The sequence below is a fragment of the Acinetobacter sp. LipI_15 genome (assembly GCF_058242865.1).
Genome location: NZ_JBZAYN010000001.1, coordinates 1038085 through 1095368 on the forward strand (window position 1 = coordinate 1038085; position 57284 = coordinate 1095368).

Here is a 57284-nt window from a genome sequence, read left to right on the forward strand (position 1 = left end):
ATCAACTACGAGAACCATACCCACGCCACAGTTAAATGTGCGGTACATTTCAAATTGTTCAACACCACCTTCTTTTTGAAGTAGTTTGAACAATTCTGGCCATTCCCAAGATGCTTCATTGACTACCGCTTGAGCACCATTTGGCAGTACGCGAGGTAGGTTGCCTGGTAAGCCGCCACCCGTGATGTGTGCCATTGCGTGTACATCCACTTCTTTCAATAACTGAAGTATTGGTTTTACATAAATACGAGTTGGTTCCATTGCTGTATCTGCAAGTGGACGACCATCAACGATTTGAGTAAGGTCAACGTTTTTCACATCTAAAATTTTACGAAGAAGTGAATAACCGTTTGAGTGTGCGCCAGAAGATGCAACACCAACTAAAACGTCACCCGCTTTAACTTTAGAGCCATCAATAATTTTGCTTTGCTCAACGACACCTACGCAGAAACCTGCAAGGTCGTAGTCTTCGCCTTCATACATACCAGGCATTTCAGCAGTTTCACCGCCAACCAATGCACAGCCTGCAAGTTCACAACCCGCACCGATACCAGTCACAACATTTGCTGCAACGTCAACGTTGAGGTGGCCAGTTGCATAGTAGTCAAGGAAGAACAGTGGTTCAGCACCACATACGAGAAGATCGTTTACGCACATTGCAACCAAGTCTTGACCAATTGTGTCATGACGGTTCAAATTCAATGCTAAACGTAATTTTGTACCAACACCATCTGTGCCAGATACGAGAACAGGTTCTTCATAACCTTTAGGAATTTTACAAAGAGCGCCGAAGCCGCCTAGACCGCCCATTACTTCAGGACGTGCAGTACGTTTCGCGACAGATTTGATACGATCGACTAACGCGTCGCCCGCTTCAATGTCGACACCTGCATCTTTGTAGCTTAAACCAGTGTTTGGGGTAGAAGTTGAGTTGCTCATAATGAAGTCTCCGCATTCGCGCGGGGATTATAACCTGAATATGCAAAACTCTTATGCTATTTCGCACTAAAATGTTATCTTTATTAAAATATTTTCCTTTCTATAACGATTACATTGAAAAAAGGTGACTTTATATGGGTGATCGCACCTTGCGCCGAATATTTATTCTTGCTGGGATAGCATTGATCATATGGGTTTTATACTTATTAAAGCCTGTAGTTGTTCCTTTTATCGGCGCATTTCTAATTGCATATTTATTTAGCCCTTTAGTCGATAAATTACATAATATTGGCTTGCCGCGCTGGTTATCTATCAGTTTGGTCTTTATTGGAATTGGTGTTGCTATATTCCTTGCAATGTGGTTCCTCGTACCACTGGTATGGGAACAGTTGATGTATGCGAAAAACAATATTCCAAGCAATATTCATTGGGTCAACTATACATTCCTGCCGTGGTTATCAGAGACATTTAATCTTGTACCAATGGAAATTGATACAGAGCAAATGTCAGCAGCGATCATGGAGTATATTCAAACCAACTATAGTGCAGACAGTATCCAAGCCATGTTGTTAAAAGTGGCACAATCGGGTCTGAATTTCATACAGATTGGTGGCACGATTGTCTTAATTCCAATCATAGCTTTCTATTTCTTATTAGATTGGGAACGAATGTTAGGAAACATGCGTCGCCTTATTCCACGCAAATACGAAAAAAGCACATTAACCATCGTAGGCGAATGTCATGAAGTTCTAGGCGCGTTTGTAAAAGGCCAGTTCTTGGTAATGTTCTTATTGGGCGTTGTATATGCGGTTGGACTTCAATTGGTGGGTATTGAGGTCGGCATCATTATCGGGATGATTGCGGGTCTAGCCAGTATTATTCCGTATTTGGGTTTTGCGGTTGGTATTATTTCGGCAATTGTGGCTTGCCTGTTCCAATTCGGTTTGGATTGGGTGCATTTGGCCTTAGTACTGGTGGTATTCATGGTAGGGCAGGCAATAGAAGGTTATATTTTACAGCCTTTCTTATTAGGCGACAAAATTGGTTTGTCTCCTGTGGCAGTGGTATTTGCAGTCCTTGCAGGCGCGCAATTGGCAGGACTCCTCGGAATGCTCATTGCACTACCCGTTGCAGCGATTATTGTGGTCTTATTACGTCATGCACGCGAAAATTACGAGAAAAGTAATTTATACCGAAATGATGTACTTGTGGTAAATGATGCTGCAAGTGGCACTTTAAACGTAGAAACCAATCAAGTTGCTGTCGATATTGAGCTCAAAAATCAGTCTGCAAATTCGCTGCAAGATCCTGAAATTTCGAGTAACATTGAAAGATCAGAACATAAAGATTGATAAGGCCAAAATATAGATATGCGTCAATTGCAGTTAGATATAGAACCCCAGCTCGATGCCCGAATTAGTGATTTTTCTGGGCCGAGTTGGGGACATGTAATCGATGGTGTACGTCAATTACATGCAGGATTAATGAATCGTTTCTATATCTATGGTGGAGCTGGTACAGGAAAAAGCCATTTACTGTCTGCAATATGTGACTCCTATTTAGAAATTGGCAAATCAGCAATTCAAGTTTCATTGCTTGAATTGCTAGATGCGCCCACTGAAGCGATTACTTCGCTAGATCGCTATGACTTGGTGGCTTTAGATGATATTGAAGCCATCAGTGGAGTTCCACATTGGCAAAAAGCCGTTTTTCACCTGATTAACTATAATAACGAAGAGGGTGGTCAATTGGTCTTTTCATCTCGACTGGCACCAATTGAACTCAAACTCGAACTGCCAGACCTACAGTCTAGATTAACTCAGGCTGTTAGTGTGAAAGTGCCGAATGGTAGCTTATATGCAGACCGTCAAGCGCTCGTGAACTCTGTTTTAGCGCGACGTGGCATCCATATGGATCAACAAATTGTGGATTATTTGTTGGCACATGGGCCGCATCAGGCGTCTATTTTACTTCGCTCTTTAGAACAACTGATTCAGATGTTAAAAGGTGAAAAAGTCAAATTGAGTCATGCGAATTTAAGACAAATTTTTGCCCTAATTGATGAATATCGGTAAGCAATAAAAATTCTTGAGTAATTACTCAAGCTGTGACAAAGTACATAAAAATATTTTAATGTTGCAAGGATTGTGCAACTTAAGAATAAAAAGATAAAAAATATTTAAGGAGATGGATATGCTCAAACAGAGCATAGGCATTGGCATGCTTCTCATGGCAGGTCATGCATTTAGCGCAGAAATTATCGTTACAACCACTGAAGATGTTGTAAAGGATGACAAGGAATGTTCACTTCGTGAAGCCATAGAATATATCAATAATGGTATGCCAGAAGCCGGATATAATGGTTGCGGGGGTAAAGACGCCTATGCCTCAATTTCTCTGAAAAAAAATGAAGTTTATAAACTCACTAAAAAAATTGATATTAAAGCCGAACTGAATCTGAAAACGGCGTATGACAGTAACGTCAATGAAGATGTTGTACTCGGTCTTAATAATGCCGTCATTGAAATGACGGGTAAGGATCAAATTTTTAATATTAATGATAGCGAAAAAGAACTACTTGCTATCAATTTTAAAGAAATTTCATTTAAAGGATGTAAGCAAGATCAATGTGCTGATAAAGGCGGAATCATTTTTAATAATGAAAAACTCACACTTGAAAATGTAAAGTTTGAAGATGGCTATGCACGACTTGGTGGTGCAATCTACAATGTGGGATTTTCAGAAGATGGCGCAGCTGTAGCAAGCCGTCTATATATACGAACCACGATTTTTCAAAACAACAAAGCGGTAGATGGTGGTGCAATTTACTCAGAAGCACCGGCTTATGAAATCTATACATCTTTGTTCAAAAATAATGAAAGCACTTCTGGTCGAGCGATTGTTTACAATCAAAATGGGCTCGCAGACATTAGCAAGTTGGTGTTCAGTAACCCTCAAAATATTATTGCCAATAGTACCTTTTTCAAAAACAAAGGTTTTGCTGTCAACTTACGTGATGGTTTAGCACTCAATAATATTACAGTACTGAAGAACAGTGGTGGTATTGAACTAAATAGTACCTCTGAGCATGCTTATTTAGCCAATAGTGTGGTGATTGGTAATGCACTTAGTGGTACCGCTCAAGATTGTAAAGTCGTGAACTCAGGAACAGACCAATCTGTTTTTTATAACAACTTAGTGGCTGCGAGTTGTCCTGTTGGGCCTGCTGCAAATTTAAATGATGTATGGTCTGGGACGAGTTTAATTGCGGGTGATGATGAAGGTAGCTGTAAAACCTTAACAGAAGATCGTAATGCACTTTTCTGTCCATTTACCACAGCAAATAACGCATTTATTGGTTATTTACGTCCTCGTATTTTATTAGATTACGAAACGATTTTCTCAAGCCCGATATTAAATAAGGGGAAGACCACAGCAGATGGCAATGAGCATCATGTGTATTGTGAGTCTTCTGATCAGCGTGGAAAAAATCGTAATTTGGATGATGTTTGGTGTGATCGTGGTGCAATCGAAATTGTGGTTCCTGTGAGCATGCCTCGATTAGGTAAAGACATTCGTACAGGTGAAGTGGCCAAGTTTAATATTTTAGATGCATTAGGTGACAGTGATTTAATTCCAAAAGAAGAATGTACAAAAGTGATGGGTATGGCAAATCCAACGGGTGAGCCATGGCAAGATGGTTGCCCAATAATTGTACAAAGCACCGAATCTAAAGGTAAATTCACACTGAATTTGAATGGTGATTTTGAATACACGCCAAATGGAAATTGGCATGGCGCAGATATTTTTGAATTGCGTGTGGTGACGTCTTCAACCCGTTTTAATACTTCGGCAAAAAATTATTTAGCTGCAGAAGTGCGTATTTTCCAAGAACCAAACAATGAAATGGAAAGTAAAACCGTTAAAACTTCGGGTGGTGCTCTAGGCTGGGCGAGTATTTTTGCGCTACTTGGCTTAGTTGGATTTCGTCGCTTTAAAAAATAGTCTGGATAGAATTAAGGACAGCACATGAAAAATTATAAAAAAGGATTGCTGGCGGTCATGGTCCTTGCGGCTATGTCATCTATGGCAGCGACAAGTAACATCATCAAAGTTACGACCTTTGATGATGAAAATGGTGAAAATCTCAATCAATGTTCTTTACGTGAAGCGATTGAAACTGCACGTAAAAACAAATCTTTTGGTGGATGTAATGTCGGTAATCCAAATAATGGGCAGACCGATTATATTCAACTTGAAGCAGGTGAATATCTTCTGACTAAAGGTGAGTTAGTTCCTCTAAATCAGATCGTGATTGAGGGGAAAAGTCGCTTTAACTATGATTCAAAAAATTTACTGACGCAGAAATTTCCTGCCTATGAAGATATTAGAACGACGATTAATGCCCAAGGCAAATCGCGTATTTTTAATACTTCACGTTCAGAAGCCAACTTTATCGTCAATAATGTACGCCTTACTGGCGGGATGGCAGAAGATCGAGGTGGTGCCTTGTATTTAGGGGGGGCATTTACCTTAAATAATGGTGCAATAGAAAACTCTCAAGCCAAAGTTGCAGGTGGTGCGATTTACTCTGTTGCGCATAATATGTCGAAGAAAACATTATTGGTGAGCAGTTTAGTTCAGGGCAACGTTGCACCTAAAGGTAGTGTTGTTGCTATGGACTGTATCGGGAACTTGGGGGATACCCAGCCTGAAATTGTGTTCCAGCAAAGCAGTATTATTCAAAATGGTTCATCGACGAGTAATAGTGTGATGGACTTCTGTGGAAAGGCCAAAGTTGAATTGACAGCAAATACGATTGCAAAAAACCAAGCAAATCCAAGTGCGGGTAGTATTATCCGTGCCATTTCTCAGGGAACGGAACGTTTAAGTGCTTTTTCTAGCTTCGTTTTAACCAGTAATACAATAGTCGAAAATAATGCGGCTAGTACTTATTATTATGACAATAATGGTGGAAAAGCTTGGTATTTCAATGTGTTGTCCTATAATACTGGTGGTAAGTCTTGTCGTTATCTGAATAATGCTGTACCTGATAATGGTCAAAAGTTTGTTGCGAGTAATAATGCTTTTGAACTGGCAGCTGGGCAGTGTGATTTACCCGAAAGTGTGCTGAATAATACAGAAAGCTTTCTGCAAAACCATGATGTAAGTAGTTATGCTATGGGGACTTTGTTAAGCACCCTACAAACAAAATCTGCTTATAATTTGTATTTACCTTTGTATTATCCGAAAGCGATCGGCAGTGGTTTTGACTTAATCAATCTTGGCTTAGACGGCTGTAGTGATGCGGATCAACGGGGTATTTTGCGGATCACAGATGGTACTTTACAGTTATCACCTACGCAAAGAAACACATGTGATATTGGTTCGGTTGAGTTAATGAATTTAACCGCAGCAGATATGGCAGATATTACCAATGAGTCTTTAACAGCTCTGCAAGATAAGTATCAAAATACAATTGATAGCTTGAAAAAGGATATCGAAGATCCAAATTATGCAGAATATAAAGTTGCCAATCAGGATGATTTAACAAAGTACGAAGCGGTATTAAGTGCATTAAAAAATAACCTTAAGTATCGTGCAGTTTATTTTGATCCATTCCCAGCATCATTACCTCAAGAAGAGTCTGTGAATGGAAGTGCTGAAACACGACAAATCGCCTTAAATGCTGACAACTACACTGTAACGACTTCACCAATCGGCATTGGCAGTGAAATTACGGTGTCTAGTACAGGCGAAGCAAGTATTGTGGGTAATCCACCACATGACCTACACTGTGATTGGGATGCGGGAATAAAACAAATCGTTATATATCGCACCAGTGGGGCAACAACAGCGCCTACCGAATACGGTTTTTGTAAATATACGCTAAAACAAAAGACAGGGAGTCAGGCGGAATCCTCTGGTGTAGTACGTGTGGCATTTAAAAATATGACCCCAGTGGCCAAAGCTGCTCAATACACAATTAGTCCGTCAAATAATTTGTCTGTTACCGTCAATAATTTATTAGAAAATGCTAATGATGATGGTGATGGTCCAGTTGCATCTATGCCAGCGGATAAATCGGTATGGCATAAAAATGAAGAAGGCCAAATTATTCCAATTCGTTTTACTAAAATCCCAGCAGGTTTAAACTTTGAAGCTGAGTATAGTGGCAGTTGCCCAGCAAGTTATTTAAAGGAAACTTGCTACGGTGGAAAAATTACCTTCTCAGTAAAAAATGGCTTTAGCCAGTTTGACTATCCTGTTGAATATAGCGTTATCGATAGTGACGGCATTGCATCAAGCAATGCAATTCTGACTCTTAAGAATACCGCGAAAAACACCAACTCTTCTTCTAGCGGCGGTGGCTCAATGGGAGTATTTGGACTGTTGGCATTGATTGGTTTGGGTGTGTATCGTCAGCGTCGGTTGAGCAAGTAAGACAATAAAAAAAGCCTCGATAAGAGGCTTTTTTTTATGGCTTAACTAATGTAATAGATTTGATTTTCACAACATACTGTTGTTTTTGATTAGTGAACGACAGCGATAGGTTGTAAGTATTTATTGATATACTCATCGCGAATAGCAGGTCGTTCATCAGGACTAGCTTTTTGCATACGTGTCGCGAGTTCTTTACGTTCTAAAGTACTCATTTTTTGCCACGTTTCGCGCATACGCTGCTTTTCACTGTCTGGAAGTTGGGTGAACCAATCCATGCGCTGTTGCAAGCTGATACGTTGATCTGCAGGAATCTCTTTGAGTGCCTGATACTTTTTAATTAAAGCCTGTTGTTCTGCTTCAGATAGCGAATCCCAAGTTTCATTGACTTGGGTATCTGCATCTTTTGAAAATATCCAAAAGCGATCAAAGCCAGCAAAACTGGTTTGCAAAAAACTAAAAGCACAGAATGCTATTGCTAATTTTTTAGCTGCCATGTGGAACTTTGTCCTCACCCAGAACCATCAACATTTCAAGATCTTCCACCATTTGAGGGGAGAGCTTAGGGGTTGAAATCACCTGATTTTGTGGTTTGTCATCCAGTACAGTCGCATTCGGTAAAATGACAAAACCTGCAATTGCTGCTGCAAGTGCAAAGCCAGACATTTTCCAGAAACCATAACGTGAAGTTTCGCGCTGATGAATATCTTCAAGCACGTTACTCATGACAGTTGCTTTGTCTTTATGGTGCTGTGCGAGTCCATCAAGTTTGGAGGTTACTTGCTTTAAGAAATCATCTTGTTTCATTCGGATGATCCTCCCATATGTGGATTCAAATGTGCCAAAGCGGTACGTAAACCTTGAATGGCACGGTGGTAATGTGTTTTCACACTGCCTTCGGAACAATTCATAATTTCTGCAGTTGTATGCGTATCAAAGCCTTCCCAAGCTCGCAACATAAATGCTTGTTGCTGGCGGACTGGAAGTTCTGCGATAGCATCTTGTATTTCCTCTGCAGTGACAGCCTGATCCAGAAAGTCGAAAGGGTTTGGTGTAGATTCATCTACCACATCCTGTATCTCGACATCGTCGTCATCTAGGCTGACTTTTCTAAATAAGGAAAACGGCTGCGAACGACGTGCTTCTTTTCGACGCCAGTCTTGCAGCTTGTTATTTAAAATGGTGTAAAACAGGGGATACCATTCCTCTGTGGATTTTTCAGCATAAGCTTTATGTAAGGAAATAAAGGCTTCTTGCACCAAGTCCATGGCAATGCCATGTTGACCGTGCGTTGCACTTTCCATCATTACTAAAGCACGCCCCGTCACTTCATTCATGAAGTTTTTCAGGCGAGACTCAGCCGTGCTTTTTAAAACACTGCTGTCTTGCGTCTCGGACTTTTTGGGTGCTAAATCCATAGAGATGGAAAATCCTGTCATCGGATACCCACCATTATTTCCATATTCATATACAAATAACGATGGAAATAACGGTTAGGTTGACAAAAAGAATTATTATTTTTTCTAGTGTAGTCTATTTTTTTCAGGCTTAAGCGCTAAATACAATAAAATAACGATTTTACTGACGCTGACGTACCATTTCAAAAAAACAGATCGAGCCAGCAATGGCTACGTTTAGTGATTCTTGACCACCCGGTTGAGGAATCGCAACGGCTTCGGCATGTTGTAATGCATACTCAGAAACACCTTGACCTTCATTGCCTAAAATCCACACACATTGTTGGCGCAAATTTTTGCTATACAGGTTTTCAGACTGATGTGAGCTTGTTGCATACACTGGAATTTTGAATTTCGTCAAAATATCTTCAAGGGCAATATTTTCAAAGGTATTTAATGAAAAATGTGCGCCCATACCTGCGCGTAATACACGCGGTGACCAGAGCGATGCAGAGCCTTTGGTACAAACAACTTGCTCAATACCCGCCGCGGCAGCAGAACGGAGTAGGGTGCCTACATTACCGGGGTCTTGAATATTGTCTAAAATTAAGGTGTCTTCACTGAAGTTAAGCGCTTCACTTGAACTTGGTAAATCCACAATTGCTAAGCAAGCAATAGATGTTCCAAGTGTACTGATATCTTTATATAAAGATTCACTTAGAATGAACACCGCACCTTGATATTGTTCTGCAATGCGGTCGAAATCAGCATGGTTAATTGCTTGTTCAGTGGTGAAAATCGATTTGATTGGACGTTTTGAGTCTAACCATGACAACACCAAGTGTGTGCCTTCCAAAACAGTTTGACCTTGTTTTTTACGGTAGGCATTTTGTTCGATTAAGCCACGGAGGTGTTTAATTTTAGGGTTGTCTTTTGATTCGAGATAAATCAGAGCCATGAGGGAGATATCCACGAAAGTCAGCAGAAATACTGACTTTCGTTATAAGAAATTAATTATGGTATGACGTAACTAGGTCAACTTCGTTTTTAGAACCAATAATCACAGGAACACGTTGATGAAGTTCTGTTGGTTGGATGTCTAGAATGCGGACACGGCCTGTTGTAGAAGCACCGCCAGCTTGTTCCATCAACATACTCATTGGGTTTGCTTCGTACATTAAACGTAGACGGCCTGCTTTTTTCGGATCTTTGAAGTCGTATGGATACATGAAGATACCGCTACGGCAAAGAATACGATGAATATCACCCACCATGCATGCAACCCAACGCATATTGAAGTCTTTTTCACGCGGGCCAGGTTTACCTGCAAGAAGTTCGTCGATATAACGTTTTACAGGTTCTTCCCAGTGACGTTGGTTCGATGCATTAATTGCATATTCTTTAGTGTCTGCTGCCACCGCAATCGCATCTTTAGTTAATAAGAATTCTTTGCTTTCTGGATCAAAAGTAAAGAAGACTACGCCAGCACCGACAGTTAGAACCATCATTGTTGATGGGCCATACAGTACATAACCTGCAGCCGCTTGATTCACACCCGCTTGCATGAAATCTTCAGCTTGCGTCACGGCATTTTTTGCAGGAAGAATTGAGAAAATTGTGCCAACACACATGTTGATATCGATGTTGCTTGAACCATCTAATGGGTCGAACAAGACAAGATAATCGCCATTTTCTTGAGCTGGTGTGAATTCATCTAATTCTTCAGATGCCAAACCACCGACATGTGGATGAACTTTTAATGCATCGATGAGGTAATCATTTGAAATGACATCAAGTTTCTTTTGTTCTTCACCTTGAACGTTTTCGTGTTGCGCGCTACCCAATACACCAGCCAAAGCACCTTTTTGTAAAAGAAGGTCGATGTCTTTGCATGTATTACCAATTGTTTCAATAACTTGTGCTAATGCAGGAGTAAGATTACCACTTTGTTGTTGTAGAAATTGGGAAAGGGTGAGATTTGACATAACCGGAAAACTCCAAATATTAATTTATCAAAAATGATAAAAATGTGATTGTGCAACATTTTAGATGAGAACGAAGGAAAAGAAAAATTAAACTAGACTATTTGTCGTGATTTTACCCTTGCAAGTCCTGAATAACATGCTATGTTGAATCTAATGTATAAATCGAAAGACAGGGAGCACAACAATGACCACACAAAAATTTGATGCGACTCCGACTGCAACTGAGGGATTGAATTTAGACGATATTTCTGCGGATACCGTAAAAGCTGCATGGAGCAGTTACGAAGCTAAAGCAGAGTATAAAAAGTTCAATAAACATGATCTCATTGAGTCGATGCAAACAGAAAAAGAAAATGCTGAACATCCAGAAGCAGAAGCGTAATGATTTGGATTGTTAAGGTGATTTTCTAGTTGGTAAAGCTAAGGATCTCGTTTTAAAAGTCGTTCATTTGCATTTTAATTGATTATTTTTTATGTTCTAAAGCCGCTAACTGAATTTATCCTGAGTTAAAGGGCTAAATTGAGTTAAAGCACAGAACGCTGCAACAGAACGATGAAAATGAAACGATATAAATTAAATGATACGGGTTAAATCAAAAAAGCACTCATTAATGAGTGCTTTTTTTTAGCTCAGACTTTTTCAAGTCTTATTTAAGTAGCGGAGGTACAGCTTCGTAGTTAATTTCTACGCGGCGGTTTTCTTTCCATGCATTTTCATCATGACCCGCATTGATTGGCATTTCTTTACCATAGCTGACTGCTTCAAGCTGATTTGGACTTACACCTGTTGTAATCAGGAAGCTTTCAACAGCTTTGGCACGACGTTCACCAAGTGCCATGTTGTATTCACGAGTACCACGTTCATCGGTGTGACCTGTTAAAGCCACGCGTGAGTTTGCATTAGCAACAAGGAACTGTGCATGAGCTTGAAGGGTTTGTAAGTCTTCATTGCTAAGCTCTGTACTGTCGTAGTCAAAGTGTACTACGCGCTTCGCTAAAAATGCTTTATTCGCTTCAGTTACACCTTTAGATGATGCACCGGCTAGGTTTTGTGCATTGAGTGCTGCATCTTCACTTAAACCAGAAGTGTTTACAGTGGTTGAGCTATTTGGGTTTTGTCCTGCTTGTACGTCTGCTGCAGGTTTACGGCTGGCACAACCAGTCATTACTAATGCTGTAGCTAAAACAGGTAATGCAATCAGTTTCATCGCTTTCATATTGATCTCCATGACGGTTATTTATGATGTTTCATTAAAAAGTTATTGTTGAATAAATCATGCAGTGTTTATTTCGGTGCCCAAGCTGGTTCACGAACTTCACCTTGTTCACTTGGTAAGTTCATGCGGAAACGACCATCTAAAGACATGATCGAGAGCAAACCACGGTTTGCTTCACGTGTTGCATACACGACCATTTGACCATTTGGAGAGAAGCTTGGGGATTCATCTAAACTTGTTGGTGTTAAAATATTGGTTACACCAGAACCAATGTCTTGAACCGCAACTTTATAGTTACTACCGCTAGGACGATGCACCAAAGCTAATTTTTTACCATCAGCACTTAAAGTGCCACGGGCATTAAATGCACCACGGAAAGTTAAACGTTTTACACTTTCAGCACTTAAGTTGTAGGTATAAATTTGTGGAGAGCCACCACGGTCAGAGGTAAAAATAAATGATTTACCGTCAGGGGCATAACGTGCTTCTGTATCAATCGCTGTGTCATTGGTCATGCGTTTTAATTGGCGAGTCTGTAAATCCATTTGATAGATTTCAGGATTGCCATGCATTGAAGCGGTAAACAACATCGATTTACCATCAGGTGAGAAGCTTGGTGCACCATTTAGACCACGGAAACTTGCTACTTTTTCACGGTTACCACTTGCTAAGTCTTGGATGTAAATTGCAGGGCGCTTGGTTTCAAAAGAAACATAGGCTAGCTTTTTCGCATCAGGCGTCCACGCAGGGGAAAGGATTGGATCTCGTGAAGTCAAAATCGTACGGGGTTGTTCACCATCTGTATCTGCAATTTGTAGGGTATAGCGCTGATCTGGTGTTGCTGCATTACGCAATACATAGGCAATACGGCCGCTGAAGTCACCTGGAATGCCAGTTAAAGCTTGATATATCGCATCACTGATCATATGCGCAGCTTGACGGTAACGTGAAGCAGGTACAGTGAGTAGTTCATTTAACAGGTATTGTTTTTTTTCAACATCATACAGTTGGTAGTGAATTTCATAAGAGCCATCAGCCGTTGTTTTTGATGTACCTGTCACGACATAGGGTACGCCCGCGGCTTTCCATGCTTCTGCATTTGGAGAGTTTATTGTTGCAGTTGCAGGTAAGTTTTTAGAGGCACTGGTAAATTTACCTGAGCGGTTCAAGTCATTTTCAACCACTGGATAAATATTTGAGTCATTACTAAAAGGCACGATCGCAATTTTAGGTGCTTCTTCAGGAGCTTTAGTGATTTCGAGGTGAAGCTGCGCATGCGTTTGAGTCACTAAAACTGGGCTCAAAGCAGTGAATACGGCTAAGCAAAGAAGATGTTTACGCGTCATTTCCATCATTCGCTAATTACTCTAAAAATGTGAGTTATTGTCTGTATTTGGTTGTGTCACATAATGGCATGATTTTGAGATATTAAAAGCATGAAAATATGACTGAACTGTTATAACACTGTGAAAAATGCAGAGATTTTATCCGAGTTTCGTCAAGTCTAGCTTAAAAATCATGAACACAACATCACATTTTGGAATGAAAATGATAATTCTTTAGTTATAAGATTCTATTTTTGAATCAAGTGTTTAGAAAATTTTAGTAATACTTGATGTTGCTGAGTCCCACATACACGGCGTTATATAGAACGAAGACAAAAAGGGATCAATTTGTCGGGGCTAGAGCTTCATAAAAGCTCAAGTATTGAAACATGCACGTGCAATCGATTGAGTATTCATTTTAGGAAAGGGTGTAACTGGGGGATGGATGTAGAAGATTAAAAATAAACATCATACCAGCGATGAAACTTGATCTTTTGAAGATAAGAAAAATTGGTATGGGGTGATTCATTGCTTAAGCACAAAAAAATCCCCACACGGTTTGCAGGGATTTTAATATTTAACGTGATGACTTGAAGGTAGACGTAAAACTTTGAGCTTCACGTTTTGCATCTGGGTCACTCGGCATTGGGTATGGTGCAGCAGCTCGAACAGCAGCCTCAATACTGGCTTTCATATCAGGATCACTAGAGTTCACAATCACTGACCGAACTGAACCACTTTCCGTAAGGGTAACGCGAGCAGACGCCGTTTTACCCGCAGAGTCTGAAGGTGTATCCCACGCACGCTTAATCCTATTTTCAAAATCACGTTTTGCTGTTGAAGCAATTTTCTTCGCTTCAGCTTTTTTCTGTGCAGCTTCTTCAGCTGCTTTTTTTGCAGATGAAGCTTTGGCTTCTTCGGCTGCACGTTCGCGTGCTTCGGCATCGGCTTTAGTCTTTGCATCGGCCTTGGCTTTTGCATCGGCGTCTGCTTTACGTTTTGCAGCTTCTGCATTGGCCTTAGCTTTTGCATCAGCATCTGCTTTACGTTTTGCCGCATCTGCATTGGCCTTGGCTTTCGCATCAGCATCAGCTTTACGTTTTGCAGCTTCTGCATTGGCTTTAGCTTTGGCATCAGCATCAGCTTTACGTTTTGCAGCTTCCGCATTGGCTTTAGCTTTCGCGTCTGCATCTGCTTTACGTTTTGCAGCATCCGCATTGGCCTTGGCTTTTGCATCTGCATTGGCTTTTGCCGTTGCTGCAGCTTTGGCTTTGTCAGCTTCTGCTTTTCTTAAAGCATCGGCATGGATTTTTTCAGCCTTGGCTTTGGCATCAGCATCAGCTTTACGTTTTGCTGCTTCAGCATTGGCTTTCGCCGTAGCATCTGCTTTTGCCTTAGCTGCATCCGCTTTGGCTTCTTGTTGTGCTTTTAGTTTTGCAGCTTCAGCAGCTTTAGCTTGTTCTTGAGCACGTTTTGCATTGTCCGCAGCTTTTTGTTCAGCAAGCTGCTGTGCTTTTGCCGCAGCGAGTGCCTGTTGAGCAGCAATCTGTGGATCTGCCTTAGGTGGTTCTGCTGGCTTAGGTGGTGCAGCCGTTGGAATCTCGGGTGCCGGTTCAACGCTAGGTTCTGCTGTTTGCGTGATTTGTTCAGCTACATTTTCATGCGCGGTTTCATCAAACTCAGTGACTTCACGTGTTACAGGTTTTAAATCTTCCGGTTTTACCAAAACAGTGGTTATTTTGTTAGGGGGCTCAGGTGGTTTACTCATGCCAAGATAAAGTAAGCCAACCACAGCGACGATATGCACACCTAGTGTGAAACCAATCGCAACGGCTTTTTGTTTAAAAGGCGGCTTGTTGAAATCTTTCATAAATTATTTTAATGGCTCAGTCAGTAAACCTACTTGTGTTAAACCTGCATCTTGAAGGGCAGACATGAGTTTCATGACTTCACCATAAGGACGAGATTCACTGCCGTTAATCAGGACACTCATTTGCTTTTTCTGTTCGCTCGCTTCATTTTGCGAGGCCGTTAAAACAGATTTAAGTTCATCGAGTGTGAGTACATCATCTTGATGATTTTTATCTTCGAGAGTGATCGTGCCATCTGCTTTCAGTGTAACAATCGCTCTACTATCTTCCGCTTGCATAGGCGTGCCATTTGCCTGTGGTAAGTCGACTTTGACACCTGTGGTGATCATAGGTGCAGTGACCATGAAAATCACCAATAGAACTAACATGACATCAATATATGGTACGACGTTCATGTCACTTTTTAATGGTTTTTTGATGCGCTCAAAGCGTCCAGAACGTTGAATAGCCATTAGTCATTGTCCTGAGTTGAACCTACAGACTGGCGTTGTAATAACGCAACCATTTCTTCGGCAAAAAGAGCACGATCGTTATAAACGGCTTCACCTTTGGCTGTAAAATGGTTAAATGCTAGTACAGCAGGAATTGCCGCAAAAAGACCAATGGCCGTTGCAATCAATGCTTCTGCAATACCAGGAGCAACCGTAGCAAGGGTGACTTGGTCAACATCTGCCAAACCAATAAAGGCATTCATAATGCCCCAAACGGTACCGAATAAACCGACATAGGGTGCAACCGAGCCAATACTCGCAAGCGCGCCTAAACCATTTTCTAAATGTCCTTGGTCACGGCTTAAACCCACACGAAGAATACGTTCTGTACCTTCAATTGATTGTTCTGCGCTGGCATTACGTTTTTTAAGTTTGAAAAACTCGCCTAAACCTTGATAGAAGACATCTTCAAGGCCAACACGTTTCGAGTTGAGCTGAGCATTGTTGTATAAAGTGTTGAGTTCGGCGCCAGACCAAAAGATTTTTTGGAAATGTTCATCATCGGCCTGCGCTTTTTTATAATTCATGTGTAACTTGGCAATCAGATACCAACTGAATAACGAAGCTAAGAGCAGCAGGAGCATTACCAGTTGTACGACAGGACTTGCTTGTAAGATGAGGTCTGAAACTTTGAGTGTTGATTCTAGTTGAGTTGCCATAGTTACTACATGTGCCAAATAATTTTTTTAATCTTGTTCCAATTCTTTCAGAATCAGTTCACGTATTTCATCAGGAAGGCGACGGGGTTTCATCTCTGCACTGATACATGCCAATTCTACCTCACCTGATGCCAGCATAATATCACCACGATAAATATTTTGTTGCAACACAAATGACGTAGCCTTACACGAAACTACACTTGCTGTAACAGTAATCAGGTCATCCATTAATATAGGACGTGAATATTTCACATTAATTTTATGAACGACAAAGTTGTAATCTTTTTGATGCCAATAATGGTCTACACCTGAAGCGCGCAGCCATTCTGTGCGGGTACGTTCCATAAAGCGAATATGATTTGCGTGGTAAACAATGCCACCTGCATCTGTATCTTCAATATATACACGAATGTTGAATTCGAATTTATTCGCCATGAGAGTGTTCCGTCTTTATAAAATCTGAAAAATATTGTTCTGCACTTCAGCAAAGAATTAGAGCATTTAAAAATGGCGATAATTCAATGATTCGTCAAGTGCTTCAATGACGGGCAGTTTAGCACCGTGAGTCATCAGTCCAATGGCACAAGGTTTCAACTCACGTAAATCTTTAACTTTCGTAGATGTTATTATTGATTAAAAAAGAGACTGCTTTTAATTTGTTTGTTCATCTAATTTAAATTTTGCATCGACAAAATCCTGTAGATGAGCTGCTAAATATCCCGCAATATGAAAGTGAGTTTCTTCCATTTTCTTTTTCTGTTGCTTGGGGAGTAATGCCTTCAAAGATTCATACATATACGTTAAGCAGCAAAAGCCAAGGCCAATAACTAACATGAGTAAAAGTTCATTAGCTAGATCTATCCAGAAAAACACATAAACGAGTATGACTAAAGCAAAGAATGAGAAGCTGAAATACAACGTATTAATTTTTGCTGGTTTAAAGTTTTCCTTGACCAAAACTTGTACGTCGTCGTGATAGTACGTCCCAATAAAAATGAGGGCAGAAGTATAGTTGAAGCTCAGGTTTTTTATACGATATGCAGAAGGCGATTGTTTAATAGTTAAGATATTATCTTCACTTACTTCTATGGTTTCTTTGCTGAGAATTTTTTCACATTCGACAGTGATAAAATAATTGTATTCGGCGTGAAATAAGCTTTCAAAATCACTCATTTGTTTAGGGCTAAATGAACTGATGGGTTGTTCTCTGGGAATGTTTTCAATGGCACTGTCTAATGGAAGGTTTTGAATGTATTCGCTATTAATTTTGTTAATTATTCTATTCTCAAGATTTATCATTTTAGTTTGCTGTTTGTAGTGGATTGAATTTATTTTAAAATTTAAATAAACATTCAGGGAGCATTTAACTCCCTGAAGTCGTTCAGTGAATAATCGTCTATTTATCTTTCGGCTCTGGTGGTGTCATCCCAAACTGTAAATAAGCCATATTGGTGGCAATACGTCCACGTGCAGTACGCATGACATAGCCTTGCTGAATGAGGTAGGGTTCGATCACATCTTCTAGGGTCCCTGAGTCTTCTGCCATAGCAGCAGCTAAAGCTTCTACACCTGCAGGGCCACCATCAAAACGCTCTAGTAGCATTGATAAATAACGGCGGTCTAGCGTATCTAAACCATCTTTATCGACATTTAGCATGTCCAAAGCACGTTGAGCCATCTCTTGGGTTACTTCACCCGTACCTTTAACTTGCGCATAATCACGGACCCGGCGTAATAAACGGTTTGCAATACGAGGTGTCCCACGAGCACGGCGTGCAACTTCTTGAGCACCTTCGGCAGTCATGGGTACATCCATCAAGTTTGCAGATCGAGTCACAATATGCGTTAAGTCTTTGACAGAATAGAACTCTAAACGTTGTACGATACCGAAACGGTCACGTAAAGGAGAGGTCAGTAGGCCTGCACGAGTCGTCGCTGCAACAAGAGTGAAGGGTGGTAAATCCAGTTTGATCGAACGGGCAGCAGGGCCTTCACCAATCATGATGTCGAGTTGGTAATCCTCCATCGCTGGATAGAGAATTTCCTCAATGACAGGTGAAAGACGATGGATCTCATCAATAAATAAAACATCACCTTCTTCGAGGTTGGTTAGCATCGCAGCCAAATCGCCTGCACGCTCAAGGACAGGGCCTGATGTAGATTTTAAGTTGCCGCCCATTTCACGCGCAATAATATTGGCCAGTGTGGTTTTACCTAAACCCGGTGGGCCAAAAATTAAGGTGTGATCGAGTGCTTCTTCACGGCCACGTGCAGCACCGATAAAGATTTCCATTTGTTCACGGACGACAGGCTGCCCGATGTAGTCATCGAGGGATGTTGGGCGAATGGCACGGTCGAAGTGGTCTTCGGGTTTTTCTGAACCACTGATAAGACGGTCTTGCATAATTATTTAACTAATCTCTATATCGTTGTGGAAGAATCACAGCCTCAAAAAGCGATTGAACTTTAAATGCCATTGTATAGGCGATTCTCACTTTTGACTGGGCAAAAGTGACAAAACCCATTTGTTAAACTGATGCTACGTCCTTGTAGCACAGTTTAACGGCGACATCCTTGTCGCCTGCGTGATTCACATACTGTCTATAACCCTAAAAGGCAAAGGATGCGGTGCTCATTAGAAACTACAAATTATTTATTCATCGACTTTAATGCAGCACGGATAATGTCGCTGGCTTCAGTAAAGTCACCTTTGGCAGCATTCACTAATTTTTGTGCTTCAATTGGTTTGTAACCTAATGATTGCAATGCCGCCTCAGCTTCGGCAACTGCAGAGTTGCCTGTAAATTGAATTTGTTCAACAGTTGAATTGGTTGGTGCAGTGCCTGAAGCCATGGCTTTAAAGCGATCACGAAGCTCAATCATGAGGCGTTCAGCGGTCTTTTTACCCACACCCGGAACTTTGACTAAGGTGTTTACATCTTCGTGTTCAACCGTATGAATTAGCATTTCAACACTTAAGGTCGACAAAATGCCCAGTGCCATTTTAGGGCCTACGCCGTTAACTTTTAACAGTGTGCGAAAGATCAGTTTTTCTTGAGCATTGCTAAATCCATACAGCAGTTGTGCATCTTCACGAACAGCCAAATGTGTCCACAGGGTAATTTTTTGACCTTTTTGTAGTTGGCAAAATGTTGAAAGTGGGGTGTCAATTTCATAGCCCACACCATTTACATTGAGTAATACCGTTGGTGCTTCCAATGCCAGCACTTCGCCAATTAAACATCCGATCATGTCATTTATTCACTTTATTTCAGTTTAGTCTGAGCCATTTGCTCAATTTCAATTTGTTGTGAGATTAGCGTGAAGGCCAGCGAATTACTAGCCTTCACATTTTTTCAGCTTTAAAAGAAACCAACTTTATTGCCTTGAAGTTCCTGTGCAAGGTTATAAGCCTGATGGTCTGAAAATTTAGAGATAATATCCAATACTTGCATGATGTTTTCATAATGCAACGGCCCAAAATGTGCCCCCGAACGGTGGAGAATGGACATCAGTCGCTGTTCTTTAAAACTCAAGGTTTTATTTGGCGTAGTTAGAGGAATAAATGCGTCTAAAATATTTTGCAGACTTTGGTGTGCAATAATCTCTAAGCCTGCTTTTTGTGGATGTTCAAAAATTTTATCGCGAGCTAATTCTTTCGCTCGGTTAATTCCACACTTGATATCTTCACTGCAATACTGCAATAAACTGCCTTTAAGTTGACCTGACAAAATTTCATGATGATGGCGGGCGAAGGCTGTCGTGACTTCTTCGACTAGACGTTTCATCACTCGACCACGTAATGCGGCAATTTTTTGTTGCCAAGTGGTATCAGTCATCGCCAATTCGGCAGGTATGCCATAGTCACCGACCAAATCAAGGAAAATTGGCTCAACTTCGTTATAGTTCAACATGTTGAGGATAATGCCATCTTCAAGGTCAATTAAGGCATAACAAATGTCATCTGCGGCTTCAAGCAAATAGGTCAACGGATGACGACAGTAGTGATATTCGCCCAGTTGAATTAAACCGAGTTGTTCTGCAATTTGCTGCAAGATTTCTTTTTCTGCTTGATAACAACCAAACTTTGCTCGTTGGCTTGCAGGTTTATTGCCTTGCGATGCAATGGTTTTTGAAAGCCACGGGTATTTTAAATATGCACCTAAAGTTGCATAGGTTAAACGCATACCACCATCATTCGGATGATAGTCAATTTTAGTCAGTAAACGTAAGCCTTGTGCATTACCTTCAAACTGACGCACATCGGCTTCTTCTTCAGGGCTTAAGTCCTGTAAAAAGTTGGTATGCGATGCGTCATCAAACCATTCTCGAATGGCATATTCGCCTGCATGGCCAAAAGGTGGATTACCAATATCGTGTGCCAAGCACGCAGCTTGAATAATTGCACCGACATCGGCAGGTGAAATCCACATCGGGAGTTCATCTTTAATTTTCTCAGCCGCCAGCATCCCCAGTGAACGTCCAATACAAGACACTTCTAAAGAGTGAGTTAGGCGAGTATGAATGCCATCATGTTGGGTGAGGGGATGGACTTGGGTCTTGCGGTTTAATTGTCGAAAGCTTTGCGAAAAAATAATGCGGTCGTAGTCTTTGTGGAAGGGGCTACGTGCCTGTTCAGAACTGTGTTTATTGCTACCAATACGAACTGTAGAAAGAAGTTCAAGCCAACGCATTTGAGTCATTTATCATTATTCAATTATTACTTGAATTGAATAATGCCAAACTTAGCAGAAAAGCACTAGTCTGGGGCGACACAACTTGTCTTAAAAGATGTATGAGTGATTTGCCTTAATGAAATGCAAAACAAAACAGAAATTTAAAAATGGGCTGTTAGTATAGATGGGCAAATTTTACCTTTTATCCCATTTTTTAATTTTCAATGAGAATAATTTAAATGTATAGAAAACAATTTCTTCCTACTTTGACTGCACTAAGTTTGGGCGTGACATTTTTTTTGTCAGGTTGTACAAGTTTCAATACAGAAAAAAATATAACGAAAGTGCAGCCAAACCAAAATGTTGCTGCATCAGAAAATAGCATGATGCATCATTTACAAACATTTGAAGAAATTGCGGAACAAAATGGTGGCAATCGTGCAGTAGGTACAGCAGGTGGATTGGCTTCTGCACAATATATTCTTGAACAAGCCAAGAAAGCAGGCTTGCACGCGCAAATGTTGCCATTTGAAAATCGAGAAAAGACCGTTGGGCAAAATATTGTGATTGAGATTGAAGGGCAATCCAAAGATACCGCTGTGATTGTCGGCGCGCACTATGATTCGGTGAAAATGGGGCCTGGGATTAATGATAATGCTTCAGGCGTTGCAGTATTGTTAGCATTATTACAAGACTATGCGAAGCAAAAGGTAAAACCTAAACACACACTATATCTTGCCTTTTGGGATTCTGAAGAGGTTGGTATTGCAGGTTCACAAGCTTTTGTGAAATCACTCAGTGAGAAACAGCTTCAAGGCATTCAAGCCTATATCAATGTTGATATGGTGGGAACAAAGAATCCGAATATCATGATTGCCGATGGTGACCATTCATCAATTGGAGAAATGGCGGCACAGTTTAAAGCCAATGGACTTGCACAAAGTGATTATCAGCCAATTTTAGACAGCATGAGTCAATTACCTAAGCACCCGCAGGATGCTGCATTAGAACAAAGTATGCGTCAATATTTTAAAACCAATAATATGCAGATTAAAGATGATGTAACGACTTTAACAGCAAGCGATACTTTGCCATTTTTAGGGAAAGTTCCCGTTACTTCACTAATTTTATTTAATGAGCAAATGAAAGGTGATGAACTCGAATTTGCACCGTGCTACCACAAGGCTTGCGATATGATTGATGGTGTAGATGTAAACTCACTGAACTTAGCCCTTAATGTAATTCAAGATCTATTGTCAGATTTGAATAAATAAAATGTTTCAATTTCAAATGTGAATTGATTTTAGTCTTTATGAATTTCAGGTTTAAATCTCACACATTTAGACCTGAAATTAATTTTCAAATATGATTTGAACGCTTGATTAAAAAGTGAGTTGTTGTTGAAAAATAAAACATTTTTATAGTTTGAATATTATTCTTAGGATGAAATGAAAAAATCAGATAATTTTGTGTTAATCTGTGCGACTAAATTCAATTTTATTATTTAAAAATAAAAGCATTATTGCCTAAACTTCCCGATATAAGCACTACAATTTCACTTTCACATCTAGCTGATTTAACTAATACACAGTAGAATATGCGCTCTCTCAAGTCACATTGTGGCATGGTCTTTTCGATCATCCCGTGGAGCCAAAATCAGCATGTTTATCGTTGCCGGTGCACCTGCACATTCTTCATTTAAGAAAACTCAACTATTATCACGTTTAACGTCAATTAGTTCTGTTCAATCAATTGAAAGTCAATGGGTTTACCTTTTTGACCAAGCGCTCAACGAGCAACAACAGCAATCCGCTTTACAGCTTCTCAACGATGGTCAATCTTTTGAATTGCACCAAGCAGCAAGTGACGAAGTCCAAATTTTAGTGACGCCACGTGTTGGAACCATCTCTCCGTGGTCGTCTAAGGCAACAGACATTTTTGCCAACTGTAATACACCGGTTCATCGCCTTGAACGCGGTGTTTTATTTACTTTGAAGGGTGTAAATGCTGTTTCTGATGAAGTAAAACTAGCATTACATGATCGCATGACAGAAAGCGTTTTCAATGCTATTGAAGATGCTGCGGCACTTTTCTCTGAAACTGAACCAAAGCCTTTAAACTCAATTGATATTTTGGGTCAAGGTAAAGAAGCGTTGGTGAAAGCTAACTCTGAATTTGGTTTTGCGCTTTCTGATGAAGAAATCGATTATTTAACCGATGCATTCACAAAAATGGGTCGCAACCCGCATGACATCGAATTGATGATGTTTGCTCAAGCAAACTCTGAACACTGCCGTCATAAAATCTTTGGTTCAGAATGGACAATTGATGGTGAAGTTCAACCATTGTCATTGTTCCAAATGATTAAAAACACCTATAAAGAATCACCTACAGATGTATTGTCGGCATATAAAGACAACGCTTCTGTAATTGTTGGTTTTGACACACAGCGTTTTTATCCAAAACTAGATGCTGAAACAGGTCACCACGTTTATAAATACAAGAGTCAAGCCGCTCACATCTTGATGAAAGTGGAAACACATAACCATCCGACAGCGATTGCACCATTTGCTGGTGCAGCAACAGGTTCGGGCGGTGAAATCCGTGACGAAGGCGCAACAGGTCGTGGTGGTAAGCCAAAAGCTGGTTTAACAGGTTTTACCGTATCTAACTTGAACATTCCGGGCTTCGAACAGCCTTGGGAAGAAAACTACGGCAAACCATCTCGTATGGCATCTCCACTTCAAATTATGATTGAAGGTCCATTGGGTGGTGCTGCATTTAACAACGAATTTGGCCGTCCTGCGTTAAATGGTTACTTCCGTACATTTGAACAAAATGTCAATGGCGACGTAAAAGGCTTCCATAAGCCAATTATGATTGCCGGCGGTTACGGTAACATCCGTCCTGACCATGTAGAAAAAGATGCAATCCAACCGGGCGATCTTTTAATCGTACTTGGCGGTCCTGCAATGTTGATCGGTCTAGGCGGTGGCGCAGCATCTTCTGTGGACAGCGGTAAGTTGGGTGAAAACCTAGACTTCGCTTCTGTACAGCGTGAAAACCCAGAAATGGAACGCCGTTGCCAAGAAGTCATCGATGCGTGCTGGCGCATGGAAGATCATAACCCAATCGTGTCTGTACATGACGTAGGCGCGGGCGGTATCTCAAATGCAATGCCTGAACTTGTGAACGATCATGAGTTAGGTGCGGTACTTGATCTGCGTAAAATTCCATCGCTTGAAAAAGGCATGTCTCCGATGGAGATCTGGTCGAATGAAGCGCAAGAACGTTATGTTTTGGCGATCCGTCCATCATCTTTAGAACTCTTTGAATCACTGTGTGCACGTGAGCGTTGTCCGTTTGCGGTATTGGGTGAAGCGACTGAAGCGCGCCATTTAACCGTTGAAGATCCATTGTTTGAAAACAAAGCTGTGGATATGCCAATGCAAGTGATGCTTGGCGGTACACCACGCATGAGCCGTTCATATGAAACCATTGAACGTAAAGGCGATGACTTCGAAGCGTCAAAAGTAACTGATCTGAAAGATGCGATTTACCGCGTTCTTAAGAATCCAACTGTTGCGTCTAAATCGTTCTTGATCACGATTGGTGACCGTTCGATTACAGGTATGGTTGCACGGGATCAGTTTGTAGGTCGTTGGCAAGTACCTGTAGCTGATGCTGCAGTGACAACAACAAGCCTTGTCGGTTACACAGGTGAAGCAATGGCAATGGGTGAACGTCCACCCGTTGCGTTGTTAAATCCTGCTGCTTCTGCACGTTTATCTGTAGCAGAATCAATTTCAAACATCATGTCTGCAAAAATCGACCAGATCAGCGACATTAAATTGTCTGCAAACTGGATGGCTGCTGCAGGTCAACAAGGTGAAGACCAAGCGCTATTCGAAGGTGTTAAAGCCATCGGTATGGAAATGTGTCCTGCTTTAGGTATCGCAATTCCTGTAGGTAAAGACTCATTGTCTATGCGTACAACGTGGAATGACGAAGGCGAAGACAAGTCGGTAACTTCTCCAATGTCAGGCGTGATCACTGCATTTGCACCTGTGACTGATGTACGTAAAACATTGACACCTGAACTTAAAAATATTGAGTCTGTACTTGTACGTATCGATCTTTCTAAAGGTCAGTTCCGTCTAGGCGGTTCGATCCTTGCTCAGGTTTATAAAGCAATCGGTTCTGTAACACCTGACGTAGATAGCTTCGATGACTTCAAAGCATTCTTTGCATTGGTTCAAGATTGGAACAACCGTGGTCTAATCAAGGCTTACCATGACATCGGTGATGGCGGTCTATTGGCAACTGTTGCAGAAATGATGTTCGCTTCACGCCTAGGTGTAGCACTTGAAGATCAATCTGTTGAATCGTTATTTGCTGAAGAAATTGGCGCAGTGCTTCAAATCAGCAAAGCGGATTGGGCTGCATTAGAAGCTGAAGTTGCAGCGTCTAGCCTTAAAGATGCAATTGCAGTTGTGGGTACTGTAAACGATACAGATACTTTAACTGTAAATGGTTTGAGCTTAGACCGTGCTGAATTACAGCAAGCATGGACCGAAGTGTCACATCAAATCCAGCGTTTACGTGACAACGTAGAAACTGCGGATCAAGAATATGCGCTGATCGCTGACAAATCACATGCAGGTTTAATTGCAAAACCAACATTTGATTTGAACGAGCCAATCGAAGCACCATACATCAATGAACGCCGTCCAAACATGGTGATTCTGCGTGAACAAGGTGTAAATGGTCATGTAGAAATGGCTGCTGCATTCGATAAAGTCGGCTTCAACACTGTAGACGTACACATGAGCGACTTGCTTGCTGGCCGTATCAGTCTTGATGACTTTGAAGGTTTAGTCGCGTGTGGCGGTTTCTCTTACGGTGACGTATTGGGCGCAGGCGGCGGTTGGGCGAAATCTGTATTGTTCAATCCTAAACTTCGTGACCAATTTGAGAAATTCTTCAACCGTGACGAAACATTCTCTCTAGGTATTTGTAACGGCTGTCAAATGCTGTCTCAGCTTGCACCATTAATTCCAGGTGCAGAAGCTTGGCCTCGTTTCCACCGCAATACTTCTGAGATGTTTGAAGCGCGTGCAGTTAACGTACGCGTTGAAAAATCAAATTCTGTATTGTTAGAAGGTATGGAAGGTTCGATTCTTCCTATCGCTGTAGCACATGGTGAAGGTCGTGTGGTTACAAGCGCAGAAAACATTGCAGCATTGAATGCTGGCGATCAAGTGATCTTGCGTTATGTAGATAGTCAAGGCAACCCAACGCAGCATTACCCAATGAACCCGAATGGTTCGCCAGAAGCGATTTCAGGTGTAACGTCTAAAGACGGTCGTGCAACGATTATGATGCCGCACCCTGAACGTAACTTCCGTGCGATTCAGCATTCTTGGAAACCAGAAGATTGGGATCAAGACGGTGCTTGGTTACGTATGTTCCGTAATGCACGTAAATTTATTGGTTAATCTTAGATAGATGAATAATAGAAAAGAGCTGCCTTCGGGTGGCTTTTTTATGGTTAAAATTTACCAAAAGATATATTAATTATTGTGAATGCTTGTTTTTACACATATAATCGCTTTCGATTTTTAACCACCTGCGGGTGGTTTTTTGTTGGTTTTAAATTTTTATTTCTCCCACTGAACTTGGTTTAGATTTTGCTTTTATATTTGTGGAAACATGCTAGTGTGTATTTTATGCACAATAACTATGCAAGATTAAAGACAGCAAGATAAAAGAAAGATGGATAACTAAACGAGTTCAGTATCAACACTCATGATGAGGTGATGACATGATTAAAACAGCGGAATATTCGGCAGTTGATAAGTCTGCGCTGCGTAAAAAGGGCTGGAAGCTTTTTGGTGCAGTGGTGTGTTTGCAGTTGGTGTTTTTAGTTTTGGGTTATGTTTTACAGATGTAATATTTGAACAATTGAAACCGCCGTGAGGCGGTTTTTTATGTAAACTAATGCATAATTAAAAAACTGCAAAAATTAATAATGAGCTTTAAACAATTTGTATTATTAAAAGATATAAAAATATTTTTACTTTTAGGCTTTATGTTTCCGTCAACATTGTTAAGTGGGTGCTTTCCTATTTTAAAAACGAAGCATCCGAAAATTAATATAACTGTTATCAATGAGCAAAATGAAAAGTTGGACGATGCAGAAGTATTTTTAAATCTTACAACATGGCAAGGCAAGTCTTTTACTGAATCTACATTAAAAAAAACACAGGACGGAATTGCTACATTTTCTGCAGAGAAAAGTTTGCAATTTATTCATATATTTCCAGCAAAATATAGTTGGTCGATTTGCGTTTATAAAAATGGATATAGTCAAAATAGTTTTGCGCCAAAAAGTTCAAATAATCGAACACAAAATTTAGTATTGTTGTTAGATAAAGCTGAAATAGGTGTAGAAAAAAAACAACATTGTTGGAAAGAAAAATCCTAAAATATTGAATTAATAAAACCACCCGAAGGTGGTTTTTGATTAAATAGCCAATTGGATCTGCTTTAACACCGCCTTCAACGTATTTTCAAAATCAAAAGCAGCATTGGTACTGTCTTGGTATCGCCAAGCCACATAACCATCTGGACGAACTAAGACAGCGCCTGATTCATGAATTTCAGATTTAGCATTCCACGTACCGTACACATCACGGTATTCACGGGAACCAATTTGAATCACATCTAAATAAGGTAGATTCAACGATTCAGCAGCAGATTTCCAACCTTTGCCTGAAAGACCTGTCAGTAGGGTGAAACGACCATGCCCTGTAATATCTAAGGTTGATTGCTTGTTGCCTTTGGCATCAATTAACCAAGTATGTGGAACTTTAGCCCCCGGACGCGTGGTTGCTTGCAAGTAAAGCTGTTGATCTTTGGCAAAGATCTCAGGCTCAGATTCAGCAATCATGGCATTGGATGTATAGCGCTGATTCAACTCTACACCTTGAGCATTAAATTCAAAGTTTTTAATTTCTAAGGCTTGATAAAGCTTTTGACGGATTTCTGCAGCTTGTTCATCTTCCGCAAAAATACGTTGCATCATTTGAGCTTGAGTTGTGATGCCTTGGTCAAAACGAAATACCTCTTTGAGATGCTTATAGTCAAAGCGAGATTGGTTGGCACGCGCCACGATTTGCTTGCCGACAGGCGCACGCTCAGTGGTATAAGATTCAAGTAGAGCTGGAGCAGCCCAACCTTTGATGGCATACGCTAATTTCCAACCGAGGTTAAAGGCATCTTGCATACAGGTATTTGAACCTAAGCCACTTGATGGTGGATGACGATGCACCGCATCACCACCGCAGAATACACGACCTTTTGAATATTCAGTTGCCCATGTTTGGTTCACATACCAATAAGACAATTTTTGAATTTCGACATTTTCTACTTCAGCACCGACAAAGGCATTTAAACGCGCACGAACTTGCTCTTCGGTGACTTGTGGTTCGCCTTTGGAAATATCAAAGCCCCAACCCATAATCCATTCATTCCAAGGTGTAATGGCACGGAGTAAGCCCATGCCCAGATCACCAAAGCTCGCTTCAGGGTTAACAATCCATTGCAAAATAGCAGGGCGGTTTTTCACATATTGAGAGAGATCTGCTTTAAAAGTCACATACACCGTTCCTGCACGAGCCATGATCCCTTCGAGGGGTAAATCAAGCTCTTCAAGCACTTTAGAGCGAGCACCATCCATACCAATTAAATATTTGGCACGTAAGCTAAATTCAGTTTGGGTAATGCGATTAAGGAATGTTGCTGTTACGCCATGTTCATCTTGTATATGCGATAAATATTCAGTATTAAAATTATAAATCGCACCACGCTCGGCTGCATTTTTTACCAACAAAGCTTCCATTTTCGGTTGAATAAGATCGACTAATGGACAGGGGCTACCTTTAATATAATCGCCATGACGTTCATCGCCCGTGCCCCAAGCACTCATACGGGCAATTTCTTCACCGACAAGACTTGTGGTAATGAGGCTTTCACCCATCTGCTCCCAAGGCGTTGCAATTTCTTTGACCTGTTCTTCGATACCTAAGTCACGCAACACTTCCATCGCACGTTGGTTGGTAATATGGGCACGAGGACTATTGGCTAACCAATTAAATTGGGTAAAAAGCTGAACCTGAATACCGTAATTTGCCAAGGCTAAACCTAAAGTAGAACCTGCAGGCCCTGTGCCAATAATCAGAACATCGGTATCGTATTGCTGTGTCATACAAAACTCCATGTGTATGTGAAGCGCAAACTTGGAATAGTCCGCAGTCTAGGCAAATGATTTTCCGAGTAGAATGGATATTCATATAAACTATAGATCTATTGGTATTTTGACTGCATGACACGGGTGATGTAGTGAGTGTGTGGAGTGAAGCGAATGGAATTACGACATTTACGTTATTTTGTGACGGTGGCGAAAGAACAGAGTTTCACTAAGGCAGCGGAAAAACTATTTACAGCACAACCATCGCTCAGTCAGCAAATTAAAGACTTAGAGCAGGAGGTTGGGGTGCAATTATTTGAACGTTCTGCCCGAAAAGTCTTACTGACCGATGAAGGGCAGGCTTTTCTCAAATATGCCGAGCAAGCAATTCAAAATGCCAAACAAGCTGTAGCTGCAGCTCGCCACGTGGCGCAAGCTAAAAATAACCAAATACATATTGGCTTTTTAAATGTCGCAGAATTGAAAATTATGCCGAGTATTTTGGCGCAATTAAAACAACATATCCCAGATTTAAAAATTCATTTACATAGCTTGACGTGTACAGAGCAAATCCAAAAACTCAAAAATACTGAATTGGATATTAGTTTTACTCGTTATCACTTAAGTCATGACGACTTTACCAATATTCAGGTTTTAAGTGAGCAGATCTATCTAGTCGGTGCAGCGCATCTGCATCCATCAGATCGCATCTTAAAACTTCAAGAGTTAAAAAATCACACCATTATTATGTGTGAACAAAATGCTTCTCCTGTTTTTTACGATACCTTAAATGCCTTGATTCCTTTTGATCAGCATCAACATGATCACATGCTGTGGGTGACTAATGTCATGCAGCATTTAAATTTGATTAATATGGGCATGGGACTGAGTTTTGTGCCCGAGTATTTACTCAAGTTTTTAAATGATTCGGTCAAAGTCATTCAAACAGATGTGGATTTACCGAAATTAGGTTTATATGCAACCTATCCGCATGCATCGAATAATGTTGCATTAAAAATGATTTACAGTGCTTTAAATAATGTAACTGCACAATAGCGTCTGGAATAACCAATGTTAAAACTGATTTATTATGTACCTGAGTCTCACTTAGAGTCGACTAAACTGGCCGTATTTGAAGCAGGAGCAGGCGGTATAGGCAACTATGAACACTGCGCTTGGCAAGTAATTGGAACAGGGCAGTTTAAACCTGTAAAAGGTGCAAATCCATTTATTGGTGAGTTGGATCAGCTTGAATCTATCCCTGAATGGCGTGTGGAAACCATCGTGCCTGAAGAGAAGGCGAGTGAGGTCGCAAGGGCTTTAAAAGCAAGTCATCCTTATGAAGAGCCGGCATTTGAGTTTATTCAAATGGTGGATATTCAATTTTAATGATGCTTTTAAATTTTTAAGTTATAGAAAAAAGTAGATACACGAAGGGTGACATGGATGTCACCCGTTAGACAGAGATTTAAGGATGAATCTTCTGTCTAACAAGGGATTTTGGTTACTTTGATCCTTCAAAGTAACGTAATACCTACGCGTTATACACTAAAGTCACGTAGCTAATTGAGGTTGTGAGTATTCAATTGAAAGCAAGTTAAACCTTCTGAATAAATAAATCACGATCAAAACGATACTGCGGGAAGAACACACCATCTTTAGCACGTTCACCTGCACCAATCACCATCACTGGGTATTGCTGAGCATTTAATCCTAAAATCTTCTTCACCAAAGGTTCATCAAAACCTTCCATCATACAACTGTCAAAACCATAGGCGCGTAAAGCCAAAACTAAGTTTTCACAAGCCAATGCTGTAGTTTTGCTCGCCCAAAGTTTAGCATCTGCTTCATTAAATGCTGTTACAGGCAATTGTTTATCCAGTGTACGTGCAACTTTGAAAGCAACTTTCTTAAAGTTACCTAGGGCGTTGAAGTAACCAGTTTTATAGTTATAAGGAATAAACTTGTAATACTTCTGTACAGCTGCAGGTGCTTCAGGAAATGGAAATTCCGAAATATTCCGTTTTGCCATTTCATCTACACGGTCGGTACGCGCGACACAGACAATCAATTCAGCAGCAGTTTTTGCAGCTAATTGCCCTAAGCAAGCTTTCACCAATTGTTTTTTCTTTGCGGGATTCTGAACGACATAGAATGTCCACGGTTGTAAATTCGATGAATTCGGTGCAAGCAGGGCAAGGTCTAAGCATTCATCTAAAACGTCGTTTGGAATGGCCTTGTCGGTAAACTTACGTACAGAACGACGGCTTTGTACAACTTTTTTAAAATTCTCGATATCGATGCCTTCAGGCGCAGGCTCGTAGTAGCGTTTCTTTTCAGGTTTAGTTTCAGTTTGTGATACTGCAGTCATGTGGAAACATCCAGTTTTTTAATTTAGAAAATAGATTGGGGCTGAGATGAAAAAAACCACCCAAATATGAGTGGTTTTTTAGTTCCATTAAAACATTAATTGAACTGAGAGAAGTCAGGTTTGCGTTTTTGCATAAAGGCGGCAACAGCTTCCATCATTTCTGGAGAGCCTACTCGATCCATGAAAATTTCAGCTTCATGGTCAATCCATGCCACGATTTCATCTACATTATGTTTCATTAATGCTTTTGATTGAACCAAAGATGCTAGTGGAAGTGCAGATAACTGTGCTGCTTTTTTCGCAGCTGTCGCATAAGCATCTTCTTCAATGCTATTGACCAAATTTGCTGAAAGCGCTGTCGCACTATCAAACTTCTGAGCAGTTAACAGTAATTCCGCCGCTTTATGGTAGCCGGCTTGTTGAACCAATAGCTTGCTCGATGCACCTTCAGGCGATAGACCAAGGCTCACAAACGGAATTTGGAATAGGGCAGTATTGTCGCTGTAGACTAGATCGCAATGAAGCAGAATCGTAACACCAATCCCAATGGCAACACCACGAACCGCAGCAATCAGCGGCTTAGAAAATTGAGCAGCAGATTTTAACAAAATAAAAGGTGCGCCTTCTGAAGCTGGAGCTTGTCCTTTTTGAGCAGCAGATTTCATAAAATCTTGCATGTCATTGCCCGCACTGAAGTCTGCATCTTGACCACGGAGTACTACTACACGCACTGAAGTATCTTGATCAGCTTCATCTAATGCTTTTGCAATCCACAGATATAATTCTGTATACAGCGCGTTCTTCGCCTGAGGTCGGTTAATGGCTAAGGTCAGTACGCCATTGTCCAAATTCGCATTCAAATGTTCATGGGGTTGTTGAATACAGCTCAGTGTCATCGTACTATCCTTGCGTAAAAGTTTCGTTTTGATTTTATGCTCGACATTATGTCGCATATTTCAGCCTGTGGCACAACTGCTCAGTTCATAAAAAGTTTGATTTGATATGAAATATACATTTGATTATTTGGTTTTCATTGGGCGTTTTCAGCCGTTCCATTTAGCGCATTTGCAAACCATTAAAATTGCCTTACAACAAAGTCAATATGTGCTTTTAGCACTGGGTTCGGCGCAAAATGAACGTAATATCAAAAATCCATTTTTGGCTGTAGAACGTGAGCAGATGATCCTGTCGAATTTTTCAGAGCAAGATCAGAAGCGAATCAAGTTTGTGCATGTGATAGATGTATATAACGATGAAAAATGGCAAAAGTTAGTCAAATCTTTGGTGAATGATGTAATTGAAACGAATGCAAAAGTCGGTTTGATCGGGCATTTTAAAGATGATTCTTCTTATTATTTAAAATTCTTCCCCGAGTGGAAAATGGTTGAGCTGGATAGTCTAGAAGGGGCGATTTCTGCGACACCAGTACGTGAAGCGTATTTTCGTGGTGAAATTGAACGAGATGCCTTTCCTCAAGGTACCGTCGATTTTTTGCAAAAATTTCAACAGACAGACATTTATAAACAACTTCAACACAAATTTATGACTCAGGATAAAACAAATCTGCTATAAAAAAACGCTAAAATTTCTAGCACTACAATGGAGCAAAAAAATAAACATTGTAGTGATTTTAGGCTGTGTTTTATTCAGGAGAAAAACATGAATTTGCGTCACGGAACCTTAGCAAAATATATGGGAGCCTTCGCTTTATGCTGCGTATTGCCCCTACATGCTGCTGAGTGGACGCTAACGCCTAATAGTCAGGTCACATTTGGCATTAAATCTGTGGGGCTATCTATTGTTGAAGGGCGCTTTAATAAGGTTCAATCGAACCTAAAATTTGATCCTGAAATTCCGCATAAAGGTTCAGCGCATTTACTGTTAGATGTAGATAGCATCAGTTTTAGTAATCCAAGCTTAAAGGGATTAATCTTGGGCAGTGAATATTTTGATGCCGCTGAATTTAAGCAAGTGAAGTTCGTCAGTAAACAAATCGAACCCGTGGCTTATGCGAAATATATGATTCGAGGGGATCTCACCATTCGTGGCATCACTAAGCCTGTGATCTTCGATACCACACTCACCCCAAGCCCGCAAAATCCAAAAGTGTTGGATGTTCAATCTTTAGCAACCATTAAGCGTAGTGATTTTGGTATGCGTAAAGCACTCGGTGGAGTAGGTGAGCAAGTATTGATACAGCTCAAAGGCCAATGGCGGCTTGAATAACCGTAGTCTTATAGGGTTTAACACATATGATCTTTGGCATGTTGCAGCACAACAGCAGTCAATTTTTGTAATTGAACAGATTGTTGGTTCCAGTGATGCCAATACAAAGCTAGATCAATACTGAGTTCTGTTGAAAGCTCTATTAATTTTCCCGCTGCTAATAAGTCTTTGCTTTGATAGTCGGGTAACCATCCGTAGCCTAAGCCCATCGTAATGGCATCAAAAAATGCTGTTGAAGAGGGAATGAAATGATGTGGATATTGTGAAGGATTGAGTCCGAAATTTTTCTGAATCGATTGCGTATGCAGGTCATCTTTCTCATTAAAAATCAGTGCAGGCGCAGCCTTTAACGCATTTCGCGTCACACCTTGACCGAACCATCTTTGGATAAAATCAGGGGTTGCTACAAAGCGATAATGCATTTCACCCAGATATTCTGCAACGCAGCCTTTCATGGCTTCTGATTCTGTTGTAACACAGGCATTGACTAGTCCTGCTTCTAATAAATGATGTGTTTGTGACTGATCATCGACCTGAAAATGAATCACGATTTTTTCTTCAATTAAGAGATCTTTGAGTAGCGGAAGCAGCCATGTCGCAAGTGAGTCAGCATTGGTTGCAATATTGACTTGATAAAACGCATTCGCCGTTTGTCCTGTTAGATTTTGCAGAAAATTATGTTCTAGTAATTTGCTGTGTTGTAAATAATGCAATAAAGATTGGCCTGCGAGTGTTGGGCGGCAGGGCCGTTCACGCACAATGAGCACATGACCTAATTTCTTTTCTAAGGTTTGTAGCCTGAGCGTGACCGCAGATGCCGTAATATTTAAACGCAGTGCCGCTTGTTCAAAGCTTCCTGTTTCTGCAACCGCAAGAAATGCTTCACTATGTTTGCTTTGTAACATGAGTCACCTACGAGTATTAGAAATTACATAAACTAAGAAAAACTTAGTTATATTGATATTTATTTATAAATACTTATTTTTAGCAATAAGCTTAGATAATAGCAAGATTCATTTAAAGCTTTGAAAGTGTAGTTAAAAATGTTGCACAGTTATATGCAAGGGCTCGCAATTGGATTTAGCCTAATTATCGCGATTGGTGCGCAAAATGCGTTTATTCTCAAGCAAGGGTTAAAAAAGCAGTATGTCTTTTGGCTCTGCGCTATTTGTGCTGCTTCTGATTCGATACTCATCTTATTGGGAGTGCTCGGATTCTCCCAATTGGTTGAAAGTCATCCGGAAATTGTGAGTGGGGCGAAATATTTGGGCGCAACTTTTTTAGCAGTTTATGGAGCACAGCATTTTCTGCAAGCCTTCAAAACTTCAAGCAGTTTAGCGCCCAGTGAGAAGAATGAAACCAAACTATTGAAGTTGGTGCTGATTTGCTTGGCTTTAACGTGGTTAAATCCACATGTGTATCTCGATACGGTTGTGCTGATTGGGTCTATTTCAACGAAGTTTGAATCGACAGCCGTATATTTTGCGATTGGGGCAATTACAGCTTCATGGGTGTTTTTCTTTGTCCTCGGATTTGGTGCGCGCTATTTATTACCGCTCTTCCAAAGTGCAAAGGCATGGAAAGTTTTAGACTTTATTATTGGCGTTGTGATGTGGGGAATTGCAATTTCATTATTGCTCTAGTTATATGTCCTCATTAAATTTGAGCCCATTCCTAAAGGAGCGGGCTCAAATCATTAATTTTATGCAGCTTGTAATGCTTTTAAATCTTCTAAGACTTGTTCTGCATGGCCTGCAGCTTTGACTTTACGATATTCTTTTACCAGCTTTCCATTATGGAAAATAAAGGTTGAGCGTTCGATGCCCATAACCTTTTTGCCATACATATTTTTTTCTTTAATCACATCGAAATGCTGACATAGCACTTCTTCTTTATCACTGATTAAATCAATGCTTAGATTTTGCTTTTCAGTGAAGTTTTGATGGGCTTTAACCGAGTCGCGAGAAATGCCGTAGATTGGTGTATTAAGCGCATCAAACTGATCTTTTAAGCATGAAAACCCAATGGCTTGCGTCGTACATCCTGGTGTTGAATCTTTAGGGTAGAAGTAGATGATCAGCCAGTCATTGTTTAGTTCTGCAAGGTTGACTTCACCTGAGGTGGTTGGGAAGGTTTGATTTGGTAAGCTAATTTCAGTCATGAAGATTTCCTTTTTCATGTCTTATCCCTAAATGGGCTTAAACAAAGTATGTGAAATATGACCATCATACAGAATTTACTTTGAACTTAAAGCAATAAAAAAGCCTGCATTTGCAGGCTTTTTTAAGACGAAAATTATTTTTTCGCTTGAGCAGATTTCATTGCTTCTTCAGTTAAATTTTTTAATTTACCTGTTAACTGAGGACCGAAACATGCTTGAAGGTCTTTATTTTGTTTTTGAACAAAAGCGAGTGTTGCAGGGCTTTTCTTCTGGTTGATTGTGCTTTGGATTTCCCATTTTTGAGCATTGGTTAAACGACCATCTGCTTCAACAGCACAAGTACAGTATTTGCTAACTTCAGCGGCAGTTAGTTTTTTACCTTTGCCAGTTTCTTCTTTACAAACATTAATTAACGAAGATTTTACGTTAGTGCTCTTATATGCTTGTTGAAGCTTGTCGTTGTCAGCGTGTGCAACTGAAGCAAACAATGCAGCTGCAGAGAAAGCAGCAGAAAGAATAATGTTTGATTTTAAATTTTTCATAAACCCTACCTTGTTATTTCGGTATGTAACGTGTCGGATCTTCAACACCTGCGTCAACGAAACCTTGTTTACGAAGACGGCAGCTATCGCATTTACCGCAAGCACGACCTTGGTCATCTGCTTGATAGCAAGACACCGTTTGACTGTAGTCTACGCCATGTTCTATACCTAAGCGAATGATATTTGCTTTGGATAAATGTAACAGAGGTGTTTCAAATTTAAGTGGTTTTCCTTCAACGCCAACTTTAGTTGCAAGGCGAGCCATGTTGGCAAAGGCTTCGATAAACTCTGGACGGCAGTCTGGATAGCCTGAGTAATCAACCGCATTAATACCAATGACAATTGCTTCTGCACCAAAAACTTCTGCCGCAGCTAAAGCATATGACAAGAAAATCGTGTTACGCGCTGGTACATAAGTTACAGGAATACCGGCTTGTTCATGATCAGGAACTTCAATGCTATGGTCCGTTAACGCAGAGCCACCTAAGTTACCTAAGTCGATATTAATGACACGATGTTTTACACCAGCCTGCTTAGTTAACTCACGAGCAGCATCTAGTTCTGTCGTAGAACGTTGACCATACATAAAACTTAAGGCGATACATTCATAACGTGCTTGAGCCCAAGCTAAACAAGTGGTTGAGTCTAAGCCGCCAGACAATAAAACTATGGCACGAGGGCGCATATGCATTACTCCAAATAATTCTTTAAAACTTAACGACCAGTTTCATCGTTCCAAAGCAACTTATGTAATTGCAATTGGAAGCGAACAGGGAGATGGTCTTCTAAAATCCATTGTGCTAAATCACGTGCAAGCTGAGGCAAACGAACAGCACCTTTTTCAACGGCAAAGGCCGGAGAGAACCAAATGGTGTTGACTTTTTCGTTTAGCTTATAGCGCTCAACTTGCTGTTTTGACCATTCATAGTCTTCACGATTACAAATCACAAATTTGATTTGATCATGTGGCGTTAAATGGTCGAAGTTGCTAAGCAAATTTCGTGCAACTTCACCCGATGTCGGGGTTTTTAAATCCATAACCTTTGAAACACGTGGGTCAACTTTAGACACATCTAAAGCACCGCTGGTTTCTAAAGAGACTTCGCAGCCTAAATCGGCCAGACGAGTCATGAGGGGAAGGGCGTTCGGTTGAGCAAGCGGCTCACCACCTGTCACGCAAATATAAGGGGTTTTAAAATCTAAAGTAGTTTGAATAATTTCTTCTAATGATTGGCGTTCACCGCCTTCAAACGAATAGGTTGTATCACAATAAGTGCAACGTAACGGACAGCCCGTTAAACGGATAAAGACCGTAGGCAAACCTGCGGTATTGGCTTCACCTTGCAATGAATAAAAAATCTCCGTAATACGTAAACCCGCAGACGGATCAGAAACAGGAATAGCGGAAGATCGAAGGGTACTCATAACAAAATTAACCAGATATAAAAAAACAAAAAATCTCTACGATCATTGCTAACCGTAGAGACGAGGAGCGATAGAGGCTCCACGGAACACGAATGCTCCGCTGAAATAAAGACTTAGTCTTCGCGTAATAATTCGTTCAAGCTTGTTTTCGCACGAGTTTTCGCATCAACTTTTTTCACGATTACTGCAGCGTAGAGGCTGTATTTACCGCATTTAGACGGCAAGCTACCAGAAACTACAACAGAACCCGCAGGAACACGGCCGTAATGGATTTCGCCAGTTTCACGGTCATAAATCTTAGTTGATTGACCAATGAATACACCCATTGAAATCACAGAACCTTCTTCTACGATCACACCTTCAACGATTTCAGAACGCGCGCCGATAAAGCAGTTGTCTTCAATGATTGTTGGATTCGCTTGAAGTGGTTCAAGAACGCCACCAATACCAACGCCACCAGATAAGTGAACATTTTTACCAATTTGAGCACATGAACCAACAGTTGCCCATGTATCAACCATTGTACCTTCGTCAACATATGCACCAATATTGACATATGAAGGCATCAATACAACATTTTTTGCTTGGAAAGAACCTTTACGTGCTACAGCAGGTGGTACTACACGTACACCAGCAGCTTTAAATTGTTCTTCAGTCCAGTCAGAGAACTTAGTATCAACTTTGTCATAGAAGCGTAAGTCACAAGCTTCCATTGGTTTGTTGTCGTTCAATTTGAATGAAAGCAAAACGGCTTTTTTCACCCATTGATGAACAATCCATTCACCATCAATTTTTTCAGCAACACGTAATGTACCGTTATCTAGGCCAGCGATCACTTCTTCTACTGCTGCACGTACTTCAGCAGGACAGTCAGCTGCAGTGAAATTAGCACGGTCTTCAAACGCTTGTTCAATGATTGTTGAAAGCTGAGACATGTTCTTCCATCCAGAAAAAAATTTTCCAAGATTTTACACTAAATCGAGTCAAAAATAGATGGTAAATCGGCCTAGGATCGGAATTAATTATTAAGCAAGCACTATAACCAAGAAATTAAGAGTGATGAATTTAGCATTTTCATAAGGTTTGTATAAAAAATACGCAAAATATACAGAATTGTTCCTTAACATCATTATTATATTTAAAAAAATGAAACAAAAACTCTTTATTAATCAATATTAAAATCTAAATGTATCAAAAGTTAACAAAAAATCAGTAAATTTGCATAAAAGTTGAGCTGTGTTTCCTTTTAACATGTGCCATATAACAAGTCTGTAAAATCTGAATAACAGTTTATTTTGAGGAGAAACACATGAAATCATTACGTTTATTAACAGTAGCTGCTCTACTTACTGCTGCAGGTACTGCAATGGCAGATACCTCTGTAGTTCATGATGGCTATGCATTTGATCAAAACCAACTTATCCCAACTGGCGCTCGTCTAGAAGTGGGTACGACGGGTTATGGTGGTGCGTTACTTTGGACTGCGAACCCATACGTCGGCCTTGCATTAGGTTATAACGGTGGTGATATTTCGTGGACAGATGATGTTTCTATTGATGGTACAAAGTACGATCTAGATATGGAAAATAGCACTGCGTATTTGAATGCTGAGATTCGTCCTTGGGGAGCAAGTGCAAATCCATGGGCACAAGGTTTATACGTTGCAGCAGGGGTGGGTTATATTGATAACGAATATGATCTAACTAAACGTTCTAAAGATGGCACAATTAAAATCAATGGTACAAATTATTCGTATAACGGATCTGTTAACGGAAACATGTCTTACGAAAATGATATTGCACCGTATGTAGGTTTGGGTTTTGCGCCTAAATTAAATAAAAACTGGGGTGTCTTTGGTGAAGTGGGTGCTTACTACACAGGTAATCCAGCAGTTGACTTAGATAAATCTGGTACATTTGTTAATGCTGCTGGTGGTAATGCATCTGCAGATTTACGAGCAGAAGAGCAAAAAATCCGTGAAGATGATAAATATCAATGGCTTCCAGTAGGTAAAGTAGGTGTGAGCTACCATTGGTAAGTTCTTACTGAAATAAAAAAAACGAGCTTCGGCTCGTTTTTTTTGTTTTTAGAAAGCGTTTAAAATGTGTGACCAAATTTCAGACCATAGATCATGGCATCATTGTTTGAGACACTTGCAAGACCTGAAATATGAGATGTTTCAGTATTCGATGGTTTTGAGAGTTTCATATAATACAGGCCAGTCGCTAGAAAATTGTTCGGGTTAAATTTATGCATCATACCTAAACCTAAACCTCGATAGCCATCACTTGGGTTTAAGGTAGACGCCGCATTTCCTGTCCCGTTGTCCCAAATAAACTCTGCAGCAGCGAGCCAACTCGGATTCAATTGATGTGCAATCCCTAACTTTCCTGACCATTGATCTTTCTGATATTCCACCAATTGGATATCAGCTAAATCACGGTATTGTGGATCGAGTGCTGCGTATTGAAGCACGGCATTAAACTGCGGTGGCTGAATGTTGAAATCTTTCCAATTAATCCACCGAACTGTGCCATATACAACATTGTGTGGGCTAATGGCTGTTTGAAAATCAAAATTGACGCTTTGTGGCGTTTGAATTGAGGTATGGGTGTCAAGTACTAATTGAAAAGGACCATTTGAATATAAAGTTGATTCAGAGGTCTTATTTTCATGTTTTATTTTTGAACGATAGGTTAGGCTAGTTTTAATAGCATATTCAGGGATTTGATAACTGAATCCGAGCAGCCAACCAATCGCTTCATCTTGTTTAAAATCGGCATGGTAGCCATTGAGAGCAGCATATTGTTGTCCAGAAATTTTTAAATCACCTTTAAATGTTTGTAGGCTTAAACCGCTATAAATATTCCAATTATTATTGGGTTGATAGCCTACCAGCCCAGTTAGGTTATGCGTTCTAAAGTTAATATCGGCGCTTTCAATATCGATATTTGAGCCATCTGGTAAGCGTGGACTATATTGATAACTGATATCGGTATGAAAGGGTTGTTCATAAATCACCCCCGCAGAATTATTTTCAAGCGGTTGAATTTTAAGTGCAAATTTCCCAGAAAATTGTTGATGGGCGAGATTCCCTGTAGAAAAATCAGTTACGCCTAGTTCACTAATTAAACCTTGGTTTTGAACTTTGCCGTCCACTTGAGCATCGACATAAGCGAAACTGGCTTCAGTATAATTTCCGGGTTCAAGAAAGGCCGAGATCGATTGATCTGAGTTTTCTATCCCTGCTGCATACATGATTTGTATGGGGCAGACGATACCGACTGCCACTGCGACGAATTGATTTTTCATAAAGTCCGGGCTTATGGGTCGGAAGTAATAAGGTTTTAATTTTTATTGTGTTGGATGTATTTTAATCAAAATTAAAAATAAAGCCAAGAAAACTTAGATAAAATATGTGTTTACCAAAAATAGAGGACAGTAGGTGTCCTCTTTAATTCGTCAATTGGCCTATCATTCTTCTGGGTAAGCGACTTTTTTCAACGCTTTGATGTCAGCATCTGGTGAACATAAAGAAATAAACTCATAGCCATAACCGCGTAGTAAATGTCCTTTGCGAACAGCAATCCAAGTGGTATTAACACCAAAAATATCGGTAGGAATTTGTTTTAAACGGTAATCACGTTCTGGGTCATATGCCACATCGTTGACAATACCCACTCCCATATTAAGTTCAACATAGGTTTTAATAACGTCTGCATCAAGTGCGGACATCACGATATCAACATCAAAGCCTGAATCTTCGAAGGCTTTATCAATTTTAGAACGACCCGTAAAACCACCGTGGTAAGTAATAATTGGATAGTTCGACAAATCTTCAATGGTGATATTTGATTTTTGGGTGAGTGGGTGCTCTTGTGGTGTGATGATACTGTGTTGCCAGTTATAGTAAGGCACACTTGCAAGGTTATCTTCGGTGGTTAACGATTCGGTTGCGATCCCGATATCCGCTTCACCTTGAAGGAGCATTTCTGTAATTTCAACAGGGCTTGCTTGTTGCAAAATTAGATGAACTTTTGGAAATTCTTTTTTAAATTGGTTCACAATCGGCGGCAAGACATAACGCGCTTGCGTATGTGTGGTCGCAATCGTCAATGTCCCTTCATCCACTTTGTTAAAGTCATCTGCTAGACGTTTAATATTGTCTGCATCCACGAGCATGCGTTCAACGATACCCAATAAAGACTGGCCTGGTTCGGTTAAACCGAGTAGACGTTTACCTTTACGAATAAATAGCTGTACACCAAGTTCATCTTCTAGATCTTTGATGTGTTTACTCACGCCAGACTGCGAGGTATAAAGTGCAGCAGACGCTTCTGTTAAATTAAAATTCTGACGTACGGTTTCTCGAATAATTCTTAATTGTTGGAAATTCATAATTTTATTTTACCTTAAAAGCAAGTGGGGCTTGTGAAGGCCCCAACTTATTGTTTTATGCAACTTGGTTTTCAAATAAATGCAAGTTCGTTGCACTTAACCATACCGTTTGATTTGGGCGGAATTGATGTGCTTTCGCTTCATCAGCCGTTAATGAAATTTCGATCAGATTGCCTTGGCGGTCATGCAGTTCAGCAATGACTTTACCTGCAATCCAAAGCTCACGTACAAAAATCGCTTGGATGGCATTTTCTTGCGGCTGTGCATGAATACGCAGTTCATCCAGACGAGCAAAGGCAATGACATTGCCTTGCGGTGCATTGGCATTTTGTGGCAACAAAATTCGGTCTTCACCAATTTGAAAAAGGCCATTGCTATTTTGACCTTCAAAACGGTTGGCTTGACCTAAAAAGTCAAATACAAACGGTGTTGCAGGTTTTTCATAAACTTCACGTGGCGAGCCAATCTGTTCTACGTTGCCTTTGTTCATCACAATGATTTGATCGGCCACTTCAAGTGCTTCTTCTTGGTCATGGGTCACGAAAATAGAGGTGATGTGGAGTTCGTCATGTAAGGTACGTAACCAGCGGCGTAATTCCTTACGAACTTTGGCATCCAATGCACCAAAAGGTTCATCCAGTAATAACACACGCGGTTCAACCGCTAAAGCACGTGCTAGGGCAATACGTTGGCGTTGACCACCTGAAAGTTGTGCAGGGTAACGGTCAGCCAAGAAACCAAGCTGAACAAGATCAAGCAAACGAGTAACCCGTTTTTTGATTTCCGCTTCTGATGGACGTGTTGCACGTGGGCGTACGCGTAAACCAAAAGCAATGTTGTCAAATACGGTCATGTGGCGGAACAGTGCATAATGCTGGAATACAAAACCAACTTCACGTTCACGGACATGAACTTTAGTGGCATCTTCACCTTCTAAAATCACTTGGCCGCCATCGGCAGATTCAAGACCTGCAATGATACGTAGCAGGGTGGTTTTACCACAGCCTGATGGGCCAAGCAGCGCAACGAGCTGACCATCAGGAAAATCTAAAGAGATATTTTTAAGTGCATGGAATGCACCAAAGTGTTTTTCAATATTTTTTACTTGAATACTCATGAGGTCATTCCTTAAGAAACTTGTGAATCTTCTTTACGCTTGTCTTGTCGTTCCTGGCGTAGTTCAACCCATGTTTTTAAAATCAGGGTCACAATCGCCAAGAGCGCTAATAGTGAAGACACAGCAAAAGCAGCACTAAAGGTATATTCGTTATAAAGGATTTCTACGTGTAGCGGTAAGGTATTGGTTTCGCCACGAATGTGACCTGAAACTACAGAAACAGCACCAAACTCACCCATTGCACGTGCATTACATAGAATCACGCCGTAGATTAAGCCCCATTTGATATTTGGAAGGGTCACTTTCCAGAAAGTCTGCCAGCCTGAAGCACCCAATACGATAGCTGCTTCTTCTTCCTCTGTCCCTTGAGCTTCCATTAATGGAATCAACTCACGTGCCACAAAAGGAACGGTAATAAACACAGTGGCAAGGACAATGGCTGGAACGGCATATAAAATTTTGATGTCGTTATCCATCAGCCAGCCGCCTAACCAACCTTGAGTACCAAAAATCAATACCAACATTAAGCCAGCAATAACTGGAGAGACTGAAAATGGCATATCAATAATCGTGGTTAAAATAGATTTACCACGGAAATTAAACTTGGCAACAGACCATGCCGCAGCTACACCAAAGACGACGTTCAACGGTACGGCAATCACAGCTGTCAGTAGCGTAAGTTTTACTGCTGATAATGTATCTGGATGAACCAATGCTTGGAAGTAAACGCCAACACCTTGTTTAAAGGCTTCAACGAAAACCAAAACCAAGGGCAGAATCAGGCAGCTTAAGAAGAAAATTAAAGCAATGATGATCAGGGTATAACGAACCCATGTCGGTTCACGCGTTGCATCACGCGACTGTAATTTTTCCGCAAGCGCATTACTGTTCGTATTCATCGTGCAGTTCTCCCTGTACGGCGACTTGCCCATGCTTGAACCAAGTTAATTAAGAATAAAATGGCAAAAGAAATCACCAGCATCACAACAGCAATCGTGGTCGCACCTGCATAATCATATTCTTCAAGGCGAGAGATAATCATCAATGGGGCAATTTCAGTCTTGAAGGGTTGGTTACCTGCGATAAAAATCACCGATCCATATTCACCCACACCGCGTGCAAAGGCCAAAGCAAAACCTGTTAACAGTGCAGGAAATAGAATAGGTAAGATCACTTTGGTCACGATCTGAAAGCGATTTGCACCCAGTGCAGAAGCTGCTTCTTCAAGTTCAGTTTCTAGGTCGCTCAGTACAGGCTGTACAGTACGAACCACAAAAGGAATACCAATAAAGATGAGAGCCAAGGTAATCCCGATTGGGGTATATGCGACTTTAATGCCAATGGGTTCAAGGTACTGACCGATCCAACCAGTCGGTGCATATAACGAAGTTAATGCAATACCCGCAACGGCAGTTGGCAATGCAAAAGGTAAATCAACCAAAGCATCGACAATACGTTTACCCGGGAAGGTATAACGAACCAAACACCATGCTAAGAGCAAACCAAAAACCACATTGACTAACGCAGCAATAATGGCGGCACTAAAACTCAGTTGTAACGATTTTAAAATACGTTCTGAGCTTAAAATTTCCCATAGTCCATCCCAACCGATACCTAAAGATTTAATAAATACGGCCGAAAGGGGAATGAGCACAATTAAGGATAAATACGCTAGGGTAAAGCCTAGAGAAAGACCAAATCCTGGCAGCACTCGGGATCGCTGCGACATGATGACTCCTCAAAATGAGAAAAGCTGACTTAAAAGGTCAGCAAAATTGAATAAATGATTTTGCGACAAGCTTAATGCTCAGTACTTAAAAAGCAAATTGAAATAAATACTTGTTTTCATCAGTAAAGCTGATATGTTTCATGTGGTTTTCTGAAATTAAGTAATTGAAAATTTCAGGAAACGGTCCAAAACCTGATGCAACATTAATGTGACCCACAGCACCCATATTCACAGGGTAAAGCTTCCAAGCATCAGCAAGTTGTTTTGCATCTTCAAAGCCAAGCCAAGGATCATTTTCACTAATCAACATCGTTGTCGGCACACGAATACTTAACTGATGAAAAAATGCTTTGTAATCCGTCGTACTGTCGCGTGCAAAGCCGTTTTCTCCAAAGCGTGCTGGATTGGCTGGCGCAACCAAAACTAAATTTTTGATTTTTTTATTAAGTTCTGGATACAAGGCCAATGCTGCCACCGTGGTTAAACAACCAAAGCTATGCGCCACAATTTGAATTTCACCCTGTAAAGGTCGTACGGTTTTAACGAATTGTTTAATCCAGTCTTTTAGTACAGGGTGATTCCAATCCTTTTGCTGAACACGAGAGCTAGACATGAGCTGACGTTGTAACCAAGATTGCCAATGTGCGTGTTCACTACCGCCTACACCCGGGACAATTACTGTATGTGTCATGTCAAGTTCTCCTGATTCAGCCAATGACTGGTTTTATTTTCCGTTGTTGGCTTTAACGATTTGGTCAAACACGCCGCCATTTTCAAAGTGTGCTTTTTGAACTTTATCCCAACCACCAAATTCTTTATCAATGGTTACGAGTTTAAGTGGCTTAAAGACGGATGCATATTGTGCAAGCGTTGTAGCGTTACGTGGACGGTAAAAGTTCTGAGCTGCGATTTGCTGACCACGTGGTGAATAAAGGAAGTTTAAATAACCTTTGGCTAAATAAAGATTACCTTTTTTCTCTGCGTTTTTTTCTAAAACAGCAACAGGGGGCTCAGCTAAAATTGAAAGTGAAGGGGTCACAATTTCAAATTTACCCGGTTGTTCACGAATCGCTAAATGTGCTTCATTTTCCCAAGCCAGCAATACATCACCAATACCACGTTCAGCAAAGGTCGTAGTCGAACCACGTGCGCCTGAATCGAGCACTTTGGTGTTTTTATAAATCTTACGGACAAATTCTTGAGCCGTTGTATCATTACCACCCGCTTGATGTTTTGCCCAAGCCCATGCAGCTAAATAGTTCCAACGTGCACCGCCTGAGGTTTTCGGGTTTGGGGTGATAATACCCACGCCTGGTTTAACTAGATCGCCCCAATCTTTAATCGCTTTTGGGTTGCCTTTACGGACTAAGAATACAATTGTTGAGGTATATGGCGTTGAGTTTTGTGGAAGTTTCTTTTGCCAATCTGCAGGTAAAAGTTTGGCTTTTTCTGCAATCACATCAATATCCGCTGCAAGTGCTAAGGTCACCACATCGGCATCTAAGCCATCAATGACTGCACGCGCTTGTTTGCCTGAACCACCATGAGATTGTTTAAAATTAATTTTTTGACCTGTACGGCTTTCCCAATATTTGCTGAAGTCTTTATTCACACTTTCATAGAGTTCACGCGTTGGGTCGTAAGATACGTTTAAGAAGTCTTTTGCAGCTGCGCCAAAAGAAACTGTCGAAATGACTGCAGCAAGAACACCCAATTTTAATTTTGCGGAAATACTCATGTGAACCTCAATAATTATTACTTTGTTTGTAACATGGGTGAAGAATAGCGCCAATCTTTATGCATAAAAAATAATTAAAAACGAATTTTATATGAATAAAAAAGATAATGGGCGTATCTACGAAAAAAAAGCATCGACCTTATGCGAAAGGAAGATGCTTTTCGCTATTTAAAGCATTATTTTGAATTATTGGTCTTCACGATTTGGTCAAAGACGCCACCATTTTCAAAATGTTTTTTCTGTACTTTGCTCCAACCGCCAAACTCTTTATCAATAGTTACTAATTTTAAAGGTTTAAAGACGGATTTATATTTTGCCAATACCGCAGCATTACGTGGACGATAATAGTTCTGTGCTGCAAAGGTTTGACCTGCAGGTGAGTACAAATAATTTAAATACACTTTGGCTAAATTTTCATTGCCATCTTTCTTGGCATTTTTTTCTACAATCGCAACAGGCGGCTCGGCCAAGATAGAAAGTGAAGGGGTCACAATCTCAAACTTACCCGGCTGTTCACGAACTGCCAAATGTGCTTCATTTTCCCATGCCAATAACACGTCACCAATACCACGTTCAGCGAATGTAGTTGTTGCACCACGTGCGCCTGAGTCGAGGACTTTGGTTTGCTTATAGATTTGGCGGACAAATTCTTGGGCTTTTGTATCATTACCACCTGCTTGATGTTTGGCCCAAGCCCACGCTGCTAAATAGTTCCAACGCGCACCGCCCGATGTTTTTGGGTTCGGGGTAATAATGTCGACACCCGGTTTAATTAAATCGCCCCAGTCTTTAATGCCTTTCGGGTTGCCTTTATGCACTAAGAACACAATGGTCGACGTATATGGCGTTGAGTTTTGTGGGAATTTCTTTTGCCAGTCTTTTGCAACTAAACCACGTGCAGCTATTTCATCAATATCTGCAGCCAAAGCCAACGTAACAACATCGGCATCTAGACCATCAATAACAGCACGAGCCTGTTTACCTGATCCACCATGAGATTGTTTAAAGTTAATGTCTTGGCCTGTGGTTTTTTTCCAGTAAACACTAAAGTCTTTATTGAAGTTGTCATACAATTCACGGGTTGGATCATATGACACATTTAAGAAATCTTTGGCAGATGCACTGAATGCTGTGGCAGAAATGAATGCAGCTAAAACCCCAAGTTTTAATTTAGATAGATTCATGTTGTCCTCAATTTTTATACATGTTTTGTTGGATGAGGCAAGAATATCTGTAGTTTTAATGCAGAAAAAATAATTAAAAAAGAATTTAATATGAACAAAAAAGAAATATATGCTGAGCAATTATTTTTTAAAATAAAGTGATGTAATTGGGATGACGATGTATGCAGTGTTTTAAAAATGCGCAGCAAATAGAACAAGTTAATTTACTTGATCGCGCCTTTCACTATGGCGATGGCTGTTTTAGCACGGCACGTATTCGCCAAGGACAAATAGAACTTTTAGCTTTACATATTGCACGATTAAAACTGAGCAATGAGCGATTAAAGCTAAATGCAGATTTAAACCTTATTGAAGACACTTTAAAATTGTTACGTAAACAAGATGTCGTTAATGGCACTTTGAAGATTGTGTTGAGTCGTGGTATCGGTCAGCGTGGCTATAGTTTGCCTGAGCATCCAGCAGATGTTTGGGTGTTTTATTACCCCAAAGCTGTTGCAGATTTTGAGTACGAAACTGTCGAAAGTGGTGTATTACATCAAGCCATTGGGTTAACCATGCCAAGTTTGGTGGGCTTAAAGTCCTTAAATCGATTAGAACAAGTCATGCTCAAAGCAGAGTTGGATCAAACCCCATGGGGCGAAGCTTTGGTGACGGATGTGCAAGGTACAGTTGTTGAAGGTGTGAGCAGTAATTGTTTTATTCGCACAAATGAAGGATGGATTACGCCTGAACTTCGTTATAATGGCGTGCATGGTGTCATGCGTGCAGAAATTTTAAAACGGATGCAGCAGCTTCAGATTCCATGTACTCAACGTCACGTCAATATGGATGAAATTACGCATTTTCAGAGTGTTTTTTTCTGCAATGCTTTAAGTCCCATGAAAATTGCATCAACTCTGAATGGAGTTGAGTTAGATGTTCAAGCTTGTATTGAACTTTTCCGAACACTTCAATTAAGTCAGATTCGTTAATATGTCCACCGTGTCTAAAAAAACAAATAAGAAAAAATCTGCCACAGCAGGTTTTCCATTTAAAGCATGTTTGGTTGTGCTACTTGGTATCGTTGTACTTGTGGCGATTTTACTGTGGTCGAGTTTGTTTAAAGCCTATCCTGTGGAAGGCAAAAAGCAAATGTTGGCGATTGGTGCAGGGGATACCTATTCAGGATTTATTGACAGACTAGCCAAAGAGAAACAAGTTAATTTTCCTATTATTTTGAAGTTGTACCAAAAGTTCATGATCAATGACACCTTAAAAGCAGGTGTGTATGAAATCCATGAAGGCATGAGTGTGCGAGAAGTTATGGAGTTGATTTCTAATTCTGAAAATGCGCAAATGAATCGAATTTTAGTGATCGAAGGGACGACATTTAAGCAACTGATAGATGCTTTAAAAAATGACCCTTTGGTGACGCATGACATCAGTCATTTACCGTATGCAGAAATCTTAAAAGAGCTCGGCATTCCGTATTCACACCCTGAAGGATTATTTGCACCGAATACGTATTTCTTTGCAAAAGGCGAGTCTGATCGAAAAATTTTGAAGGATTTATATAACCGACAAATCAAAGCCTTAGATCAGGCTTGGACTAATCGAGCTCAAAATTTACCGTACAAAGATAAATATGAAGCCTTAATTATGGCGTCGATTATTGAAAAAGAAACCAGTATTGATAGTGAGCTTGAACAAGTGTCTGGTGTATTTGTGCGTCGTCTCAAACAAGGGATGCGTTTGCAAACAGATCCAACTGTGATTTATGGCATGGGCGATAAATACCAAGGCAATATCACTCGCCAAGATTTACGTACACCTACAGCATATAATACTTATACGATCAATGGCTTACCGCCTACACCGATTGCTTTGCCGAGTCAAAAAGCAATTGAAGCCGCGATGCATCCAGATTCATCTAACAATGTATATTTTGTTGCAACAGGAAATGGCGGCCATAAATTTAGTAGTAATTTGCAAGACCATAACCGCGCGGTACAAGAATATTTATCTGTAATTCGTGCGAAAAACTAAGGAGTGAGCATGTTTATTAGCTTTGAAGGTACGGAAGGTGTGGGTAAAACTACACTCATTCGTAAATTACATGATCATTTCCAAAATTTGGGTAAAAATGTCGTACTTACACGTGAGCCGGGTGGTACACCTATGGCTGAACAAATTCGTGCATTACTTTTGGCCGTCAATCATGATGAAGCAATGAGTGATGATACAGAGTTGTTACTTATGTATGCTGCACGCGCACAGCATTTGGCGCGCGTGATTTTACCTGCATTGGCAGAAGGTAAAATCGTTTTATGTGATCGTTTTGCCGATTCGAGTTTTGCTTATCAATGTGCAGGACGTGGTTTAGATCGTGACAAGCTCAATGTCTTAAATGCAAGTTTTGTTGCGCGTATACCGGATATTACTTTTTGGCTTGATGCACCGATTGAAACAGGAATGTTAAGAGCAAGAGAGCGTGGTGCTTTAGACCGTTTTGAACAAGAGAAAGCAACTTTCTTTGAGAAAGTAAGATCAGGTTTTGCTGAGATTCATCAAACGCACCCTGAACGAATGAAACGCCTTGACGCAACCCAAACACCTGAGCATGTATTCCAACAGGCATTATCGCAACTACAGCAGATCTAAAATGCCATAGTATTTGTTAGGTAATTGATTTAAAAATCATTCATAGCAAAAGTTATGGATGATTTTTTATGCATGCTACAAAACAGGAGATTATCAATTTCCTTAAGACTGAATTTGCGCCAAGCTTAAAGCATTGCACTATCGTTGAAGTTGGTGAAAAGGCTGCCACTTTAATTTGGCATGTGACTGAAAAAGATTTGCGGCCTGGCAATACTGTTTCAGGCCCGACTATGATGACTTTGGCGGACTTTGCATTGTATGTGGCAATACTTGCAGAGATTGGAATTGTCGGACTTGCAGTCACCACAAGTATGAATATTAACTTTTTAAGAAAGCCTGAGGCGAATAAAGACTTGCGGGGAGAATGTCGATTACTTAAGGTCGGTAAAAGCATCATTTATGGTGAGGTATTGGTTTATTCAGAGGGTGTTGAAGAGCCTGTGGCTCATATTACCGGTAGCTATTCGATTCCTCCGCAGCGACATTGAACTGAAAATATGCAGTTGATCCATTAGATTGGATTAAAATGCAGCAGTCTGTCTAAATAAATTATGCATTGGTTGGTGAATTTTCTGCGTAGTGTATTTTTATTTGCATAATTTCAAAAGCTTAGTAGAAATCAATCAACTCATAAGTGCTGTTTTAAATCTATAATTGAATCACAGATTTGATTGGTTAAATACATGACTGCTACTGCACATGAAGTTGTTCGGCTCTTTCAGGATCATGCATATCCTTTGTCAGAAAAATTGACAGAAATGCTGAATGAGCATTACTCACATCAAACTGAACGACGTGGCTGTGGCTATACCCAAGCCACACGTGTGTTAGCTGAATATATTAATGTGCCGCGCGTATCACATGAATTTCAAGATCTTAAACTTTTTGATCAATATGACACGCACGGTTTACGCAAAATTTTAGATCAAAGTCGTGCATATCATGTAGATTTGTCAAGTTGGCGTAATCTGGATTTGAATCAAAATATTCAGCAATTGAATCAATCTGAACAAGCTACAGAATTTTGCGATGTTTTAGAGAAAGAATTACGTCTCCAAAAAAGTTTGCGTCAAATCCAGCAACATGCAAATTTAGAAGAAAGTCAGCTTATTTGTTCCTTGATTGAAGATGTGATTTTGCCAAAATCCCCGATTGAAAACAAAATTGTTGAAGTGCAAGCACTGGTTGATAAGCCAAAAGTTGGCTCATGTCCAATGGCTGAAAATTTCTTTTTAAAAATCGCACATCGACGTGTATTACGTAACGGTGAAATTAATATTTTTGTAGATGTACACGGTCAGCCCATATTTATGGAAAAATTAAATATGGGGGATAACCATTCTTGTATCAGTTTGAAACCTGTACTCATGAATGGTGTTCGTATTCCAGCAGGTTCACTTTTTTCCGTGAGTTATGATGCTGAACAATTAGTTGAAAAACGACAAAATCGGGAGTTTAAAGGTTTTGTGATTCCTTATCAGGCCATTTCTGGTTGGTGGTTTTTACGCTTAACGACTTTGGCCGTGTCGCCACAAAATCGAAAACGTGCATTCAGCACGCATTTTCAGCAGCAAGTGGATAATGGTCTGTATAGTCCAGGTACGACTGAGCTCCAGCAATTAATAGATGTGGCAATAGCGCAACTTTGAGTGTTTCCATCATGTTAGATGTATGCTTTTCGCCAAAATATTTTGCTCATACCCATACCAATAGTATGGAAAAATTATTAGCAGTTGGAACAGCTTTAGAACAATGTCAGAACATCCGAATATATGAACCTGAGTGTATTGACGCTGAAATTTTAAGCCAAGTGCATGATCCTGTTTATGTGGACGCATTTATGACAGGGAAGCCCACTAAGCTTGCGACCTTTTCAGGCTTTAAGCCTTGGAATACCCAGCTTAGAGATGCAGTGCTGAGAATCAATGCAGAGCAGTTGATGGCAGCAGAAATGGCTTTGCAAAAAGGCATTGCAGCAAATGTTGCACAGGGTTTTCATCATGCAGTGTATGAATACGGTGGATCATTTTGCACATTCAATGGTTTGGCTTTGGTGGCACAGCAGAATCCGAATAAAAAAATCTTTGTACTCGATTGCGATCAACATGGGGGAAATGGCACAGCTGAGTTTACTAGACGCTTAGAGAACCTTTTTAATTTTAGTATTTATGGGCTACATTTTGGTTGTCCTACTTATGAACGTTCTTTAACACGGCATGTGCATAAAGATCGTGGAAATTTCGCACAATATACTTTGGCTATACATGAAGGAATACAGCAAGCTAAAGCATGGGGTGCAGATTTAATTATTTATCAAGCAGGGATGGATTGTCATCAAGCTGACCCTTTTGGTTCATCATGGTTTATTGATACAAAAACGCGAAGAAATGGTCTTTAACTTGGCTAAACGTGCAGATATACCGTTGATGTTTGTATTGGCTGGGGGCTATCAGAATATGAATGATCTAGTAAATCTGCACTTAGAAACTTTCAAAGCTGCGCTACGTATTTATGGATAGTAAAATCAAAAAAGCCGACATAATGTGCGGCTTCTTTTTTGATTTAAAAGTTTTAAGAGACTAACTCAGTATTTACTACAGGGCAATCAACCGTGAAATCAGGTGGTGTTAACACTGTTTTACGCAGTTCATCGGCTTGTTCTGGATAATCCAAAGTAAAATGTAAGCCACGTGATTCTTTACGTTCTATGGCACAGCGAACAATCATTTCTGATACCAAGACTAAATTGCGTAATTCAATTAAGTTTTTGCTGACTTGATAATCTTGATAGTACTCGGTGATTTCACGCTTAAGCATTTCAATGCGGTGTAGGGCACGTTGGAGGCGCTTTGTAGTACGAACAATACCGACGTAATTCCACATGGTTTGGCGTAATTCATCCCAGTTTTGCAAAATCACCACATCTTCATCTGGATTGGTTACTTGTGAATCATCCCATGCCGGTATTGTAGATATTGGTTGATCTGCTTTAAAATTTTCCTGAATATGTTTTGCTGCGCTCATGCCATAAACAAAGCATTCAAGTAAAGAGTTACTGGCCATTCGATTGGCACCATGAAGTCCGGTATAGGACGTTTCGCCAATCGCATACAAACCTGAAATGTCAGTTTGACTGTTCTCGTCGACAACGACACCGCCACAAGTGTAATGTGCTGCAGGAACTACAGGAATCATCTCTTTGGTAATATCGATACCTAATTCGAGTAAGCGTGCATACAGTGTTGGAAAGTGTTCTGTAATAAATTCCGCGGGTTGATGGGTAATGTCTAGCCATACATGGCGAATACCAAGACGTTTAATTTCATAGTCAATCGCACGCGCCACAATATCCCGTGGGGCAAGTTCAGCACGTTCATCAAAACGTAGCATAAAGCGCTCACCATCTGGTAGACGTAAATATGCACCTTCACCGCGCATGGCTTCTGTAATTAAGAAAGAGCGTGCTTGCGGGTGATATAAACAGGTTGGATGGAACTGGTTGAACTCCATATTGGCAACACGGCAACCTGCTCTATAGGCCATGGCAATACCGTCACCAGTCGCAATATCGGGGTTGGATGTATATAAATATGCTTTCATGGCTCCACCACAAGCAAGTGCTGTAAATGGTGCTAGGAAGGTATGTACTTTTTCATTACTTTCATCCAGTGCATACAGGCCAAGGGCACGATTTTCAGCGTGTGGATTCAGCTTTTGACTGGTGATTAAATCGATTGCAATAAAATTTTCAAAAATATGGATATTGGCTTTTTCTTGTGCACGTTCAACCAATGTTGTGGAAATAGCACGACCTGTGGCATCTGCTGCATGAATAATGCGTCGCTGAGAGTGACCGCCTTCACGAGTAAGGTGTAATTGTGCTTGTTCATCTAAGGTAAATTGCACACCTTGATTAAGTAAAAAATCTACTGAAGGTTTTCCACCTTTGACCGTTTGTTTAACTGCATCGAATTCACATAGATGCGCACCTGCAATCATCGTGTCATCAATATGTTGTTCAATCGAATCAGTTTTATCGAGTACTGCCGCTACGCCGCCTTGGGCAAAATAGGTACTGGCATCGGTCAGGGTCGATTTTGCGAGTACTGCAATATTGAAATGATCTGGCAGTGAAAGTGCCAAACTCAGGCCTGCACCACCGCTTCCCACAATAATCACATCAAAATGATGTGTAGTGTTTAAATTAGACATGTCCATCAGCTAATTTTAAAAATATCCGATCATCACAACATTTTTTGATCAAAAAGGCAAGGGCATGAATGTTTAAGAATAATGAAAAATATTCATAGATGTGTAATATTTAAGGAATAATTAAGATGATATTCTTAAGAATTGATCCAACATTTTATTACGAAGCAAAGACTTGCTTTGTGATAAAAACAAACATATTTCAAATGATAAGCACAATTGGGTGAATGCTAAAAATGAACAAATCGTACTTACAAAAAGGATTGTATGCAGCAGTATTTACGGTTGCAACAGCACAGACACAAGCTGCTGGCCCTGTGGATTTTTCGAATTTAGTCGAGCAGGTAAGCCCTGCGGTTGTGAGTGTAAATGTTGTTAAAAAGTTAAGCCAAGAAGAACTATTACAACAGCAGGTTCCTGAAATTTTACGCCGCTTCTTTGGTAATCAGGTCATTATTCCACAACAAAAAGCACCACAAGAAAAAACAGGTTACGGTAGTGCATTCTTTATCAGTAAAGATGGTTATTTATTGACAAATCACCATGTGGTTGAGGATGCGTCTAAAGTTACGATTGTGTTGAATGACCGTCGTGAGATTGATGCAACGGTCGTTGGGAGCGATGAGCGTACCGACGTTGCATTATTAAAAGTAAATGGTAGTAATTTCCCTGAACTTCGCACAGGCAATGTTGATCGCTTGCGTGTGGGTGAGCCTGTACTTGCGATTGGTTCTCCGTTTGGTTTTGATTATTCGGCATCGGCGGGTATTGTTAGTGCAAAAATGCGTAACATGATGGGGGAAACTTCAGTTCCGTTTATTCAGACCGATGTGGCTTTAAACCCAGGTAACTCAGGTGGTCCGCTTTTTAATCAGTCGGGTGAGGTAGTTGGTGTGAACTCTCGTATTTTTAGTGGTACGGGGGGGTATATGGGCTTGTCATTCTCTATTCCGATTGATGTTGCGATGGATGTAGCAGATCAGTTGAAGAAAAACGGTAAAGTGACGCGTGCATATTTGGGGGTGATGTTGCAAGATGTCGATCGCAATTTGGCGGAATCTTATAATTTGTCAAAACCTGAAGGTTCATTGATTACGCAAGTGGCGCCAAATTCACCTGCTGCCAAAGCCGGTTTTAAAGCGGGTGATGTAATTTTAAAATTCAATGGCACCCCAATTTCACGTACCGGTGAATTACTCAATTACCTAAACCGCGTAGGGCCGAACCAAAAAATTCAATTAGAAGTGTTACGTGATGATAAGCGTCAGAATATTTCTGCAACTTTAATTACAGCACCGGATGATACACCAGCCAAAGCTGAAGTGACTCCTGTACGTAAAGGACCTGTGATAGGGGTGTCAATTCGCAATCTGACAGCAGATGAAACATCTCGCTTAAAATTAAAAGGTGGGGTGCTCATTCAGGATGTTCGTGCAGGTGGTATTGCAGCACAAGCGCGTATCCAGCCGGGTGATGTCGTCACTCAAATTAATAACAAAGTCGTGAATAACTCTGAAGACTTTGTTAAAGCAGTTTCTGATTTGAAAAATGGCAGTATTGCACGTGTTTCGTTAATCCGTGAAGGGCAAAGCGCCATTGTTGGTATGCGCATTCAGTAATGAGTTACTAAATGAAAACCACTCCAAGCGAGTGGTTTTTTTAACTTTAGTGTTTTTGCAATTTACCCTTAGATAAAAATGAGTAGACTGTGGGACATAGTTTAAAATTTGCAGGACGCTATGAGCGATATCTTTGATTTAAAAATTACAGTTCAAGCTGAACATATCGATACATTAAATCATGTAAATAACGTGGTGTATGTCAGTTGGATGCAAGATGTCGCAACAGCACATATTGAAGCTTTGGGTTTAGGCTTAAAAGAATATATTGAATTGAAGCATGCCATGGTCGCTGTTGAGCATCATGTGCAATATCGTAAAGCAGCGCTCGAAGGTGAGGAGATTATTCTGCGAACTTGGCTAAATGATATCAATGCATTGTATTCGTTTCGGCAGTATGTATTTTATCGCCCTAAAGACAAAGCGATATTGTTTACAGGCAATACACAGTGGGCATGCATGGAAATTGCTACAGGCCGTCCAAAGCGCATGTCGCCGACATTTACCCAAGCTTATCAACCTTTAGCATCCACAGAAAATCCTATGGATTTTAGTCAATATGATGATGTTGGAAATAAAGCTGAATAACATAAACAATAAATATTTTGCCGCATTATTTTTGCAGAATAATGCTCTCTCCAAAAGCTTTGCATTATTTTCGATACTTTGAAAA

Annotated in this window: 56 protein-coding genes and 1 pseudogene (1 of these 57 running past the window's edge); 23 read left to right on the forward strand and 34 right to left on the reverse strand. The window is 40.4% G+C overall.

Annotated elements, in window-relative coordinates:
• Nucleotides 1-939: the 5' portion of a phosphoribosylformylglycinamidine cyclo-ligase gene (gene purM, locus AC4CU0_RS05020; protein WP_078190382.1), read on the reverse strand. 132 nt of this gene lie to the left of the window's left edge; only the first 939 of its 1071 coding nucleotides appear in the window; it begins with the start codon at nt 937-939; its stop codon lies beyond the left edge, outside the window.
• Between the two features lie 134 nt (nt 940-1073).
• Here purM and cxpE point away from each other — a divergent pair, with 134 nt between their 5' ends.
• From cxpE to AC4CU0_RS05040, 4 genes are all read left to right on the forward strand, one after another.
• A complete protein-coding gene (gene cxpE / locus AC4CU0_RS05025) occupies nt 1074-2291 on the forward strand; it encodes a chloramphenicol efflux transporter CxpE (RefSeq protein WP_490742610.1) in 1218 nt (405 codons plus the stop codon).
• Between the two features lie 18 nt (nt 2292-2309).
• Nucleotides 2310-3014 (forward strand): DnaA regulatory inactivator Hda, encoded by a 705-nt coding sequence (gene hda / locus AC4CU0_RS05030; RefSeq protein WP_078190380.1) that lies wholly within the window; start codon nt 2310-2312, stop codon nt 3012-3014.
• Between the two features lie 118 nt (nt 3015-3132).
• Nucleotides 3133-4944: a rhombotarget A gene (gene rbtA / locus AC4CU0_RS05035; RefSeq protein WP_490742611.1), complete on the forward strand. Its 1812-nt coding sequence runs from the start codon at nt 3133-3135 to the stop codon at nt 4942-4944.
• Between the two features lie 24 nt (nt 4945-4968).
• Entirely contained in the window at nt 4969-7383 is a 2415-nt protein-coding gene (locus tag AC4CU0_RS05040) for a CSLREA domain-containing protein (protein WP_490742612.1), read from the forward strand.
• An 89-nt stretch (nt 7384-7472) separates the two neighbouring features.
• Here the strand turns inward: AC4CU0_RS05040 and AC4CU0_RS05045 are convergent, their stop codons facing one another.
• The 5 genes from AC4CU0_RS05045 to AC4CU0_RS05065 form a co-directional block, all read right to left on the reverse strand.
• The gene (locus AC4CU0_RS05045) at nt 7473-7877 is read right to left on the reverse strand and encodes a DUF3106 domain-containing protein (RefSeq protein ID WP_180083904.1); all 405 of its coding nucleotides are present in this window, start codon (nt 7875-7877) and stop codon (nt 7473-7475) included.
• The gene (locus AC4CU0_RS05050; protein ID WP_180083906.1) at nt 7867-8187 is read right to left on the reverse strand and encodes a hypothetical protein; all 321 of its coding nucleotides are present in this window, start codon (nt 8185-8187) and stop codon (nt 7867-7869) included. Before AC4CU0_RS05050 ends, AC4CU0_RS05045 begins: the two co-directional genes overlap by 11 nt.
• Nucleotides 8184-8798 carry an RNA polymerase sigma factor gene (locus AC4CU0_RS05055; RefSeq protein ID WP_111883945.1) on the reverse strand — a complete coding sequence of 205 codons (615 nt, stop codon included), beginning with the start codon at nt 8796-8798 and terminating at the stop codon, nt 8184-8186. Before AC4CU0_RS05055 ends, AC4CU0_RS05050 begins: the two co-directional genes overlap by 4 nt.
• Nucleotides 8799-8958: 160 nt before the next feature.
• Nucleotides 8959-9735, reverse strand: a complete 777-nt coding sequence (locus AC4CU0_RS05060; RefSeq protein ID WP_078190375.1) for a TrmH family RNA methyltransferase — start codon at nt 9733-9735, stop codon at nt 8959-8961.
• Between the two features lie 52 nt (nt 9736-9787).
• Nucleotides 9788-10762, reverse strand: coding sequence for a class 1 fructose-bisphosphatase (locus tag AC4CU0_RS05065; protein WP_490742613.1), 975 nt, complete (start codon nt 10760-10762; stop codon nt 9788-9790).
• A 184-nt stretch (nt 10763-10946) separates the two neighbouring features.
• Between AC4CU0_RS05065 and AC4CU0_RS05070 the strand changes: the two genes are divergently transcribed.
• Nucleotides 10947-11144, forward strand: coding sequence for an NF038105 family protein (locus tag AC4CU0_RS05070; RefSeq protein ID WP_078190373.1), 198 nt, complete (start codon nt 10947-10949; stop codon nt 11142-11144).
• A gap of 265 nt (nt 11145-11409) precedes the next feature.
• On the opposite strand, the gene pal is transcribed toward AC4CU0_RS05070, so the two are convergent.
• The 10 genes from pal to AC4CU0_RS05120 all read right to left on the reverse strand — a co-directional run bounded on the left by pal (nt 11410) and on the right by AC4CU0_RS05120 (nt 21028).
• Nucleotides 11410-11979 carry a peptidoglycan-associated lipoprotein Pal gene (pal, locus tag AC4CU0_RS05075; protein ID WP_180034379.1) on the reverse strand — a complete coding sequence of 190 codons (570 nt, stop codon included), beginning with the start codon at nt 11977-11979 and terminating at the stop codon, nt 11410-11412.
• Nucleotides 11980-12047: 68 nt separating this feature from the next.
• Entirely contained in the window at nt 12048-13331 is a 1284-nt protein-coding gene (gene tolB, locus AC4CU0_RS05080) for a Tol-Pal system beta propeller repeat protein TolB (protein ID WP_171319182.1), read from the reverse strand.
• Between the two features lie 550 nt (nt 13332-13881).
• Nucleotides 13882-15174: a cell envelope integrity protein TolA gene (gene tolA / locus AC4CU0_RS05085; RefSeq protein ID WP_490742614.1), complete on the reverse strand. Its 1293-nt coding sequence runs from the start codon at nt 15172-15174 to the stop codon at nt 13882-13884.
• 3 nt (nt 15175-15177) lie between these two features.
• A complete protein-coding gene (gene tolR, locus AC4CU0_RS05090; protein WP_180021912.1) occupies nt 15178-15627 on the reverse strand; it encodes a protein TolR in 450 nt (149 codons plus the stop codon).
• Nucleotides 15627-16325 (reverse strand): protein TolQ, encoded by a 699-nt coding sequence (gene tolQ, locus AC4CU0_RS05095; RefSeq protein ID WP_490742615.1) that lies wholly within the window; start codon nt 16323-16325, stop codon nt 15627-15629. The genes tolR and tolQ overlap by 1 nt, the downstream gene beginning before the upstream one ends.
• 27 nt (nt 16326-16352) lie before the next feature.
• Nucleotides 16353-16760: a tol-pal system-associated acyl-CoA thioesterase gene (gene ybgC, locus AC4CU0_RS05100; protein ID WP_078190367.1), complete on the reverse strand. Its 408-nt coding sequence runs from the start codon at nt 16758-16760 to the stop codon at nt 16353-16355.
• 216 nt (nt 16761-16976) lie between these two features.
• Nucleotides 16977-17624 (reverse strand): hypothetical protein, encoded by a 648-nt coding sequence (locus tag AC4CU0_RS05105; protein ID WP_233945136.1) that lies wholly within the window; start codon nt 17622-17624, stop codon nt 16977-16979.
• 97 nt (nt 17625-17721) lie between these two features.
• A complete protein-coding gene (gene ruvB / locus AC4CU0_RS05110; RefSeq protein WP_168378058.1) occupies nt 17722-18729 on the reverse strand; it encodes a Holliday junction branch migration DNA helicase RuvB in 1008 nt (335 codons plus the stop codon).
• A gap of 245 nt (nt 18730-18974) precedes the next feature.
• The gene (ruvA, locus tag AC4CU0_RS05115) at nt 18975-19577 is read right to left on the reverse strand and encodes a Holliday junction branch migration protein RuvA (RefSeq protein WP_168378057.1); all 603 of its coding nucleotides are present in this window, start codon (nt 19575-19577) and stop codon (nt 18975-18977) included.
• 110 nt (nt 19578-19687) lie between these two features.
• Nucleotides 19688-21028 carry a deoxyguanosinetriphosphate triphosphohydrolase gene (locus AC4CU0_RS05120; RefSeq protein WP_490742617.1) on the reverse strand — a complete coding sequence of 447 codons (1341 nt, stop codon included), beginning with the start codon at nt 21026-21028 and terminating at the stop codon, nt 19688-19690.
• 212 nt (nt 21029-21240) lie between these two features.
• Here AC4CU0_RS05120 and AC4CU0_RS05125 point away from each other — a divergent pair, with 212 nt between their 5' ends.
• The 4 genes from AC4CU0_RS05125 to AC4CU0_RS05140 all read left to right on the forward strand — a co-directional run bounded on the left by AC4CU0_RS05125 (nt 21241) and on the right by AC4CU0_RS05140 (nt 27488).
• Nucleotides 21241-22275, forward strand: a complete 1035-nt coding sequence (locus tag AC4CU0_RS05125) for a M20/M25/M40 family metallo-hydrolase (protein ID WP_490742618.1) — start codon at nt 21241-21243, stop codon at nt 22273-22275.
• 387 nt (nt 22276-22662) lie between these two features.
• Nucleotides 22663-26499 carry a phosphoribosylformylglycinamidine synthase gene (gene purL, locus AC4CU0_RS05130; RefSeq protein ID WP_490742619.1) on the forward strand — a complete coding sequence of 1279 codons (3837 nt, stop codon included), beginning with the start codon at nt 22663-22665 and terminating at the stop codon, nt 26497-26499.
• Nucleotides 26500-26825: 326 nt separating this feature from the next.
• Nucleotides 26826-26954: a KGW motif small protein gene (locus AC4CU0_RS05135; RefSeq protein ID WP_490742620.1), complete on the forward strand. Its 129-nt coding sequence runs from the start codon at nt 26826-26828 to the stop codon at nt 26952-26954.
• A gap of 78 nt (nt 26955-27032) precedes the next feature.
• The gene (locus AC4CU0_RS05140) at nt 27033-27488 is read left to right on the forward strand and encodes a hypothetical protein (RefSeq protein ID WP_490742621.1); all 456 of its coding nucleotides are present in this window, start codon (nt 27033-27035) and stop codon (nt 27486-27488) included.
• A 39-nt stretch (nt 27489-27527) separates the two neighbouring features.
• On the opposite strand, the gene AC4CU0_RS05145 is transcribed toward AC4CU0_RS05140, so the two are convergent.
• On the reverse strand, nt 27528-29270 hold the full coding sequence (locus AC4CU0_RS05145) for an FAD-dependent oxidoreductase (RefSeq protein WP_490742622.1): 1743 nt from the start codon (nt 29268-29270) through the stop codon (nt 27528-27530).
• A gap of 156 nt (nt 29271-29426) precedes the next feature.
• On the opposite strand from AC4CU0_RS05145, the gene AC4CU0_RS05150 reads away from it, so the two are divergent.
• Together AC4CU0_RS05150 and AC4CU0_RS05155 are read left to right on the forward strand one after the other, a co-directional pair.
• Nucleotides 29427-30308: a LysR family transcriptional regulator gene (locus AC4CU0_RS05150; RefSeq protein ID WP_233945141.1), complete on the forward strand. Its 882-nt coding sequence runs from the start codon at nt 29427-29429 to the stop codon at nt 30306-30308.
• A 15-nt stretch (nt 30309-30323) separates the two neighbouring features.
• On the forward strand, nt 30324-30641 hold the full coding sequence (locus AC4CU0_RS05155; RefSeq protein WP_180003281.1) for a YqfO family protein: 318 nt from the start codon (nt 30324-30326) through the stop codon (nt 30639-30641).
• Nucleotides 30642-30849: 208 nt separating this feature from the next.
• On the opposite strand, the gene AC4CU0_RS05160 is transcribed toward AC4CU0_RS05155, so the two are convergent.
• Nucleotides 30850-31623 carry a nitroreductase family protein gene (locus AC4CU0_RS05160; protein ID WP_078192029.1) on the reverse strand — a complete coding sequence of 258 codons (774 nt, stop codon included), beginning with the start codon at nt 31621-31623 and terminating at the stop codon, nt 30850-30852.
• A gap of 95 nt (nt 31624-31718) precedes the next feature.
• Nucleotides 31719-32519, reverse strand: coding sequence for an enoyl-CoA hydratase-related protein (locus AC4CU0_RS05165; protein WP_078192396.1), 801 nt, complete (start codon nt 32517-32519; stop codon nt 31719-31721).
• Nucleotides 32520-32625: 106 nt separating this feature from the next.
• Here AC4CU0_RS05165 and AC4CU0_RS05170 point away from each other — a divergent pair, with 106 nt between their 5' ends.
• Nucleotides 32626-33195 carry a nicotinate-nicotinamide nucleotide adenylyltransferase gene (locus tag AC4CU0_RS05170; protein ID WP_490742623.1) on the forward strand — a complete coding sequence of 190 codons (570 nt, stop codon included), beginning with the start codon at nt 32626-32628 and terminating at the stop codon, nt 33193-33195.
• An 87-nt stretch (nt 33196-33282) separates the two neighbouring features.
• Nucleotides 33283-33849, forward strand: coding sequence for a YceI family protein (locus tag AC4CU0_RS05175; protein WP_171262626.1), 567 nt, complete (start codon nt 33283-33285; stop codon nt 33847-33849).
• A gap of 17 nt (nt 33850-33866) precedes the next feature.
• On the opposite strand, the gene AC4CU0_RS05180 is transcribed toward AC4CU0_RS05175, so the two are convergent.
• Nucleotides 33867-34754, reverse strand: coding sequence for a LysR family transcriptional regulator ArgP (locus AC4CU0_RS05180; protein ID WP_180003273.1), 888 nt, complete (start codon nt 34752-34754; stop codon nt 33867-33869).
• Between the two features lie 138 nt (nt 34755-34892).
• Between AC4CU0_RS05180 and AC4CU0_RS05185 the strand changes: the two genes are divergently transcribed.
• Entirely contained in the window at nt 34893-35492 is a 600-nt protein-coding gene (locus AC4CU0_RS05185; RefSeq protein ID WP_180054954.1) for a LysE/ArgO family amino acid transporter, read from the forward strand.
• 59 nt (nt 35493-35551) lie between these two features.
• Here AC4CU0_RS05185 and AC4CU0_RS05190 read toward each other — a convergent pair whose 3' ends face one another.
• The 5 genes from AC4CU0_RS05190 to dapD form a co-directional block, all read right to left on the reverse strand.
• The gene (locus AC4CU0_RS05190) at nt 35552-36010 is read right to left on the reverse strand and encodes a peroxiredoxin (protein WP_180026885.1); all 459 of its coding nucleotides are present in this window, start codon (nt 36008-36010) and stop codon (nt 35552-35554) included.
• A 134-nt stretch (nt 36011-36144) separates the two neighbouring features.
• Entirely contained in the window at nt 36145-36552 is a 408-nt protein-coding gene (locus AC4CU0_RS05195; protein WP_078192024.1) for a hypothetical protein, read from the reverse strand.
• A gap of 13 nt (nt 36553-36565) precedes the next feature.
• Complete coding sequence (gene queC, locus AC4CU0_RS05200; protein WP_490742624.1) at nt 36566-37237, reverse strand: 7-cyano-7-deazaguanine synthase QueC; 672 nt, start codon at nt 37235-37237, stop codon at nt 36566-36568.
• Nucleotides 37238-37266: 29 nt separating this feature from the next.
• Nucleotides 37267-37977 (reverse strand): 7-carboxy-7-deazaguanine synthase QueE, encoded by a 711-nt coding sequence (gene queE / locus AC4CU0_RS05205; RefSeq protein ID WP_180114786.1) that lies wholly within the window; start codon nt 37975-37977, stop codon nt 37267-37269.
• Between the two features lie 113 nt (nt 37978-38090).
• Nucleotides 38091-38912 carry a 2,3,4,5-tetrahydropyridine-2,6-dicarboxylate N-succinyltransferase gene (gene dapD / locus AC4CU0_RS05210; protein ID WP_078190347.1) on the reverse strand — a complete coding sequence of 274 codons (822 nt, stop codon included), beginning with the start codon at nt 38910-38912 and terminating at the stop codon, nt 38091-38093.
• Nucleotides 38913-39286: 374 nt separating this feature from the next.
• Here dapD and carO point away from each other — a divergent pair, with 374 nt between their 5' ends.
• Nucleotides 39287-40015 (forward strand): ornithine uptake porin CarO, encoded by a 729-nt coding sequence (gene carO / locus AC4CU0_RS05215; protein ID WP_111883964.1) that lies wholly within the window; start codon nt 39287-39289, stop codon nt 40013-40015.
• A gap of 59 nt (nt 40016-40074) precedes the next feature.
• On the opposite strand, the gene AC4CU0_RS05220 is transcribed toward carO, so the two are convergent.
• From AC4CU0_RS05220 to AC4CU0_RS05255, 8 genes are all read right to left on the reverse strand, one after another.
• Nucleotides 40075-41289: an OmpP1/FadL family transporter gene (locus tag AC4CU0_RS05220; protein ID WP_490742625.1), complete on the reverse strand. Its 1215-nt coding sequence runs from the start codon at nt 41287-41289 to the stop codon at nt 40075-40077.
• Nucleotides 41290-41451: 162 nt separating this feature from the next.
• Complete coding sequence (locus AC4CU0_RS05225; protein WP_180009951.1) at nt 41452-42375, reverse strand: CysB family HTH-type transcriptional regulator; 924 nt, start codon at nt 42373-42375, stop codon at nt 41452-41454.
• Nucleotides 42376-42430: 55 nt separating this feature from the next.
• The gene (locus tag AC4CU0_RS05230) at nt 42431-43492 is read right to left on the reverse strand and encodes a sulfate/molybdate ABC transporter ATP-binding protein (RefSeq protein WP_490742626.1); all 1062 of its coding nucleotides are present in this window, start codon (nt 43490-43492) and stop codon (nt 42431-42433) included.
• An 11-nt stretch (nt 43493-43503) separates the two neighbouring features.
• Nucleotides 43504-44391, reverse strand: a complete 888-nt coding sequence (gene cysW, locus AC4CU0_RS05235) for a sulfate ABC transporter permease subunit CysW (protein ID WP_078192018.1) — start codon at nt 44389-44391, stop codon at nt 43504-43506.
• Nucleotides 44388-45221, reverse strand: coding sequence for a sulfate ABC transporter permease subunit CysT (cysT, locus tag AC4CU0_RS05240; RefSeq protein ID WP_078190342.1), 834 nt, complete (start codon nt 45219-45221; stop codon nt 44388-44390). Before cysT ends, cysW begins: the two co-directional genes overlap by 4 nt.
• Nucleotides 45222-45306: 85 nt before the next feature.
• Nucleotides 45307-45912, reverse strand: coding sequence for an alpha/beta hydrolase (locus AC4CU0_RS05245; RefSeq protein ID WP_490742627.1), 606 nt, complete (start codon nt 45910-45912; stop codon nt 45307-45309).
• 33 nt (nt 45913-45945) lie between these two features.
• Nucleotides 45946-46959 (reverse strand): sulfate ABC transporter substrate-binding protein, encoded by a 1014-nt coding sequence (locus tag AC4CU0_RS05250; RefSeq protein WP_111883967.1) that lies wholly within the window; start codon nt 46957-46959, stop codon nt 45946-45948.
• A 176-nt stretch (nt 46960-47135) separates the two neighbouring features.
• Nucleotides 47136-48143 carry a sulfate ABC transporter substrate-binding protein gene (locus tag AC4CU0_RS05255; protein WP_490742628.1) on the reverse strand — a complete coding sequence of 336 codons (1008 nt, stop codon included), beginning with the start codon at nt 48141-48143 and terminating at the stop codon, nt 47136-47138.
• A gap of 161 nt (nt 48144-48304) precedes the next feature.
• Here AC4CU0_RS05255 and pabC point away from each other — a divergent pair, with 161 nt between their 5' ends.
• The 6 genes and pseudogenes from pabC (at nt 48305) to AC4CU0_RS05285 (ending at nt 53302) form a co-directional block, all read left to right on the forward strand.
• On the forward strand, nt 48305-49114 hold the full coding sequence (gene pabC / locus AC4CU0_RS05260) for an aminodeoxychorismate lyase (protein WP_490742629.1): 810 nt from the start codon (nt 48305-48307) through the stop codon (nt 49112-49114).
• 1 nt (nt 49115) lies between these two features.
• Nucleotides 49116-50168: an endolytic transglycosylase MltG gene (gene mltG, locus AC4CU0_RS05265; protein ID WP_490742630.1), complete on the forward strand. Its 1053-nt coding sequence runs from the start codon at nt 49116-49118 to the stop codon at nt 50166-50168.
• 9 nt (nt 50169-50177) lie between these two features.
• Nucleotides 50178-50783 carry a dTMP kinase gene (gene tmk, locus AC4CU0_RS05270; protein ID WP_180022487.1) on the forward strand — a complete coding sequence of 202 codons (606 nt, stop codon included), beginning with the start codon at nt 50178-50180 and terminating at the stop codon, nt 50781-50783.
• Nucleotides 50784-50851: 68 nt separating this feature from the next.
• Nucleotides 50852-51271 (forward strand): PaaI family thioesterase, encoded by a 420-nt coding sequence (locus tag AC4CU0_RS05275; protein ID WP_427987590.1) that lies wholly within the window; start codon nt 50852-50854, stop codon nt 51269-51271.
• 195 nt (nt 51272-51466) lie between these two features.
• A complete protein-coding gene (locus AC4CU0_RS05280; RefSeq protein WP_490742631.1) occupies nt 51467-52432 on the forward strand; it encodes a hypothetical protein in 966 nt (321 codons plus the stop codon).
• 11 nt (nt 52433-52443) lie between these two features.
• Nucleotides 52444-53302 (forward strand): annotated as a pseudogene (locus AC4CU0_RS05285) (arginase family protein).
• A 52-nt stretch (nt 53303-53354) separates the two neighbouring features.
• Here AC4CU0_RS05285 and nadB read toward each other — a convergent pair.
• Nucleotides 53355-55001 carry an L-aspartate oxidase gene (nadB, locus tag AC4CU0_RS05290; protein WP_490742632.1) on the reverse strand — a complete coding sequence of 549 codons (1647 nt, stop codon included), beginning with the start codon at nt 54999-55001 and terminating at the stop codon, nt 53355-53357.
• A gap of 227 nt (nt 55002-55228) precedes the next feature.
• On the opposite strand from nadB, the gene AC4CU0_RS05295 reads away from it, so the two are divergent.
• Both AC4CU0_RS05295 and AC4CU0_RS05300 read left to right on the forward strand, forming a co-directional pair.
• Entirely contained in the window at nt 55229-56611 is a 1383-nt protein-coding gene (locus AC4CU0_RS05295; protein ID WP_288688167.1) for a Do family serine endopeptidase, read from the forward strand.
• A gap of 120 nt (nt 56612-56731) precedes the next feature.
• Nucleotides 56732-57199 carry an acyl-CoA thioesterase gene (locus tag AC4CU0_RS05300; protein ID WP_490742633.1) on the forward strand — a complete coding sequence of 156 codons (468 nt, stop codon included), beginning with the start codon at nt 56732-56734 and terminating at the stop codon, nt 57197-57199.
• The last annotated feature ends 85 nt before the right edge of the window (nt 57200-57284 follow it).

Excerpts from the sequence above, each read along its gene's own strand:
- pal (WP_180034379.1), bottom strand. The coding sequence starts at position 11,979 with ATGAAAGCGATGAAACTGATTGCATTACCTGTTTTAGCTACAGCATTA.
- AC4CU0_RS05150 (WP_233945141.1), top strand. The coding sequence starts at position 29,427 with ATGGAATTACGACATTTACGTTATTTTGTGACGGTGGCGAAAGAACAG.
- AC4CU0_RS05165 (WP_078192396.1), bottom strand. The coding sequence starts at position 32,519 with ATGACACTGAGCTGTATTCAACAACCCCATGAACATTTGAATGCGAAT.
- cysW (WP_078192018.1), bottom strand. The coding sequence starts at position 44,391 with ATGAATACGAACAGTAATGCGCTTGCGGAAAAATTACAGTCGCGTGAT.
- AC4CU0_RS05125 (WP_490742618.1), top strand. The coding sequence starts at position 21,241 with ATGTATAGAAAACAATTTCTTCCTACTTTGACTGCACTAAGTTTGGGC.
- pabC (WP_490742629.1), top strand. The coding sequence starts at position 48,305 with ATGCAGTGTTTTAAAAATGCGCAGCAAATAGAACAAGTTAATTTACTT.
- tolQ (WP_490742615.1), bottom strand. The coding sequence starts at position 16,325 with ATGGCAACTCAACTAGAATCAACACTCAAAGTTTCAGACCTCATCTTA.
- tolB (WP_171319182.1), bottom strand. The coding sequence starts at position 13,331 with ATGGAAATGACGCGTAAACATCTTCTTTGCTTAGCCGTATTCACTGCT.
- AC4CU0_RS05195 (WP_078192024.1), bottom strand. The coding sequence starts at position 36,552 with ATGAAAAATTTAAAATCAAACATTATTCTTTCTGCTGCTTTCTCTGCA.
- AC4CU0_RS05135 (WP_490742620.1), top strand. The coding sequence starts at position 26,826 with ATGATTAAAACAGCGGAATATTCGGCAGTTGATAAGTCTGCGCTGCGT.
- AC4CU0_RS05220 (WP_490742625.1), bottom strand. The coding sequence starts at position 41,289 with ATGAAAAATCAATTCGTCGCAGTGGCAGTCGGTATCGTCTGCCCCATA.
- AC4CU0_RS05070 (WP_078190373.1), top strand. The coding sequence starts at position 10,947 with ATGACCACACAAAAATTTGATGCGACTCCGACTGCAACTGAGGGATTG.
- mltG (WP_490742630.1), top strand. The coding sequence starts at position 49,116 with ATGTCCACCGTGTCTAAAAAAACAAATAAGAAAAAATCTGCCACAGCA.
- ruvA (WP_168378057.1), bottom strand. The coding sequence starts at position 19,577 with ATGATCGGATGTTTAATTGGCGAAGTGCTGGCATTGGAAGCACCAACG.
- carO (WP_111883964.1), top strand. The coding sequence starts at position 39,287 with ATGAAATCATTACGTTTATTAACAGTAGCTGCTCTACTTACTGCTGCA.
- AC4CU0_RS05175 (WP_171262626.1), top strand. The coding sequence starts at position 33,283 with ATGAATTTGCGTCACGGAACCTTAGCAAAATATATGGGAGCCTTCGCT.
- AC4CU0_RS05055 (WP_111883945.1), bottom strand. The coding sequence starts at position 8,798 with ATGGATTTAGCACCCAAAAAGTCCGAGACGCAAGACAGCAGTGTTTTA.
- nadB (WP_490742632.1), bottom strand. The coding sequence starts at position 55,001 with ATGGACATGTCTAATTTAAACACTACACATCATTTTGATGTGATTATT.
- AC4CU0_RS05250 (WP_111883967.1), bottom strand. The coding sequence starts at position 46,959 with ATGAGTATTTCCGCAAAATTAAAATTGGGTGTTCTTGCTGCAGTCATT.
- queC (WP_490742624.1), bottom strand. The coding sequence starts at position 37,237 with ATGCGCCCTCGTGCCATAGTTTTATTGTCTGGCGGCTTAGACTCAACC.
- AC4CU0_RS05185 (WP_180054954.1), top strand. The coding sequence starts at position 34,893 with ATGTTGCACAGTTATATGCAAGGGCTCGCAATTGGATTTAGCCTAATT.
- tmk (WP_180022487.1), top strand. The coding sequence starts at position 50,178 with ATGTTTATTAGCTTTGAAGGTACGGAAGGTGTGGGTAAAACTACACTC.
- AC4CU0_RS05245 (WP_490742627.1), bottom strand. The coding sequence starts at position 45,912 with ATGACACATACAGTAATTGTCCCGGGTGTAGGCGGTAGTGAACACGCA.
- AC4CU0_RS05065 (WP_490742613.1), bottom strand. The coding sequence starts at position 10,762 with ATGTCAAATCTCACCCTTTCCCAATTTCTACAACAACAAAGTGGTAAT.
- AC4CU0_RS05190 (WP_180026885.1), bottom strand. The coding sequence starts at position 36,010 with ATGACTGAAATTAGCTTACCAAATCAAACCTTCCCAACCACCTCAGGT.
- purL (WP_490742619.1), top strand. The coding sequence starts at position 22,663 with ATGTTTATCGTTGCCGGTGCACCTGCACATTCTTCATTTAAGAAAACT.
- AC4CU0_RS05275 (WP_427987590.1), top strand. The coding sequence starts at position 50,852 with ATGCATGCTACAAAACAGGAGATTATCAATTTCCTTAAGACTGAATTT.
- rbtA (WP_490742611.1), top strand. The coding sequence starts at position 3,133 with ATGCTCAAACAGAGCATAGGCATTGGCATGCTTCTCATGGCAGGTCAT.
- AC4CU0_RS05145 (WP_490742622.1), bottom strand. The coding sequence starts at position 29,270 with ATGACACAGCAATACGATACCGATGTTCTGATTATTGGCACAGGGCCT.
- AC4CU0_RS05105 (WP_233945136.1), bottom strand. The coding sequence starts at position 17,624 with ATGATAAATCTTGAGAATAGAATAATTAACAAAATTAATAGCGAATAC.
- tolR (WP_180021912.1), bottom strand. The coding sequence starts at position 15,627 with ATGGCTATTCAACGTTCTGGACGCTTTGAGCGCATCAAAAAACCATTA.
- dapD (WP_078190347.1), bottom strand. The coding sequence starts at position 38,912 with ATGTCTCAGCTTTCAACAATCATTGAACAAGCGTTTGAAGACCGTGCT.
- AC4CU0_RS05040 (WP_490742612.1), top strand. The coding sequence starts at position 4,969 with ATGAAAAATTATAAAAAAGGATTGCTGGCGGTCATGGTCCTTGCGGCT.
- AC4CU0_RS05295 (WP_288688167.1), top strand. The coding sequence starts at position 55,229 with ATGAACAAATCGTACTTACAAAAAGGATTGTATGCAGCAGTATTTACG.
- AC4CU0_RS05280 (WP_490742631.1), top strand. The coding sequence starts at position 51,467 with ATGACTGCTACTGCACATGAAGTTGTTCGGCTCTTTCAGGATCATGCA.
- AC4CU0_RS05300 (WP_490742633.1), top strand. The coding sequence starts at position 56,732 with ATGAGCGATATCTTTGATTTAAAAATTACAGTTCAAGCTGAACATATC.
- ruvB (WP_168378058.1), bottom strand. The coding sequence starts at position 18,729 with ATGCAAGACCGTCTTATCAGTGGTTCAGAAAAACCCGAAGACCACTTC.
- AC4CU0_RS05155 (WP_180003281.1), top strand. The coding sequence starts at position 30,324 with ATGTTAAAACTGATTTATTATGTACCTGAGTCTCACTTAGAGTCGACT.
- AC4CU0_RS05225 (WP_180009951.1), bottom strand. The coding sequence starts at position 42,375 with ATGAATTTCCAACAATTAAGAATTATTCGAGAAACCGTACGTCAGAAT.
- cysT (WP_078190342.1), bottom strand. The coding sequence starts at position 45,221 with ATGTCGCAGCGATCCCGAGTGCTGCCAGGATTTGGTCTTTCTCTAGGC.
- AC4CU0_RS05230 (WP_490742626.1), bottom strand. The coding sequence starts at position 43,492 with ATGAGTATTCAAGTAAAAAATATTGAAAAACACTTTGGTGCATTCCAT.
- tolA (WP_490742614.1), bottom strand. The coding sequence starts at position 15,174 with ATGAAAGATTTCAACAAGCCGCCTTTTAAACAAAAAGCCGTTGCGATT.
- AC4CU0_RS05120 (WP_490742617.1), bottom strand. The coding sequence starts at position 21,028 with ATGACTCAAATGCGTTGGCTTGAACTTCTTTCTACAGTTCGTATTGGT.
- AC4CU0_RS05255 (WP_490742628.1), bottom strand. The coding sequence starts at position 48,143 with ATGAATCTATCTAAATTAAAACTTGGGGTTTTAGCTGCATTCATTTCT.
- ybgC (WP_078190367.1), bottom strand. The coding sequence starts at position 16,760 with ATGGCGAATAAATTCGAATTCAACATTCGTGTATATATTGAAGATACA.
- AC4CU0_RS05170 (WP_490742623.1), top strand. The coding sequence starts at position 32,626 with ATGAAATATACATTTGATTATTTGGTTTTCATTGGGCGTTTTCAGCCG.
- hda (WP_078190380.1), top strand. The coding sequence starts at position 2,310 with ATGCGTCAATTGCAGTTAGATATAGAACCCCAGCTCGATGCCCGAATT.
- AC4CU0_RS05045 (WP_180083904.1), bottom strand. The coding sequence starts at position 7,877 with ATGGCAGCTAAAAAATTAGCAATAGCATTCTGTGCTTTTAGTTTTTTG.
- AC4CU0_RS05050 (WP_180083906.1), bottom strand. The coding sequence starts at position 8,187 with ATGAAACAAGATGATTTCTTAAAGCAAGTAACCTCCAAACTTGATGGA.
- queE (WP_180114786.1), bottom strand. The coding sequence starts at position 37,977 with ATGAGTACCCTTCGATCTTCCGCTATTCCTGTTTCTGATCCGTCTGCG.
- cxpE (WP_490742610.1), top strand. The coding sequence starts at position 1,074 with ATGGGTGATCGCACCTTGCGCCGAATATTTATTCTTGCTGGGATAGCA.
- AC4CU0_RS05140 (WP_490742621.1), top strand. The coding sequence starts at position 27,033 with ATGAGCTTTAAACAATTTGTATTATTAAAAGATATAAAAATATTTTTA.
- AC4CU0_RS05160 (WP_078192029.1), bottom strand. The coding sequence starts at position 31,623 with ATGACTGCAGTATCACAAACTGAAACTAAACCTGAAAAGAAACGCTAC.
- AC4CU0_RS05060 (WP_078190375.1), bottom strand. The coding sequence starts at position 9,735 with ATGGCTCTGATTTATCTCGAATCAAAAGACAACCCTAAAATTAAACAC.
- AC4CU0_RS05180 (WP_180003273.1), bottom strand. The coding sequence starts at position 34,754 with ATGTTACAAAGCAAACATAGTGAAGCATTTCTTGCGGTTGCAGAAACA.